Genomic DNA, 55,027 nt, shown 5'->3' with positions numbered 1-55,027 from the left:
CAGTCTCCGCGCCCGCCCGGCAGGACGAACCCATCCGAGAACCGCTGACGGCACCACGGGTCAGCACCAGCGACTGGCCTGTGGACGAACCCGCGGCGGCCAGCCGGCCCGCCCCTGCCGCAGGTCCCGCCGCCGCGCCTCCGTCCCTGCCCGCGTCGGCGACTGCCCCAACGGTTGCCCCATCCGCCCCTGCACCGTCTGCCCCTGCACCGTCTGCCCCGGCGGCATCTACCCCAGCACCCTCCGTCCCCGCGCGTCCCGAGCCGGCCGAGCCCGGCCGGGCGCCTGCCGCTGTTCCCAGCCCCGCTCCCGGCTCCGCCGCCGGACCCGGAGCCGACGTGGAGGTTTTGCGCCGCGCCTGGCCCGAGATCCTGCAAACGCTCACCAAGATCAAACGCAGCACTTGGGCGCTGGTGGAACCCAACGCCCAAGTCGGCCACTTCGAAGACCACGTCCTGACCCTCGCGTTCACCACCGCCGGGCTGGCGGGCGCCTTCGGCCGGGCCGACCACGCCGAGAACCTCCGGCAGGCGATCCACAAGACCATCGGCATCGATTGCCAGATCCGGGCCGTGGCCGGCAGCAGCAACAGCCCAGCGAGCTCTGAGCCAAACCCAAAAGCGCCGCCGGCTAGCCCGGAGACCCCGGCATCGTCCGCAAGCCAGGCGACATCGGCCGACGTCGCCTGGGGCCTGAGCCCGGCTCCCCAGCAGGCCCCATCTCCGGCCAACGATGCCGCTGAAGCCGTCCCCTCGAGGGTGGCCCCGGCGCACGTTCCCGCCGCCTCAATGCCTTCGACGCAACCCACTCCGGCCCCCGCGGCCCCGGCTCAGGTCCGTGCCGCCGCGCCGGCAGCGGAACCGCAGTCACCCGCCCCCGCAGCCCAGGCGCCGGTCCGCGCAGCCGAGCCAGCAGCCGAATCGGACGGCCCTTCGGAGCCTTCCGGGTCCTACGCCGACGCCGATGACGACTGGGGACCGCCCCGGGACGAGGACGCCCCTCCGCTGGACGAGGAACCACCAATGGATTGGGACCCCTCGCCCGTAGCCACGCCGCGCCGCCCCGAGCCCGCGGCTGCCACTACTGCTCCGGCCCGCAAGTCCCCTGCCGCGCCGGCGTCCAAAACCGTTGGTTCCCCGGCCCGGACACCGGGCGCAGACCCGGACGCGTCGGATGACGCGTGGGCCCGCGCCGTCGAGCAGTCACCCGGCGTCTGGACGGTCGGCACAGATTCGAACCTCGGCCGGTACACGAGCCCGGATGTCGAACCCGCTGCGCCCGAGCCCGAGCCGAAGCCTGTGCACTACGAGCCGGCGGCGGCACAGATCCCGGAGTACGCGGGTGTCGTGTCCGCGCCGTCCGGACTGGCCTCGGACCACCCGGCCCGGGCCGAAGCGGCTCCGGCTCCGGCGCCGGCGGTTGCGGAGTCTGTTGCGCCGCGTGTGGCCGCCGCTGCCGTAGCTGCCGTCGCGGAGGCTGTTGCGGTCACTGCCGTTCCCGAGGCCGCCGCCCCGGCAGGCCGGCAAAGCCTGTACCAGCGGCTGTCGAACAGTCCCGAGGCCGAGGCCGGGCGGGCGAAGGCCCCCACCCGAGCTGCCGCCGCGACCACCGTCTACGTACAGGACATCCCCAGCGCCGACGACGAAACGATCGAGGAATCGGGCGTCTTCGGCCGGGCCGCCGTCGAGCGTATTCTGGGCGGGAAACTGGTGGAGGAGCGCTCCCTGGATGGAAGCCCCCTGCCGCCCCGCTTCTAGCAGACCCCCTGCCGGCTGGCCCCGGCCCCACTCCAAAAGAACGAGGACATTGTGTACGAAGGCGCAGTTCAAGAGCTGATCGACGAGCTCGGACGCCTTCCCGGAGTGGGGCCGAAGTCAGCCCAGCGGCTGGCCTTCCACATCCTCGAGGCTGATCCCCAGGACATGAAGCGGCTTGTCGATGCCATCACCACAGTGAAGGAACGGGTCAAGTTCTGCACGGTTTGCGGGAACGTGACCGAGCAGGAACTGTGCAACATCTGCCGCGACCCGCGCCGGGACCCCACGGTGATCTGCGTCGTCGAAGAATCCAAGGACGTCCTGGCGGTGGAGCGCACGCGGTCCTTCCGCGGCAGGTACCACGTCCTGGGCGGCGCGATTAATCCGATCGCCGGGATCGGTCCGGAACAGCTCCGGATCCGTGAGCTGCTGACCCGGCTCAACGACGGCGCCATTCAGGAAATCATCATCGCCACCGACCCCAACCTCGAGGGCGAGGCCACGGCAACGTATCTGGCCCGGATGCTCAAGTCGATTGGCATCGCCGTCACCCGGCTGGCGTCCGGCCTGCCCGTGGGCGGGGACCTGGAATACGCCGACGAAGTCACGCTCGGCAGGGCCTTCGAGGGCCGCCGCAACGCCCTGAGCTGAGCTGACGGATTCGTGGCAACCACCGGCAGCGGCACCCCGGCGCCGCTCCTCACCGGGCGCTTGCTGTTGCGTCCGTTGACAGCGGACGACGCCGGCGCCCTGCTCCGGTTCCGGGCCCATCCGGCGGCCACGCGGTACCTGTCCCATGGTCCGCTCACCCCCGCGCAGAACAGCGCCCGGCTTGAGCAGACACTGTCCGCGGCGGCATCCTCCACGGCCGAGTGGTTTCACTTCGGCTGGGCGATCGAGCTCCGGGCCACCGGTGAAGTCGTTGGCGACGCCCGGACCTGGAACACGCAGGAACCCCCGGCGCCCGGCCGGATTCCCGCAGACTCAGCCAGCCTGGGCTACGTTCTTCACCCGGAGCACCACGGGCTCGGTCTCGGCCCGGAGGCCGCCGGCGCCCTGGTCGACTGGCTTTTCGGCGCCCGCGGCAGCGAGACCATTTTCGCGGGAGTCTACGAGCCCAATCTCCCGTCCCGAAGGCTGCTCGAGGGCCTGGGCTTCCGGAAGGACCGCTTCTTCCCCGTCGCCGAGGACACAGCGGGAAAACAGCTCCCGTCCTGGCGCTACCGGCTGGACCGCGGCTAGCGGACATGCCCCGCGCCCACGCCCACGCCCAGGCAAAGCGGACATGCCCCGCGCCCGCACCCAACAATGGACACAATGCCCTCATGCCCGCTCCAGGCCGCCAAGAATGAGCATGTCCCGCGGCAGCACTGAGCATGTCCACTCCTTGCCCGAGCTCCCCCACCCTGCCCCGGCGGACATGTCCAGCGCCCCTGCCCGGGAATGGACACAATGCCCTCATGCCCACTCCAGCCCGCCAAGAATGAGCATGTCCCGCGGCAGCAGTGAGCATGTCCACTCCTTGCCCGCAGCACTGGGCATGTCCGGTGGAGACAAAACCCGGAGTGTCTGCCATTCGGTCACAATTCAACGGCGCGGGCGGCACGGCGATAAACTGGGGTGAGAAGTTACGCCGTCGCGCCGTTTGGTTGCCTGGCCCAGAACCCCGATGATCCAGTGAGGGTGCGCGAATGAGTTTGCCCACTACCGAAGTCCAGCCCGGATCGCAGACGTTGCCCGTCTCGGCCGCCGCCACCAAGCACCTTGTCGTGAAGAAATTTGGCGGTTCCTCGGTGGCTGACGCAGAAGGCATCAAGCGCGTCGCCCGGCGGGTCGTGGATGCCCAAAACGCCGGCGACGAGGTCGTCGTGGTGGTTTCCGCCATGGGCGACACCACCGATGAGCTCCTTGACCTCGCCGGCCAGGTCACCGATTCCGCGCCCGCCCGCGAAATGGACATGCTCCTCTCCGCCGGCGAACGAATCTCCATGGCGCTGCTGGCCATGGCCATCAACAAGTTCGGCGCCTCGGCCCAGTCTTTCACCGGGTCCCAGGCCGGCATGATCACCGACGGCATCCACGGCAAGGCCCGGATCATCGACGTCGACCCGCACCGCATCCGCACCGCCCTGGACAAGGGGCACATCGCGATCGTGGCCGGGTTCCAGGGCATGAGCCACACGACGAACGAGATCACGACGCTCGGGCGCGGCGGGTCGGACACGACGGCGGTGGCCCTCGCCGCGGCGCTCGACGCCGATGTCTGCGAGATCTTCACCGACGTCGACGGCGTGTACACGGCCGATCCGCGCGTGGTCGCGTCCGCCCGGAAGATCGACCGCATCTCCAGCGAGGAAATGCTGGAACTGGCCGCGTCCGGCGCTAAGATTCTGCACCTGCGCTGTGTTGAATACGCCCGCCGCTTTGGGGTGCCACTGCACGTCCGTTCCTCATTCAGCCAGAACGAAGGCACCTGGGTTCTGCCCGGCGCCGACGACAAGATCACGACTCAAGAGGGAGTTGCCTTGGAGCAGCCAATCATCTCCGGTGTGGCACACGATCGGTCCGAAGCCAAGGTCACGGTTGTCGGCGTACCTGACATCCCCGGCAAGGCAGCGGCGATCTTCCAGGTCATCGCGGACGCCCACTCGAACATCGACATGATCGTCCAGAACGTGTCCACCCACGGCACGGGCCGGACCGATATCTCCTTCACCCTCCCGATCGTCGAAGGCGCCGAGGCCCTGGCCGCCCTGCACGCCGCGCAGGACCGGATCGGCTTTGAGAGCATCGAATATAACGAGAAGATCGGCAAGCTTTCGCTGATCGGCGCCGGCATGCGCTCGCACCCGGGTGTGTCCGCCCGCTTCTTCGCGGCCCTCTCCGAGGCCGGCATCAACATCAACATGATCTCCACCTCGGAGATCCGGATCTCCGTGGTCACCCACGCGGATCTGCTCGACGACGCCGTCCGCGCCATCCACAGGGCCTTTGACCTCGACAGCGAGGACGAGGCCACGGTCTACGGCGGCACCGGCCGCTAGCCGCACCTGCGCATCCGGGCGGACCCCGGACCGCATAAAGACGGGGAAGGGAGCGGCACCTGCCGCTCCCTTCCCCGTCTCCGCCCGTCGTCGGCCGCTTCCCCACAACTCCGGCCGAATTCCCACGTTTCCGGCCGCGTACCACGCGGCCGCCCAGGACGCCCCCGGTACCCGGAACCGGCGAAGCGGGCCTCGTCAGACCTCTTCTTTCCCGAGATCCGTTTTCCGGACAGCGTAGTGGTGTCCGTGGTCGTCCGTCTCGACTTCGAAACCTGCCAGGTCGTCTTCCGAGGCGTGCTCGAAGTCGTCGTGCTTGTGAACTACAGGCGCCGCGGTGTCGCCTCGATTTGCGGGCCCGAACAGCAGCCTCAGCTTGTCGGTCTTTTCCATGAAAGCTCTGACAGCACGTGTCACTAGTCCCACCCCCTTTCCTCGTCCCGGATGGTTCAGGATGCTGCACAGCGGTGTGTCAGTGCCCTCATTTTACGCCCGGCAGCGGGAAATGGCCCGGGTGAGGTGGCGCTAAAAGGGACCTAGCGCAGGGATTTGTCGTCAGGGTTTCGGGGCACCACATAAGTGCTGCCGTCGGGCCGGTGCAAGGTCTCCCACTGTTCAGTTTCAGCCTGCCGCGCCGCCAGCAGCCGCCTGTTCTGGTCGGTCATCTCGTGGCCGAGTGAACTGCGGTTTGCCGGCCCGAACACCGCCCGGAACTTCCCGGTGGCCCGCATGAACCTCTCGACGGCGTTTTCCTTGGCCATGGCTATCCTTTCCTGGGAGCAAGACAATGCTCCCAGTGTACGCTAATCATTAGTGCACTAATCATTCGAAGGAGTCGGTGTGACCCAAGGAACCCCAGCAATTCAGGGCGGCCACGCCACGAACGGCCTGCCGGACGCCCAGGCAGCGCAGGACGACCTCCTGCTGGAACAGCAGCTCTGCTTCGCCCTGACGGTGGCCTCCCGCAGCGTCGTGGGCGCTTACAAGCCCGTCCTGGACAGGCTCGGCCTGACCCACCCGCAGTACCTCGTGATGTTGTGCCTGTGGGAAGCGAGCCCGCGGTCGGTCCGCGACATCAGCGACGCCCTGGCCCAGGAGCCGGCAACCATCTCGCCGCTGCTGCGCCGGCTCGAGACGGCCGGCTTCATCACCCGCCAGCGGATGGAAGGCAACGAGCGCACCCTGGATGTCCGGCTGACGCCGCGCGGCGCCGCCCTTCGGGAGCAGGCCACCGAAGTCCCGGGCATCATGATGGCCCGGCTGGGCCTGACCCGTGAACAGGTCGGCCAGCTGCACGCCACCATGATGGACCTGATCGCCGCCACACGGCCCGGCCCGGAGGACGCGCCCCGGCGGTAGACTGGGCAAAACAGAGGAGGACTGCTGATGCGCACGCAATCGGGCCGCCCGGCACTTGTCCTGGCGGCCGTCCTGATGGCCGTGGCCGGACTGGCCGCCTGCACGCCGAACGGCGGGCCCACACCTTCTCCCTCCCCCAGCACGACGTCGGGCACCCCCTCCAGCCCGTCACCCACAGCGCCGTCGGGCTCGCCGTCGCCGGAGACGGAGACGACCTCGCCGGCACCGTCCCCCTCCGCCGTCCCGCTGCCGTCCGGACCGGGCAAGGGCAACGCCGAACTCGCCATCATGGTCAAGCCGAACGAAACCGGCACCGCGGCCAACTTCACGCTGGTGTGCCAAAACGGGGTTCCGGCGGCCGAAAGCCAGCACCCCAACGCCGCCGCCGCGTGCATCGCCATCAAGAACAACCCGGCCATCCTCAGCCCCGCCCCGCCCGCCAAGAACCAGACCTGCACCCAGCAGTACGGCGGCCCGCAGGTGGCCACAGTCACCGGCGTCGTGGATGGCAGGGCGGTTCAGGCGAGCTTCAGCCTGACAAACGGCTGTGAAATCGCCGCCTGGAACGCCGCCAAAGATGTTCTGGGCTCATCCGGCGGGGCGAGCTAAGCCCTTGCACCTCCAGCAGGAAGAATGGCTGCCGCGCCAGACCGCCCACGTCCAACATGTCCGCCGCTACGCGGACCCCTACCTCGAGCGGCGCTCCGCCGGCCGGAAGCACCCGGTGGAGGACTTCCTCTTCACCTACTACACCCAGAAGCCCGGTCAGCTGCTGCGCTGGCACCCGGGCGCCGGCGTCGTGCTCTCCGGCCCCGAGGCTGAGGCGCGGACCGGGTGGAAGTATTACCGCGCGGCCGACGCCACAGAACTCGCGGCCGCCGGGCTGCCGGCGGAGTCGCCGGCGGTGACGGTCGACGTCGACGCCTTCCTGAGGGAGCGCCGGGAGGCACTGCAGTTCGCAGGGATCATCCTGGCCGGGACTGCCGCGCGGCCGGCCCAGTTCGGCTGCTTCGGGCTGCACGAGTGGGCCATGGTCTACCGGCAGGACAAGTTCGATCTCCGGCACGAGTACCTGCAGCTGCGGCTGGGGTCCGGGCGCACCGACGAGGTGGTGGAGGAGAACCGGATCCGGTGCTCGCACTTCGACGCCTTCCGCTTCTACACCCCGGACGCCGTTCCGCTGAACAGCATGGTTCCCAGCCGGGGGAACCAGCGCACCATGGAGCAGCCGGGCTGCCTGCACGCCAACATGGACCTATACAAGTGGGCCTACAAGCTGTCCCCGTTGCTGCCCAGCGAGCTCGTCATGGACTGTTTCGAACTCTCGTGGCGGATCCGGGCCATGGACATGCGGGCGTCGCCGTACGACCTCGCCGACTGGGGGTATCCGGCGATCCGGATCGAGACACCCGAGGGCAAAGCTGCGTACGTTGAGCACCAGCGGGCTTTTTCAGCCGAATCACAAGTACTGCGGCAGCGGCTGTTGCAGGAGCTCGCTCCCCTGCTCCAGTCGATGGGTTCCGGCCCTGCCCCCGAACACACGGAAGGACAGCAATGACCGCCACCCACGAGCGTCACAGCCACCACGAGATCGATCTCACCGTCCGGCTGACGGAGGCCCCGGAAGCGCCGGAGTACACCTTCCGACTGGCGGTCGACGGCAGCAGCGTCGCCCCGGCGTCCACGCTGCCGGATTCGGCGGCCGCCCTCGCGGCGGTCACGCAGCACGGCGAGGCGATCTTCTTTCCAAAGCCGGGGCCGCCGAAGATGTGCACGCAGCAGTACGGGGGTCCGCAGGTCGCCGTGGTGACCGGCTGGTTCCTGGGCCGGGAAGTCCACAGCACGTTCAGCCGCACCGATGGCTGCGAGATCGCCCGCTGGCGGGCGATAGCGCCGCTGCTGGGCGGGGTTGCGGGATCCACCGGGGCAATCTGAGCCTTCACGGCACGGACGCCCGCGGCCCCTGGGCTCTCCCGGCTCCGCCGGCCGGCCCGGGACCGGGTCCGCCCCGACCTTTCCCGCGCGCTCGGCTCTCCCGGCTCCGCCCCCGGCGGATTAAACGGCAACGGCCGGCGGTGTGAGCCGCCGGCCGATGCCGTATTTTGGTGCTGCTTCTGCCTAAATGGCGTCGCCTAGATGGCGTAGTTCGGGGCGAAGGACTGATCGCTGTTCTGCATCTTGCCCTGCTCCTCCTTCACCTTCTTGCCCTTGTCCTTCTTGTCCTTGTGGGAGTTGTCGCCATCGGCGTCGTCACCCGGACCGTCATTGGAATCCTGGTCCTCGGAGGTCGGCGGGACCACAACGGTCCCGGCCGGGGTCACCAGGACTGAGACGAACGTGGGATCGCTGGCACCGGCGAAGGTGACCCGGCCGATGTACGAACCGACCTGAAGCCCATCCCAGCTCAGCGTGACCTTGCCGGCCTTGCCGTTGGCGAGCCGGAGCGGGTTCGGGCTCAGCGAGGCCTTGCCCTCGACCTTGCCGAGCACGGCGGCGTCGACCGAGGCCTTGGTGGCCTGGTTGTTCGGGCTGGCGTACAGGTTGGCGTAGATCGTGTACTTACCCGGGGTCGGGTTGGGGATGGACACCGATTCGCTGGCCGACGACGTCGCGACCGTCAGCGGACCGTTCGGGGTCATGACGTACATGTCGAAGTCAGCCTTCGGATCCGCGGAAATGACCGAGAATTTGGCCAGCGGGGAGCCGGCCACGACTGTGACCTCCTTGACCACGTTGGAGGCATCCGGGGCGCCGGTGAACGGGCCCGGGACGAGCTCGGCGGCCGTGGAGTCGGCCTTCGAGAGACCGTCGAGGGTCATGTTGATCGGCGCGTTCGTGCCGGAGACCACCTTGATGGCACCGGAACCGCTGCCGCCCTCGGAGGTGAAGGCGACATCGGACAAGGCCACGACGGACTGCGGACGGACCGCGATCGGCGACGCCACATTCTTGTTGGCGCCCTGCCAGCTCAGCGAACCGGTCGCGAACTTGCCCAGGGGCGCGCCCTGGTTCTCAAAGGAGACCTTGAACGTGCGCTTCTCGCCGGCGGCGCGGAAGTTCAGAACAGCCGGGGTCACGCTGACCTTGATGCCGGGAACGTTGAACTGGGCCTTGTAGACCCCCGGGGTCAGGGCGGTCAGCGTGCGGGTGACCTCGATCTTCCCGGCCAGGTTGCCGAGGGCGAAGGAGGGCAGGTTCATGTCCCGCGCCTTGGTGGTTCCGTGGATGAACTCCAGGTAGTCTGCCTCGCTGGCGTCGTAGACGAGGCCCGGATCCAGCACGCGGGCCGGGTCCACCTGGCCTGCGCCGGTGGCAAAGACATCGGTGTTCTTGGATCCGTCGGCGTTCTTGACGTCGCTAGTGGTGGTCATCATCGCGGATTTGACCGCCGCCGGGGACCACGTGGGCTTCATGGCCAGGATCAGCGCGCCGAAGCCGGCTACGTGGGGGGAGGCCATTGAGGTGCCGGAAAGAAAACCGAAGTTGTCGCCTCCGGTGCCGATCGGCGAAACGCCGGCCAGCACGGCCACGCCGGGCGCCGCGACGTCGGGCTTGAGGAGGTCGGAGCCTTCAGCGAGCAGCGGGCCGCGGGAAGAGAACCCGGCGATCTGCGGCTGCGCCTCGAGGGGCAGTCCGGTGGTGTCCTTGTTGACCAGGGAAACCGTGATGGCCGGATTGGCCGTGACCTTGGCCTTGATGGCTTCGGTGGCGGGCGGGTTCACGTGGACGGTGGGGACTGAGTGTTTGTCCGTGTCCAGTGAGGAGACGGACAGGTTGACGAGGATCATGCCGACGCCGCCTCCGCGCTTGACTTCGGCGCTCTTTGCGACGCGGTCCACGACGCCGCGGTCACAGACCACAACTTTGCCGGTGATTTTGGCCGGGTCCAGCGAATCGGGGCCGCACAGATTCGGGCTGGCTTTCCCGGCGGCTCCTGCGTTGGCTGCCAGCACGACGCCGGCATTGGAAACCTGGCCGTTCATGATGCTGGCGCCGCGGTATTTGCTGCCGTCGGAGAACTCGACCGTGCCCTGCAGTTCCTGCGAGAAGCTGGTGGCCGCGACCGTGGTCAGCCAGGGCGCGCCGTGGTTGACGGTGCTGGCGGTCGGGCCGGAGTTGCCGGCGGAGACCGCGACGAAGATCCCGGCCGAGGCGGCGGACAGGAATGCCAGGGAGACCGGATCGGTGGTGGTATCCGTGGCGCCGGAGATGGAGTAGTTCAGGACGTCCACGCCGTCCTCGATGGCCTTGTTGATGGCCTCGACGGACGCGGACGAGTAGCACCCACCGGAGTTGGGATCGTTGTCTTCCCAGCAGACCTTGTAAACGGAGAGCTTGGCGGCCGGCGCGATGCCGCTGGTCAGCCCGAAGCTCCTGCCGTCAACCATGGCCTCGACATTGGCGTTGCCGGCAGCCGTGCTGGCGGTGTGGGTTCCGTGGCTGGCGGCGTCGACCGGGGACAGCCGTTCGCCCGGAGCCCAGTCTTCCGGCGGGACAGTGGCCGCGAAGTCCTCGCCAAAGTAGCGGGCGCTCAGGACCTTGGAGTTGCAGGCGGTGCCGTCGAAGTCGGTGCCGACCTGGCATTCGCCCTTGAAGGTTTCGCCGTCGGCTTTGAGCATCGCGATCTTGCCGTCCGGGGTGCGGTACGGCACGCCGACGACGGGATTTCCGGTGAGGGGCTTGACCTCCTGGCCGGCAAAGTAGGCGCTGGAGGGGGTGTAGCCGGTGTCAATGACGCCGACCACGACGCCCTTGCCGGCCGCGTCCTGGCCGCCGAACTTGGTGTTCCACGTGCCGTTGGGCCCGCTGAGCTTCAGGAAGTCGGCGGTGGAGTAATCGGGTGCGTTCTCCGTGTCCGGCGCGACGACGAGGACCGACGGGTCCCGGGCCAGTTTCACGGCCTGGTCCGCGGTCAGCTTGGCGCTGAAGCCGTTGAGGGCTGCGGTGAACTGGCGCTGCATCTTGACGCCCTGCTGGCCGGCCACCTGGGCCTGCTTCTGTTCCAGGTGGGCCTTGTACTGCTTGACTTCGGCCTTGGTGGCATCCAGTTTCTTGCCGGAGGCAGGCTTGGTGGCCGGCAGGCCGGCCGTCCCGCCGTCGTAAGTCGCGGAAGGCTTCTCCGCCATGACCACTATGTAGCGGCCGTCCTTGTAGTTGTTCGGATCAATATTCTTCTGTGCGACGCCGGCTACGCCCGGGCCTTGCGCCGGGGCCGCATTGGCGGGGGCGATCGCGATGCTGGACAGAAGAACCGGCAAGCCCAGGGTCAGTGCCGCGGCCCTCCGGAGTCCCCCGCTTCGAAGGAAGCTCTTTCCTGGTGATGTCACGAGTGTTTGAACCTTTCGTAAAGGAACGGCCCGACTCCAACGCCGGGCCCAACGGACTGGCGGGAACTCACCGGGCGGTCGCCCGGCCCGCCCCCACGGATACCAGCCGATTCATACAGTACAGACCGAGAGCGAGATATGACATAGACCACAAGGAGGTATTTAAAATTTGTCACGCAATACGACACGATGCGATGGTGAGGATGCTGAACTGCGTCAATTGGACTCCCGCGGGCACAGTGCCTACGCCAGCATGCGCCGGCTCAGCGCCGGAGGCCGCGACGACTTACGATCTTCGGGCCCGCCGCCGGCCCGCTCGTGATCCGCCGGCCTATTTTCGGGGAGTCCGGACCACGTCGCTGATCCATGCGCGGGTCTTCTCATCCAGGGGGCCGGCCACCTTGGTCGCCTTCGCCGCACGGTCAGCCTTGATCTTCTGCAGAACCATCCGGCCCAGCCCGGCGAACACTGCGACGGCCACAACAGACAACACCACGGATTTCGGTTTCTCAGCCATGCGCACATCCTACTGACCCGCGGCAGCCCCGACCATAGGGCGCAGCCGCCCCCGCGACGCCATCTCCCCAGCTCAAGGACCTGCCGGGGAGGCCGCGTTCACACTCCCCGCCCGAATACGGCCGGACGCACGGTGGCCGGTAGAATGGGCATGCAAGCTCGCGGAGCGCCCTTTCACGCTGTATTCACCAGTCCAACACACAGCGGATCGGCGTGAGACGGCACCACTCCGCTGCGCCCTTACCCAACGCTCACGCACAGGAGTTACCGGATGCCCCGGATCGTTGTCGACGTCATGCCCAAGCCCGAGATTCTGGACCCGCAGGGGAAGGCCATCGTCGGTGCTCTGCCCCGGCTGGGCTTCACCGCTTTCAGCTCTGTCCGCCAGGGCAAGCGCTTTGAACTCACGGTCGACGGCGAGGTGACCGAGGAGATCCTGGCCCAGGCCCGCGACGCCGCGGAGACCCTGCTGTCCAACCCGGTCATCGAGGACGTCGTCAACGTCGAGGTCGTTGAGGCCTGAAATGACTGAACTCCCCCTGATCGGCGAGGCCGTCGCCGTCGCCGCCAACGCTCCTGGTGCTCGCAGGCTCGCTGGTGCGAAGATCGGCGTCGTCACCTTCCCCGGCACCCTCGACGACCGCGACGCCGCCCGTGCGGTCCGTCTGGCCGGCGCCACCCCGGTGGAGCTCTGGCACGCCGGCACCACCCTGGGTGACGTTGACGCCGTCGTGATTCCCGGCGGGTTCTCGTACGGCGATTACCTCCGCGCCGGCGCGATCGCCCGCTTCGCGCCGCTGATGTCCAGGATCATCGACGCCGCCAATTCCGAGGCCAAGCTGCCCGTGCTGGGCATCTGCAACGGCTTCCAGATCCTGACCGAGTCGCACCTGCTGCCCGGTTCCATGATCAAGAACGACCACCTGAAGTTCATGTGCCGCGACCAGGTCCTGCGCGTGGAAAACAACACCACCGCCTGGACCGGGGACTACGCCGCCGGCCAGGAAATCACCGTGCCGCTGAAGAACCAGGACGGCCAGTACATCGCCGACGAGAAGACCCTGGACGCGCTCGAGGCCGAAGGCCGCGTTGTGTTCCGCTACGTCGGCTTCAACCCGAACGGCTCCCGGCGCGACATCGCCGGCATTTCCAACGCCGCGGGCAACGTGGTGGGCCTCATGCCGCACCCCGAGCACGCTGTGGAGGCCGGCTTCGGTCCCGAGCTCGGCTCCGGCACCGAGGGCCTCGGGTTCTTCACCTCTGTCCTGAACAAGATCGTGGGAGACAACAAATGACGGAGACACCCGCAGTGGCGGCACCCGCGGAGACCGCCCGGAAGTTCAACATCGACACCGTCGAGAACGCGGCCAAGACCCCGGACACCGAACTCCCCTGGGCCGAACTGGGCCTGAAGCAGAACGAGTTCGACGAGGTGGTCAAGGTCCTGGGCCGCCGCCCCACCGGCGCGGAACTGGCCATGTACTCGGTGATGTGGAGCGAACACTGCTCCTACAAGTCCTCGAAGAACCACCTGCGCCAGTTCGGCGACAAGGTGACCGAGGAAATGAAGAAGGACATGCTCGTGGGTATCGGCGAAAACGCCGGTGTCACCAACCTGGGCGACGGCTGGGCCGTGACGTTCAAGATTGAGTCCCACAACTCGCCGTCGTTCGTGGAGCCCTACCAGGGCGCCGCAACCGGCATCGGCGGCATTGTCCGCGACATCATCTCCATGGGCGCCCGCCCGGTAGCGGTGATGGATCCGCTGCGCTTCGGCGCCATTGACCACCCGGACACCGCCCGCGTCATGCACGGCGCCGTGGCAGGGATCGGCGGCTACGGCAACTCGCTGGGCCTGCCCAACATCGGCGGCGAAATGGTCTTCGACTCCGTGTACCAGGGCAACCCGCTGGTGAACGCGCTGGCCGTCGGCGTGATGCGCCACGAGGACATCCGCCTCGCGAACGCCTCCGGCAAGGGCAACAAGGTGGTGCTGTTCGGTGCCCGCACCGGCGGCGACGGCATCGGCGGCGCCTCCGTGCTGGCCTCGGAGTCCTTCGATGACACCAAGCCGTCCAAGCGCCCCGCGGTCCAGGTGGGCGACCCGTTCGCCGAGAAGGTCCTGATCGAGTGCTGCCTGGAGCTGTTCAAGGGATCCCTGGTGGAGGGCATCCAGGACCTCGGCGCCGCCGGCATTTCCTGCGCCACCTCCGAGCTCGCCTCCAACGGCGACGGCGGCATGGAAGTCGAGCTGACCTCCGTGCTGCTCCGCGACCCCACCCTGACCCCGGGCGAAATCCTGATGTCCGAGTCGCAGGAACGCATGATGGCCGTGGTCACCCCGGAAAACATCGCCGCGTTTGAAGCGGTCATGGACAAGTGGGCGGTGGAGTACTCCTGGCTGGGCGAGGTGACCGACACCGGCCGCCTCATCATCACGTGGGAAGGCGAGGTCATTGTCGACGTCGACCCGCGCACCGTGGCCCACGACGGCCCGGTCTACGACCGACCCTATGCCCGCCCCGAATGGCAGGACGCCGTCCAGGCCGACTCCTTCACCGGGTCCGTCCAGGACGCCGGCCGCCCCTCCGCCCCCGCGGACCTGGCCGCCGCCATCACCGAGCTCGTCGCCTCCCCGAACATGTGCGACAAGTCCTGGATCACCAAGCAGTACGACCGCTATGTCGGCGGCAACACCGCCATGGCGTTCCCGGACGACGCCGGCGTGGTCCGGGTGGACGAGGAAACCGGCCTCGGCGTGGCCCTGGCCACCGACGCCAACGGCCGCTACACCTACCTGGACCCGTACCACGGCGCTCAGCTGGCCCTGGCCGAGGCCTACCGCAACGTCGCCACCTCAGGTGCCGTGCCGATGGCCGTCAGCGACTGCCTGAACTTCGGCTCCCCCGAGGATCCCGACGTCATGTGGCAGCTCGCCGAAGCCATCCGCGGCCTGTCCGACGCCTGCATGGTCCTCGGCATCCCGGTCACCGGCGGCAACGTCTCGCTGTACAACCAGACCGGCACCACCCCCATCCACCCCTCCCCCGTGGTGGCAGTGCTGGGCAAGTTCGACGACGTCGCCCGCCGCACGCCGTCGGGCTGGAAGGAAGACGGCCAGGCCATCTACCTCCTCGGCACGACGGCGGCAGAGCTGGACGGTTCGGAATGGTCGAACATGCGCGGACACCTCGGCGGCCTGCCGCCGAAAGTTGACCTCGAAGCCGAGCGCGAACTGGGCCAGATTCTGATCAACGCCTCCCGCGACGGCATGGTGGATTCCGCCCACGACCTCTCCGAAGGCGGCCTCGCCGCGGCCCTTGTGGAGTCGTCCCTGCGTTACGGCGTGGGCGCCCGGATCGCCCTGCAGGACGTCCTGGACCGCGACGGCGTGGACCTGTTCACGGCGCTGTTCTCCGAAACCCAGGGCCGCGCCGTCGTCGCTGTGCCCCGCTCGGAGGAAATCCGCTTCACGGACATGTGCACCGCCCGCGGCTTCGCGCACGTCCGGATCGGTGTGGTGGACGCCGAGGGCGGCACGCTGGAGATCAACGGTGTCGAGACCATGAGCCTCGACGCGCTCCGCGAAGCCCACGAGGCGACCCTGCCGAAGTACTTCGGCTAAGCCCTACCGCTCAAAGCAACGCGGGGTCACTTACCGCCCATAAATCCCCTCGGGATGGGCGGTAAGTGACCCCGCGTTGTTTAATCGTCGCTGCGGAGCTCCCGTTGCCGTGCGCTGAGGAGTTCGAGTTCGGGCCGGGCCGCCACGAAGCGTTCGACGGCGGTCAGTACCTCCACGACGTGTGCCCGGTCTGCTGCCACCAGGCCGGCGCCCAACTGCGTGCGCCGGTACTGTTCGTGGTCCCCGACCTCGGCCACGGAGACATCAAAGCGGCGCTTCAGCTCCGCAAGCAGCGGCCGCACCATGGAACGTTTCTCCTTCAGGCTGTGAACGTCGCCCAGAAGGATGTCGAATTCAATCCAGCCGATCCACATGCCATAAGCGTATCCATTGCCGGTTAGATGGTGAGCTCGCCCATCCGGTCCCAGCCGTCGCCGTCGAGCTGCCGGCTGATGATCCGGGGTGTCTCGGCCAGCGCCTGAGGCATGTCCGCCATAGCCTGCTTGAAGTGGGCGCTGTTCACGTGGGCCCCGGCGGCGTCATCCTTGAAGGCCTCAACCAGGACGAATTCATTGGGGTCCTCCACACTGCGGGACCAGTCGAACCACAGGTTGCCGGGCTCCTGGCGGGTGGCCTGGGTGAAATCGTTAACGAGTCCCAGCCAGCGCTCCGACCAGTCCGGCTTGACCTTAAATTTGACGACGATGAAGATCATGGGCTGAAGCCTTTCATTGGTTTTCCGGAGGTTCCATTCTTCCAGCATGACAATGCCGGGTCACATGGCCAGTTGGCGGGTCAACAGGCCTTGATGGCCTCGCGGGCCAGTTCCTGCTGCCGCGGGGTGCCGATCCGGTCGGCCCACTGTTCGGCGAGCTGGAACTCCACCATGGCCTCGGTGCACCGGCCGGCGTCATGCAGCGTCCAGCCGAGGTTGTTGTGCAGCGAAACCACCCACCGTTTGGTCCGCTCATCGTGAACCGTGGACGCGTACTCCAGGGCGCTCCGGGTCCAGGTCTCGGCGTGGGCGGAGTCGGCAATGGCGAGCATGTGCAGCGCGTCCACGGCCAGGAATTCCTCGACCAGGTAGTCAGCCAGTTCGGCCGCCTGTTCAAACAGCGGCACGGCCATCTCGGGGTGGCCGCTGGAATTGAGCACCCGGCCGCGTTCCAGCAGCACCCGCACCGCGACTGTGGGCTCGTCGGCATCGACCGCATCCAGCAGGGCGTCGGCTTCCTCGTAGCGGCCCTGCAGCCCGATGGCCCGGCCCAGCTGGGTGGTGAGTTCGGCGCGTTCGTCGGCGTCGTAGCGTTCATCTGCGGCCGCCGCCCGGAACCGGGCTTCGGACCCGGCGGGGTCGTCGAAGTTCCACAATTGGTCAAGGGCTTTCTGTTCCAGCATCCATCTGCTCCTGATCAGCTTTCACCTGCGGCCAGTTCGTGTGCACTCCCAATGTAGCGGGAAGTGACATGCCTTTGTGCCCGTCCCGTGAGGGCGCGGCCGGCCGCGTAGAACCAGTTGGACGGCCGGCTGAAGGCCGTGATTTTCAGGAACACCCGGCCGGCGGCGTCGATCTCCACTTCGAAGGCCTCCTCGCCCCGCACGGGATGACCGGGCAGTGTGCCGTACCCGAACCCGGCTCGTTGCGGCCCGTCGCCGGGCACCGGCCGGCGCACCCACACCACCTCGCAGGGCGCGTTGATCCGGAAGGGTCCGACGCCGAATCCGCTCACCACGCGCGCGCCGGGCACGACGGCGTCGGAGTCGGCGCGGACGCGCAGCCCGGAGCGTCTCTGCAGCTGCCAGGTCAGAATCCCCTGCGCCACCCTCCGGTACAGTGCCGGGCCGTCGCCGAGGTACGCCCGGGACACCAGGCAGGGAAAGCCTGCCGGAGCCTGGCCATGCTCAGTGGAGCCAATGCCCGGATAGTTCAGCCCGTCCCGCGCGCCGGCACCAGGATCACCGCTCATGTGTCCTCGCCCCTGGCCAGTCCCGCCCAGCCCAGCTGTTCCCGCTGCTTCCGGCTGAACGAGGCGACCACCAGGTCATAGGAATCCTCCACCATGTCCCGGATCATGCCGTCCGGCAACGATCCGTCCAGCCGGACCCCGTTCCAGTGCGTCTTGTTCATATGCCAGGCGCCGGTGATTTCCGGGTGGATGGCCCGCAGCTGTTCGGCCAGGGCCGGCTCGCATTTGAGGCTCACGGACCAGTCGGCCGGGTCCATGGCCGATGCCGCGAACATCTTGGCGTCCTGCCTCGTGCCGCCGGCGATCCCCGCCCGCACCTTGAAAACCGATGTCTCCGGGCCGAAAGGAAAATCCTCAAACGCACCGGGGAAGCTCAGGCAGATCTCGCGGAGGGTGGCAACGTCCATGGCACGAGCCTATCCGGCTGCGGCCTGCCCGGCTGCGCGGGCTATCCGGCTGCGGCCCGCCTCACCCTGCCTGCGCGGCGGTGCGGGCGTCGCCGATGCTGTGCAGCCCTTCGGGAGTGGTGCCGTTGACTTCGTAGTCGCCCACGGTGCGGGCCTTGAACACAGCGGGGTTGTGGGTGGAAACGGTCCTGGCGTTGCGCCAGTGCCGGTCCAGCGATTTCGACTTCGACGTGGCGGACGCCCCGGTGACGTCGAAGAGCTGCTGGGCCGCGGACTGGACGAGTTCGGGCACCAGAAGCTGCGCCTTTTCCACCGCGATCTCGCCGCGGACGTAGCGTTGTTCCGGGGTGAGATCCAGGTTCTGGTCCGCGCCGGCGTCGAGCTCCCGGGCGGCGGCCAGCACCACGGATTCCGCCGCGAAGACCTTGGCCGAGAGCTGGCCGATGAGCTGCAGGATCAGCGGGTCGTGGCGGAACAGTTCGCCGGAGCTGGTGTTGAAGGTGCGCTTGCGGTCGCGGACCAGCGCCCTCGCGTCGGCCAGCGCCGCCCGGCCGATGCCCGCCAGGACGGCGAGCAGGACCAGCTGGAAGAAGGCCGGCTCGTGCGTGGTGGATTCCGAGCGCCGGATGATGTTGGTGTCCGGCACCACGGCGTCACGGAAAATCGTGGTGCCGGTGCCGGTCAGCTGCTGGCCGAACCCGTCCCAGTCGTCGAGGATTTCCACTCCGGGCTGGGTGGTGCTGACCACGGCGTACTGGCGGCCCTCCACGCCCGCGGTGCTGGCCATGACGGCAATCCACTCGGCGAAGATGGTGCCGGTGGTGTAGTACTTCCTGCCGTTCAAGAGCCAGTCCCCGCCGTGGCGGGTCAGCTTGGTTCCGGTGGTGCCGAGGACATTGCCGGATTTCTCCGTGGCGGCGTTTCCAAAGATCTCGCCGGCCACCACTTTCGGGTACCAGCGGTTCCGGAAGTCCGCGGATTCCAGACCGACGGTTTCCACGAACGCGAAGTGCGAGCGGTAGAGGTGGGCCACGGAGGAATCCGCCTCGGCGAGTTCGATGAGCAGCCGGAAGAAGGGCTCAAAGCCGATGCCGTCGCCCCCGTGTTCCGTGGGCACCCGCAGCCGGCCGAAGCCTTCCTCGTTCAGCCAGCGGACCTGTTCGAAGGGCAGGACCCTGTCCTGCTCGCGGGCCAGCGCGCCCTCCGCGATCCGGGCAAACACGGGCCGGAAACGCTGCGCCAGCCTCTCGTAGGCGGCTTCGGCCGACGGCGCCTCGATGTAGGCGGCTGCGACCGATGGTGCTGCGGGGGCTGTGGTCTCTGGTGCGTAGGACATGCGTTCCCTTGGTTGCTGGTGGCCGGGCTAGAGCTTAGCGGCGTCGGCGGCGGGATCCTGGTCCCAGGGGGTGGGCAGGATGCCCTTCTGGTAGCTGGCAAACCAGGCCTTGACCTCCGGGGACTGGAAGGCGGCCTTGAGGGCCGCGGCCTTCTCCGACCCGGCAAAATCCTTCCGCCCGGCAACCACGATCCGGAACGGGACCTGGTCCGCATCCGTTTCGAAGGCCAGCGCGTCGTCCTTGCTGTGCGCGGCATCCGCGGCCATCCGGGCGACCAGGAAGCCGGCGTCGACATCGGAAAGGGTCTTGGCGAGGGACTGCTGGTCCACTTCCACGAACTGCAGCTTCTTCGGGTTGGCTGTGATGTTCTTTTGCGAGGTGTGGATCACGGTGGCGTCAGACAGTTCCAGCAGGCCGGCGTCGCGCAGCATGAACAGGGCACGGCCGTTGTTCGCCGGGTCCACGGGAATGCCGATCTTGGCGCCGTCCGGGAGCTCGTTCAGGGACTTGTACTTGTCAGACCAGATGCCGCCCGGGGCGCTGTAGACGTAGAACAGTCCCACGTTCTCCAGGCCCTTGTCCTGGTTGAACTGCTTCAGGTAGGCGTTGTGCTGGAAGAAGTTGGCGTCGAATTCGCCGTTGGCCACGGCCAGGTTGGGCTGGATGATGTCCGTGACGTACGTGGGCTCCAGGGTCCAGCCCTGGGCCGCGAGCAGCTTCTGGGCCAGCTTGGTCGGTTCCTGGTACGGGGCGGACTCGGTGACGATAATCTTGATCGTCTTGCCGCCGCTGGCGCCGGCACCGCCGGGGTTGGTGAGGCCGCAGCCGGTCAGTGCTGCGGCGGAGACAGCACCGGCGCCGGCGAGGGCATATTTGAGGAAATTTCTACGCTGCATGGTCTTGGTCCTTTGTGGTGGTTCGCGCTGGGCTATGACTGGGCGGTAACGCTGACGCGCTGGTTTTCGGCCGCCGCGGAGAAATCGGTGAAGGCTCCCCGGAAGGCCGCCGCGGGATGGCGTCCGTTGAGCCGCGGCCCGGCGCCGAAGAGCTTCTCGCGCAGGGTTCCCGGCGCGTAGCCGGTCTGGGCGAGGCCGCGGCTGCGCAGTTCCGGCAGCACACCGTCGATGAAGTCGGTGTAGGAGCCGGGGATGGTCTGGTTGATGATGTTGATGCCGTCGATTCCGGCGTCCTGCCACTGCTCGAGACGGTCGGCAATCTGGTCCGGCGTTCCCACCACCCGGTTGGCCCGGCTGCGGTAGAGCGCAATGTCGCGGAGGGTGGGGTTGCCGCCGCGGACGGAGGCGCGGATAGCCGTGAGATGTCCCTGGCTGCCTTCCGTTTCAAGGTCCCCGAGCGGGGTGTCCAGCGGCAGGCCGCCGAGGTCGACGCCGAACCCGCCGCCCACGTGGGCCAGCAGGGCCTCAATGTCCAGGCTGTCCTCGAGCTCGTCGGCTTTGCGGTTCGCCTCGGCTTCGGTGCCGCCCACCACGAAGTGCATGCCCTGGAGGAACTTCACGTCATCCGGATGGCGGCCGGCGGCAACGGCCTGTTCCCGGACGGCCGCGGTGTACTTCGCGGCCACCTCGGTGCTCGGCGCGAGGGTGAAGGTGGCCTCGGCGTTGGCGGCGCAGAACTGCTGGCCGCGGCCGGAGCTCCCGGCCTGGAAAAGCACCGGGGTGCGTTGCGGCGAAGGGGCCGCGAGGTGGGGTCCGTCGATCGAGTACCGGGGCCCGCGGTGGTAGATCTTGCTGACTTTCTCCGGGTCCGCGTGGACCCCGGTCGCCTTGTCCCGGAGCAGCGCGTCGTCTTCCCAGGACCCTTCCCACAATTTGTAGGCGGCCTCGACGTATTCGTCCGCCCAGTCGTAGCGTTCGTCATGCTTGGTCAGCTCGGTGGCGTTGAAGTTCCGGTGCGCGTTTTCCAGCACGCTGGTGACGATGTTCCAGGCCACGCGGCCGCCGCTGATGTGGTCCAGCGTGGACATTTGCCGGGCGAACTGGAACGGATGGCTTTGAATCACCGACGACGTCGCGGCCAGCCCGATCTCCCGCGTTCCCGTGGCGAGCGCGGACAGCAGGATGAGGGGGTCGTTGGACGGCACCTGCAGGCCCTTTTTCAGCAGCGATGCCCACCCGCCGTCGTAGTCGCCGTAGAGACCGACGACGTCGGCGAAGAAGATCGCGTCAAACTTGGCGCCTTCGAGCTGGCGGGCCAGGTCGATCCAGAGCTGGAGTTCGTTGAACCGGTGCTGCTGGGCTTCCGGGCGCCGCCACTGGCCGCCCATGATGTGGCTGGACGTGTTCATCACGAAGGCGCTGATCAGCAGGCGCGGGCGGGGTCCGTCGAAACGGGTACTGGGTGTTGAAGTCATGGGGTGCTTTCCGCTGTGGGAGGTGGGACGAGGGTGCTGCCGGCGCTCAGAGGCGCTTGTCCAGGCGGCGGGCAACATAGGATCCGCCCAGCTGAACGATGGTGACCAGCAGGATCATCAGGACAATGGCGGTGATCATGAGCGGCGTTTCGTAGCGGTAATAGCCGTACCGGATGGCGAAGTCGCCGATTCCGCCGCCGCCCACCAGTCCGGCCATCGCCGAGTAGGAGATGAAGCTGACGGTCATGATGGTGATGGAGCTGACGAGTCCTGGCTTCGCCTCCACAATCAGGACGTCCCGGACGATCTGGGACCGGCTGGCGCCCATGGACCGTGCCGCTTCGACCACTCCGCCGCCGAGCTGGCTCAGGTTCTGTTCCACGAAGCGGGCGAAATACGGAATGGCGTTGAGGGTCAGCGGGACAATGACGGCGGCCGTGCCGATGGTCGTGCCGACAATGAACCTGGTCACGGGAATGATCGCGATCAGCAGGATCAGGAACGGGAACGAGCGGAGCAGGTTGACCAGCCCGTCCAGGACCCGGTGCAGCTTTGGCCTGTGCTTGAGCCCGTTGGGACCGATGGTGTAGAGCAGGACACCCAGCGGTGTCCCGAGCAGCACCGCCAGCGGGATGGCCACCAGCAGCATGGTGAGGGTCTGTCCCATGGCGACGCCGATTTCGGGCAGGACTTCCAGGATGCGGTCAAACATTGATCAGGCCCTCCGACGCGGCTGTGGTGTGGGTGCCCCTCCCGGAGCGGTCCAGCTGGATCTCATCGGAGACCAGGTAGCGGCCGATCGACGTCGCCGGGTGGAAACCGGGGCGCTGGAGTTCGGCGAGGTCGAACTGCTCCACCACCCGGCCTTCTTCCATGACCGCGACGTTGTCCGCGATGGCCTTGATGACATTCATCTCGTGGGTGACCACCACGATTGTGATGCCGAATTCGGCGTTGACGTCGGCCAGGTATTGCAGGACCGATGACGTCGTCCGGGGATCCACGGCCGACGTCGGCTCGTCGCAGAGCAGCACTTTGGGCCCGGTGGCAAGGGCGCGGGCGATCGCCACCCGCTGTTTCTGGCCCCCGGAGAGTTTGGCCGGATACGTTCCCGCTTTGTCGGCGAGGTCCACGATTTCCAGGGTTTCGGCGGCCCGCCGCCGGCGTTCCGCCTTCCCGACGCCGGCGAACTTCAGGGACAGCTCCACATTTTCCTGGGCTGTGAGGTTGTTGAGGAGATTGAAGTGCTGGAAAATCATGCCGATGTCATGCCGCTTGGTCCGGAGCTCGGCGTCGGACAGGGTCACCAGGTCCATGCCGTCCACCAGGACGCGGCCCGACGTCGGGCGCTCGAGGAGGTTGATGTTGCGCAGCAGCGTGGATTTGCCGGCGCCGGAGAACCCGATGATGCCCTGGATGGTGCCCCGCCTGATGTGCAGGCTCACGTCATCGACGGCCGTGAAAGGTCCCGCGGCCGAAGCGAATGACGTGCTGACGTTCTGGATCTCGATCACAGGCCCCCACCTGCTCGGGGCCGCGGCGCTGCCGCTGTCTGCGTGTTCATGATTTCCTCCGGGCTCGCCCGAGGAAAGCCCTGGGTCCTGGCTTCCGGGCAGCGCTGAGCGAAGCCGGGGAGCCTCAGAACACAGTGGTTCTCCATCGGTCCTGGCGGTAGCACCGTCCTCAAAGGAGGGGGTTGCTGCGGCGTCACGGAGCCAGATCTCTCAGCCGCTCGGGATGGTTACGAGTCCATCTCACACGGCAGGAGGCCGGATACAGAAAAAGCCGGTCACATTTTGTAACCGACTCTTCCCGATCTGTTGATCGTCATTCCCGGGCCGTTAGATGCCCACGCGCCAGCCTTCGCGGGCGGGGCACGCGTTCACGACGACGTCCAGCCCGGCGGCCTTGGCCCGGTCCGTCGCGGCGTCGTCGAAGACGCCCAGCTGCAGCCAGACGGCCTTGGCGCCTACTGCGATGGCCTCGTCTATGACTGCGCCCACCCTGTGGGAGTTGACGAAGCAGTCCACGACGTCGATCGGGTGCTTCTCCGCCGGGATGTCAGTCAGGGAACGGTACCCCTTCTCGCCGTGGACGTCGTCGCCCGGAAGGTTGACCGGAATGATGGTCATGCCCATCCGGTCCCGGACATAGAGGGAGACCTCATACGCCGAGCGCCATTCGTTGGTGGTGAGGCCGACCACCGCCCACGTGCCTTTGGTTCGCATGAGGCGGTCAATGACTGCCGGATCGTTAACATGGGCCATGCATCAACCTTACTCCTGCGACCTTTCCGGGCAATTGTCGAATAAATGAATGATTTGGGTCGGACCCACGCCGGGTGAACGAATATTACGGCGCTCCCGGACGCCGATTTTGTGGAATCGTGCATCTGAAGTTCTAGTAGGTAGTGACCATCCCGAGCGGCCGAGAGACCTGGATCGATGACGCCGCAGCAACCCCCCGGTGACGTGGGACGACCATTCCCACGCCACCGCTCCGCCCTCCTTCGGTGAAATTCGAGGGAGCCGGAGCAACCAAGGGTGCTACTGCCAGGACCGATGGAGTGCAGCAATGACCCCTGAGAATTCTTCCGCCCTGCCCACCTTTGCCCGGCCTGCGTCCGAGGCATTCCCCCAAACCACTTCGGACGCGACGGCGAACGAAGCAGGGCTGCGTGACGCGGCCGGCTCCTCTCGCGGCTCTTCGGGATGGTCCCTGAACGAGTCCACGGACGGCGCAGTGCACGGCGTCCCCGCCGATGGGCCGGCGCGTCACCGCAGCACCACCTCCGGAAACCACCTTCCCCGGCACAGCGGCGCCGCGACCGCGGGAACTGTCCAGGCAGAGACGGTTGCGTTCTGGGAAACCCAGGCTCTCCGCCTCGACTGGGCGGACCTGCCCGGCGGCGCGACGGAGCAAACCAAGCCCTGGCACACCGCGCACCGCCGGGTCCCGGCCGACGTCGAGGCCGGCACCGGACCGCAGATCACCTGGTTCGAAGGGGGCAGGCTCAATGTCGCCTACAACTGCGTCGACCGCCACGTAGCGGCGGGGCGCGGAGACAAGGTGGCCCTGCACTTTGAGGGCGAGCCCGGCGACCGCCGTGCCGTCACCTACGCCGGACTCCAGCGCGAGGTCTCCAAAGCCGCCAATGCCCTCCTGGATCTCGGCATCACCAAGGGCGACCGGGTGGTCATCTACCTCCCCGTCATCCCCGAAACCGTGATCATCACCCTCGCAGTGGCCCGGATCGGTGCCATCCATTCCCTGGTCTTCGGCGGATTCTCTGCCGAGGCCCTGAAGTTCCGGGTGGAGGACACCGGCGCCAAGCTCCTGGTCACCACCGACGGCCAGTTCCGCCGCGGCACCGCCGTGCCGGTCAAGGACAACGCGGACGCCGCCGTCTCCGGCGACAACGCCATCGAACACGTCCTGGTGGTCAACCGGACCACTCCCGCGGACGAGCTGGACACCGTCCCGATGACCGCCGGCCGCGATGTGTGGTGGCACGACGCCGTCGGCACCGCCTCCGAGACTCACGAAGCCGAGGCGTTCGACGCCGAGACGCCGCTGTTCATCATGTACACCTCCGGCACCACCGGCAAGCCCAAGGGCCTGGTCCACACCTCCGGCGGCTACCTCACACAGGCGTCATGGAGCTTCGAGCACCTGTTCAGCAACCCCGACCCCGCGCTGCGGGAGAAGGACGTGCACTGGTGCACGGCCGACCTCGCCTGGGTCACCGCGCACACCTATGAGCTCTACGGCCCGCTCTCCAACGGCGCCACGCAGGTCATCTTCGAGGGCACGCCCAACACCCCGCACCCGGGCCGGCACTTTGAGATCATCGAACGCTACGCGGTCACGCAGTATTACACCGCGCCCACCCTGGTCCGCTCCCTCATGGGCTGGTTCCCGGACGGCGTCCCGGACACGTACGACCTCTCCTCTATCCGTCTTCTCGGCACGGTAGGCGAGGCCATCAACCCCGAGGCCTGGCGCTGGTTCCGGACCAACATCGGCGCCGGCACCGCCCCCGTGGTGGACACGTGGTGGCAGTCCGAAACCGGCGCCACCATCCTCTCCCCGGCACCGACGGACGCCGCGTTCAAGCCCGGCTGCGCGGCCCGCCCGCTGCCCGGCGTCAGCACGCGCATCGTGGACGACGCCGGCAACACGGTGCCGCCCGGCGTCCAGGGTTTCATCGTGGTGGACTCCCCCGGCCCGGCGATCGCCCGGACGGTCTGGGGCAACCCGCGCCGCTACTTCGATTCGTACTGGCGCCAATACGCCGAGCAGGGCTGGTTCCTCGCCGGTGACGGCGCCAAGTATGACGACGACGGCGACATCTGGATCCTCGGGCGGGTGGATGACACCCTCAACGTCTCCGGACACCTGCTCTCCACCATCGAGGTCGAATCGGCGCTCGTCACCCACCCGGACGTGGTGGAGGCCGGCGTCTGCCCGGTCGCGGACCCAAAGACCGGCCACGCGATCGTCGCGTTCGTGGTGCTGAAGGATTCGGCGGCCACCCCCGACATCCAGGGTGTGCTGAAGGCGCACGTCGCGAAGCAGATCGGGCCGATCGCCAAGCCGCGGGACGTCGTCGTCGTTCCCGACGTGCCGAAAACCCGCAGCGGCAAGATCATGCGCCGGCTGCTGACCCAGCTGTTCGAAGGCACAACGCTCGGCGACACCACCTCGCTGCAGAACGAACCATCCATCGCGGGCATCCAGGATGTGCTGCGCGACCGCGCCGCGGAAATCCTGGCACCAGCAAGCCCCACCCGGAAGTAAAGGAACACCCATGACTGAGATCAGCAACGTCGCCCGTCTTTCCGAACCGCTCAAGTTCGCCTACTGGGTCCCCAACGTCTCCGGCGGCCTGGTGGTATCCACCATCGAACAGCGCACCGGCTGGGACTTCGAATACAACAAGAAGCTGGCCAGGATCGCGGAGAACTCCGGCTTCGAATACGCCCTGACCCAGACCCGGTACGCCGCCTCCTACGGCGCGGACAAACAGCACGAGGCCACCTCGTTCAGCCTGGCGCTGCTGGCCGCCACCGAGCGCCTCAAGGTGATCTCCGCCGTCCATCCGGGCATGTGGCACCCCGGCGTGCTGGCGAAGTACATCATCACCGCGGACCACATCTCCAACGGCCGCGCCGCCGTGAACATCGTCTCCGGCTGGCTCAAGGACGAATTCACCAACTTCGGCCTCGAATGGCTCGAACACGACGAGCGCTACGTCCGCACCGAGGAATTCATCAAGGTCCTCCGCGGGCTCTGGACCGAGCAGGACTACAGCCAGTCCGGCAAGTACTACAACATCACCGACTTCACCCTGAACCCGGCACCGGTGGACGTGCCGGGCCGGGCGCACCCGGAGATCTTCTTCGGCGGCAACTCCACGGCCGCGCAGGCCACCGCCGGCCGGGTGGCTGACTGGTACTTCTCCAACGGCAAGGACCTCGACGGGTTCAAGGAGAACATCGCCGGCGTCGTGGCGGCGTCAGGTGCCGCCGGTCGCGGCACGGAAGGTGCCCTCCCCTCCCCCAAGTTCGGCCTCAACGGCTTCGTGATCGCCCGGGATTCCGAGAAGGAAGCCCGCGACACGCTCCGCGAGATCGTCGAGAAGGCGCACAAGCCCGCCGTCGAGGGGTTCCGCGCCGCCGTCCAGGAAGCCGGGGCGGCCACCAAGGACGGCAAGGGCATGTGGGCCGACTCGAGCTTCGAGGACCTGGTCCAGTACAACGACGGCTTCAAGACCCAGCTGATCGGCACCCCGGAACAGATCGCCGAGCGGATCGTGGAGTACAAGAAGATCGGCGTGAACCTGTTCCTGACCGGCTACCTCCACTTCCAGGAGGAAGTCGCCGCGTTCGGCCAGGACATCCTGCCGATCGTCCGCGAACTCGAGGCCGACCTCGCCCGCAAGAACGGCACCGAACTGGACCTGTCCCGGACCCCGGCGGCAAACGCCGGCACTACCAGCAAGCTGGTGAACGCGTAATGGCTGACCGCAAGTTCGGATTCCGCACCCGCGCGCTGCACGCCGGCGGCACCCCCGACGCCGAGCACGGCGCCCGCGCCGTGCCGATCTACCAGACCACCTCCTTCGTGTTCAAGGACACCCAGGACGCCGCGAACCTCTTCGCGCTGCAGAAATACGGCAACATCTATTCCCGGATCGGCAACCCCACCGTGGCCGCGTTCGAGGAGCGCATCGCCTCCCTGGAGGGCGGAATCGGCGCCGTGGCGACGTCGTCGGGCATGGCGGCGGAGTTCATCACCTTTGCCGCGCTGACCCAGGCCGGGGACCACATCGTGGCCGCCTCCCAGCTCTACGGCGGCACGGTGACCCAGCTGGACGTCACGCTGCGCCGCTTCGGCGTGGACACCACATTCGTCGCCGGCACCGACCCGGCGGACTACGCCGCCGCAGTCCGGGAAAACACGAAGGCGATCTTCGTGGAGGTGGTGGCCAACCCGTCCTCGGAGGTCCAGGACCTTGCGGCCCTCGCCAAGGTGGCGCACGACGCCGGCGTCCCGCTCGTCGTCGACGCCACCCTGAGCACGCCCTACCTCGTGCGGCCGATCGAGCACGGGGCGGACATCGTGATCCACTCCGCCACCAAATTCCTCGGCGGCCACGGCACCACCCTCGGCGGCGTGATCGTCGAAAGCGGCCGCTTCGACTGGGGCAACGGCAACTTCCCGACCATGACCGAGCCCGTGGCCTCCTACGGCAACGTCTCCTGGTGGGGGAACTTCGGCGAGTACGGGTTCCTCACCAAGCTGCGCTGCGAACAGCTGCGCGACATCGGACCCGCACTGTCCCCACAGTCGGCGTTCCAGCTGCTGCAGGGCGTGGAGACGCTCCCCCAGCGCCTCGACGAGCACCTGAAGAACGCCCAGGCCGTGGCCGAATGGCTGGAAGCGGACGAGCGCGTGGCCTACGTGAACTTCTCCGGCCTGCCCTCGCACCCGCACTTCGAGCGGGCGCAGAAGTACCTGCCGCTGGGTCCGGGCTCGGTGTTCTCGTTCGGCGTCAAGGGCGGCCGGGCCGCGGGGCAGAAGTTCATCGAGTCCCTGCAGCTGGCCTCACACCTGGCCAATGTGGGCGACTCCCGGACCCTGGTCATCCACCCCGGGTCCACCACCCACCAGCAACTGAGCCCCGAACAGCTCGAGGCGGCAGGTGTCCCCGAGGACCTGGTCCGCATCTCCGTGGGCCTCGAGGACATCGATGACATCCTCTGGGACCTGGACCAGGCACTGGACGCCGCCTCGGAAGCAGCAGCCCCGGATGCATCCGCAGAGGCTGAAGCCTGCACGATCGGAGCGAACTGATGAGTGTTGAAGAACGGACCTGGACCGGCCCCTCGGCGCCGGAGCGCCTGAACCTGCTGCGGCAGGCGAAGTCGATCGCGATTGTGGGCGCATCGGACAAGCCCTCGCGCGCGAGCTATTTCGTGGCCACCTATCTGCAGTCCTCCACCCGGTACAAGGTCTATTTCGTGAACCCGGTGGTGAAGGAAATCCTGGGTCAGCCGACGTATCCGTCGCTCGCGGACCTGCCGGAAAGCCCGGACATTGTGGACGTGTTCCGCAAGCACGGCGACTTGCCCGGCGTCCTGGACGAGGCCATTGCCGCCGGCGCCAAGACCCTCTGGCTGCAACTGGGCTCCTGGCACGAGGACGTTGCCAAGGAGGCCGAGGCCGCCGGACTCGACGTCGTGATGGACCGCTGCGTGAAGATTGAGCATGCCCGGTTCCACGGCGGCCTGCACCTTGCCGGATTCGACACCGGCGTCATCTCTTCGAAGCGGCAGGTCCTGGCCTAAACAGCAGGAACAGCCCAACTCGAGCCGCCGCCAACCAACCCCCCGCCAACCAACCCGTTGCGCTATCACTTTGGGTCGTTCTGAGCGCTCAGAACAGCCCTAAGTGATAGCGCAACCGGGTTAACAAAGGGCTTTAAGGGCGGCTTATGGCTGGCCGGGCGCCTTGGTCGGAACGACGCCCGGCAGGGTTGGCGTGATGTGGCCCGGAACGCGCGGCAGATCCTTGCCTGCGTTTCCGCCGCCGCCCGGAAGGTCGGGTGATCCGGGCAGCCCCGGCGCTCCGGGCCGCTGCCCGGGGGTCGGCAGGATGCCGTCGCGGCCGACGGCGGGCGGCGTGGCGGGGGGCGCGTGTCCGGCCGCCGGGGCGCCCTGGGCGCTGGAGCTGCTGGGCGTCGATGCTCCGGACGGGTCAGCACCGGGCGTGCCGGGCGCGCCGTGACCCGGCGTGGCGACAGGCGCGGGAAGGGCGGGGATGGTGGACGGCGAGGGCTGGACATGCTCGGGGGCCGGTGCGCCGCCGTGGCCCGGAGTCTGGAAGATGACCCCGACGGTGTGGCTGACGCTGTGCCGGAAGTCCTCGCTGGATGCCGCCACGGCGCCGGCACCAAGGGTCATGGCACCCACGACGGCGCCACCGACGATTGCCAGCCGGCGCTTCCGGCCGCGGCGCTCGGCCAGGCTGGTGACCCCGGCCGGCAGCGATTCATCGGCATCATTCTTCGCGGACACGACGGTGGGCAGCGCCGTCGTCGTGGCTGTGTCAGGGGCGGCGGCAAGACCGGTTGCTCCGGCTGTTCCGGCCGCGAGCAGGGCCGCGAGGTCGGCGCGGGGCGCGGGAGCGGCATCCGGGACCACGGCGCGGAGCTGTTCCAGCGCGCTCCGAAGCTCGGCCGCGGATTCGAGGCCGGAATCGCCCAGCATCGCCTGGATGGTGCCATCCTGCTGGGGGTCGCGGGTGCCGGTCATGATGCTGCGTGGTCCTTTTCGGTTACGAGTTCGCGCAGGGCACTGAGCCCGCGGCGCTGAAGCTGCTTGATGGCACCCGGCGTCTTGTCCATGATGCCGGCCACCTGTTCGATGGAAAGGTCCGCGACGATCCGCAGGACCAGAACTTCGCGCTGCTCCTCATTGAGCCTCGCGAGGGTGTCCGAGATACCGCCCAGGGATCCGAGCGCTTCGTCCTCGGCGGATGCCGAGTACCGGGCGTCGTTCAGGGGATCGTATTCGGCCAAATGCGGAGTGCGTTCTGCCCGCCGCCTGTAGTCGACCAGCCGCGCGTGGGCGACGGAGAAAATGAAGGTCCTCAGACCTGCGTGACCGCCGCTGACGCCGGCCAGCTTTGGCAGGACGTCCACGAACACATCCTGGGTCAGGGCCTCGGCGTCGTCCACGCCCCGGGCCCGGAAGTAGCCCAGCACGGCCGGGGAAATAACCGTGTACACCGCGCTGAAACCTGAAGGGTCACCAGCTAAGGCGGCTGACAATTCGTCATCGCTTAGCTGCTGTGCCAAGAGGCTGTCCTTCCGTTACTGCTGGGGTGCGGCCCCCGCAAGTCTAGCGGCCGCACCCCGGAGCCCTCCAAAGTGAGGGCTCCTTCCTTGCTTTCAGACCCGTGCCGGGTCCAGGCTAAACAGCCGGAATTTACTTGTCGTGCTGGGGCAGCTCGACCGACGTCTGGGCCGGAACAGCCGGCTGGGCCGGAACAGCCGGGGTTGCCGGAATAGCGGGGGTTGCCGGAACGCCCTTGGCACCGGGGACGGCCGGTGTCGCCGGGGTGGCCGGAACTGCGGCGTGGATGTTGGCGTTGGCGCGTGCCTCGCCGGCAGCACCCTTGACGCTGGCGTCGCCCTTGACGGTGGCTCCGTCCTTTGCGTCGGCGGAGCCGTCGACGGCACCCTCGGTGCCGTCCACGTCGGCTTCGGCGTCGCCCTTGGCCTTGCCGTCAGTCGACGGCGCGGCCGGAACTGCGGGGACGGCCGGCTTTGCCGGGAGCGTAGGCGTGGCCGGGACAGCCGGCGTGGCGGGCGTAGCGTGGCTCACTTCAGCCTGCTCGGTGCCGGACATCTGAGCGGCATTGGCCAGTCCGATGCCGGAGAAACCTCCGACTGCCAGAATGGCGGCGCCGACAGCGATCTTGGTGGTCTTGCTAACACTCTTCATTACAGACGTACATCCTTTGTTTTTTTGGTTTGAAGGCGGGCTGAGGCCTCATGGGGGCAGTTGACAGCCCACTCTCGCCAGAAAAGACTGGCCGGCGCCCATGGGGGCAGGCGCCGGCCGGCACTTACGGTGGAAGGCCAGCCGGGGTCTGGTGGGGGGTCCAAGACTCCGGCGGCGCTTACAAAGGAGTAATCGCTGGGCGGGCCCGAAAGGTTACGCACCAATCGGAAATTTCTTGATTTCTTTTTTGAGCCGGCGCTGCAGGGGCTTAACGACGACGACGGCGGGCCCCCGCCAGGGAACCCGCCGCCGCAGGAGCTTAACGACGACGCCGCGTCAGGACCGGAAGAGCCCGCTGTAGGCATTCAGGGCGACCTGGCCGCCGAGGTGGGCGTAGAGGACATTGCTGCCGGCCGGAATTTCCCGGCTTTTCACAAGGTCGATCAGCCCGGCCAGGGACTTGCCCTCGTAGACGGGGTCGGTGATCATGGCCTCGAGCGAGGCGCCCAGGCGGATGGCCTCCAGGGTGGAATCGACGGGAATCCCATAGAGGTCCCCGGCCCAGCCCTCCATGACGTTGATTTCCTCGTCCCGGAGTTCCCTGCCCAGGCCGATCAGCTCGGCGGTGTTCCGGGCGATGCGTTCCACCTGGTCACGGGTCTTCGCCAGGGTTGCCGACGCGTCGATGCCGATCACGCGGCGCGGTTTGTCCTGGCCGGCAAAACCTGCGATCATCCCGGCGTGGGTGGAGCCCGTGACGGTGCAGACGACAATCGTGTCGAAAAAGATGCCGAGCTCGCGCTCCTGCTCTTCCACCTCGTAGGCCCAGTTGGCGAAGCCCAGACCGCCCAGCCTGTGGTCTGACCCGCCGGCCGGGATCGCGTAGGGCTTGCCGCCGGCGGCCTTGACCTCTTCGATGGCGGTTTCCCAGCTGCTGCGGATGCCGATGTCGAAGCCCGCACTGTCCAGCCGCACGTCGGCGCCCATGATCCGCGAGAGCAGGATGTTGCCTACCCGGTCGGACAACGGATCGGGCCAGTCGACCCAGTTTTCCTGGACCAGGCGTGCTTTGAGACCGAGCTTCGCGGCCACCGCCGCGACCTGGCGGGTGTGGTTGGACTGGTAGCCGCCAATCGAGACGAGGGTGTCCGCACCCTGGGCCAAGGCCTCCGGGACGAAGTACTCCAGCTTGCGCGTCTTGTTGCCGCCAAACGCGAGGCCGCTGTTGACGTCCTCGCGTTTCGCCCAGATCTGCGCCCCGCCCAGGTGTGCGCTGAGCCGCGGCAGCGGATGGATGGGGCTCGGGCCAAACGTCAGGGGGTAGCGTTCGAAATCGGTGATGGCCATCGTCGGTCCTTCGCTCGCGGTGGGAAACGGTCACAGCAAATATGCAATATATTGCATTGTCGGATACGGGCTCCGGAAGGGCAAGAGGGATATACGATATGTTGCATGCCCGTACCCTCGCTCGCCGGAGTCCACAAGCGGCCGCTGCTGCGGGACAACGTCTTTGAATCGATCCGTAACGCGATCGTCGACGGCACCTTCGAGCCCGGCGAACGGCTGAAGGACGCCGAACTGGAAGCGTGGCTCGGCGTGAGCCGGACACCCATCCGCGAGGCGCTGCTGCGGCTGGAACGCGCCGGCCTGGTGGTTGCGCTGCCGGGCAAGGCGACCATCGTGGCCCCCTGCGACCCGGCGTCGACGCTCAGCACGCAGCAGGTGGTGGCGGGACTGCACGAGCTGGCCGCACGCCTGGCGGTCCCGCTCCTGGCGGAGGAGCACCTCGCCGCCATGGCCGGGGCCAACGCGCGCTTCGAACAGGCCCTGCAGGCGGCGGAGGTCGAGTCGGCACTGCGGGCCGATGACGATTTCCACGCCGTCTTTGTCGCGGTCAGCGGCAACCCGGTGCTCCGGGAACTCCTGGAACAAACCACCCCCGTCCTGCGCCGGGTGGAGCGGATGCGTTTCGGCTCCTTTGCCGCCCGGGAATCGGTGGCTCAGCACGCTGAAATCATCCGGCTCGCCCGCCTTGGCGACGCCGAGGCGGCCGCCAGGGCGTGCCGGGAGAACTGGCTCTCGCTGCGGTTCACGTCCGCGGAAGACCCCGCTTAGGACCGTTGTGGTCCCGCCTGCGCCAGGCGTGACTGCTGCCTTAACTGCGACGGCTGCGGCCTTAACCGCGACGGCGGCGACCCGCCGCCGTCGTACGTCGGTTGGTGACACGTCAGTCGGTGCCGGCCAGTGTCAGTCGTTGATGAGGTCGTTGACCACGATCGTCTGGTCGCGGTCCGGGCCGACGCCGATCGCGGAGAACCGCGTGCCGGAGAGCTTTTCCAGGGCCAGGACGTAGTTCCGGGCGTTCTCCGGCAGGTCCTCCAGGGTACGGGCGCCGGTGATGTCCTCGGTCCAGCCTTCGAAGTATTCGAAGATCGGCTTGGCGTGGTGGAACTCGGTCTGGGTCATGGGCATTTCGTCGTGCCGCACGCCGTCGACGTCGTAGGCCACGCAGACCGGGATCTGTTCGATGCCCGTCAGCACGTCCAGCTTCGTGACGAAGTAGTCCGTGAAGCCGTTGACCCGGGAGGCGTGGCGTGCCAGCACGGCGTCGTACCAGCCGCAGCGGCGGGGACGGCCGGTGTTGACGCCGAACTCGCCGCCGGTCTTCTGCAGGTACATGCCCATCTCATCGAACAGTTCCGTCGGGAACGGCCCTGCGCCCACGCGGGTGGTGTAGGCCTTGATGATGCCGATGGAACGCGAGATCCGGGTGGGGCCGATGCCGGAGCCCACGGAGGCGCCGCCCGCGGTCGGGTTCGAGGACGTCACGAAGGGGTAGGTGCCGTGGTCAACGTCCAGGAAGGTGGCCTGGCCGCCCTCCATGAGGACCACCTTGCCCTCGTCCAGGGCGGTGTTCAGGACGTAGGTGCTGTCGATGACCAGCGGGCGGAGGCGCTCGGCGAAGGACAGGAAGTACTCCACGATCTCGTCCACCTCGATGTCCCGGCGGTTGTAGACCTTGACCAGGAGCTCGTTCTTCTGGCGCAGCGAACCCTCTACCTTCTGGCGCAGGATCGAGGCGTCAAAGACGTCCTGGACGCGGATGCCGAGGCGGGCCACCTTGTCCATGTAGGCCGGGCCGATGCCGCGGCCGGTGGTGCCGATGGCGCGGCTGCCGAGGAACCGCTCGGTGACCTTGTCCAGGACCTGGTGGTAGGGCGCCACGAGGTGCGCGTTGGCGGAGACGCGCAGCTTGGAGGTGTCCGCGCCGCGGGCCTCCAGTCCGTCGATCTCCTGGAACAGGGCTTCCAGGTTCACCACGCAGCCGTTGCCGATGATCGGAATCGCGTTCGGGCTCAGGATGCCGGCCGGAAGGAGCTTGAGCTCATACTTCTCACCGCCTACGACGACGGTGTGCCCGGCGTTGTTGCCGCCGTTGGGCTTGACGACATAGTCGACGCGGCCGCCAAGCAGGTCAGTGGCCTTACCTTTGCCTTCGTCGCCCCATTGGGCTCCGACGATCACGATTGCTGGCATGGGATCCTCCCCCATTCGTTCGGGCCGAACTGCGTTTAGTGACCAGGCGGTCACCGCAGTTCAGCGCCGTTCATGAGAATGCCCCGAATCTATCGCTGTGTTCGTATCCAACGCCAGAGTTCCGGGGCTCTTACCACCCAAGTTTAGCCGAAATCGGTGCCCGGCATCGCTTTGGGTCCTTGCTTGGACGCGCCGCCTAGGTGGTGAACGCCAGGGCGGCTTCCGCGAGGAGGGCCACGCGTCCGCCGCGGCGGACGAGCCGTTCTTCTTCCTGGCGTTCGTCGTAGCTGCATCATCCACCAGCTCAGGCCCGACACATAGCGGGCACCACTTGCGGGACGGCGCGAGGTGGAATTGAGTGGGAGTGAGAATCCCGAGCGGCCGAAAGGAAACCGCGCCATGCCCCGGACCACTGACCACATCCGTGTGACCCATGCCGGCTCATTGCCCCGCACGCCGGAGCTGATCGCCGCAAACGAGGCCAAGGAAACCGACGGCATCACGCCCGAATTCCTGGACCTGCTCGAAACCTCGGTAGTGGACGTCGTCCAGCGCCAGAAGGAGCTGGGCATCGACATACCCAATGACGGCGAGTACGGGCATACGATGTCCAGCTCCGTGGACTACGGCGCCTGGTGGAATTACTCCTTCTCACGGCTCGGCGGCCTGGAACCGACCGACGTGGACCGCTGGGCCGACGCCACGGTGCACCGCTCCTCGCCCGGCCACATCGTCCTGACCTCCTTCCCGGACCGCCGGGACCGGCAGAAGTTCGATGACGCCTACAACGACCCCTCCTCCGGGATCCTGGCCCACCGCAAGGCCGTCACGCAGCCCAAGGTCGCCGGGCCACTGACGTACACGGGCCAGGAGCTCGTGGCCTCGGACGTTGCCAACCTCAAGACCGGACTGGCCGCGGCCGGGCTCGCCGAGGGGTTCATCGCCTCCCTCTCGCCCGGTTCGTGCGCCCGGGTGGCCAACGATTACTACGGCAGCGACGAGGAACTCCTCTACGCCTGCGCCGACGCGATGCGCGAGGAATACAAGGCCATCATCGACGCCGGCCTGACAGTCCAGCTCGACGACCCCTCCCTGGCCGAGAGCTGGGACCAGATCAACCCCGAGCCGAGCCTGGCGGACTACCTGAAGTTCATCCAACTCCGGGTCGAAGCAACGAACTGGGCGCTGCGCGGTCTTCCCCAGGAGCAGATCCGGCTGCATGTCTGCTGGGGTTCCTGGCACGGCCCGCACACCACGGACATCCCGTTCGCGGACATCGTCGACTCAGTCCTGCAGGTCAATGCCGGCGGCTACTCCTTCGAGGCGGCCAACGTCCGGCACGAGCACGAATGGCGCGTCTGGGAGGATGCGAAGCTTCCCGAGGGGAAGGTCATCATCCCCGGCGTCGTCTCACACGCCACCAACGTCGTGGAGCATCCGGATCTCGTGGCCGACCGGATCGTGCGCTTCGCCGAGCTCGTGGGACGTGAAAACGTGATTGCGTCCACCGATTGCGGGCTGGGCGGCAGGGTGCATCCCCAAATCGCCTACGCCAAGCTGGAGGCCCTCGGCGAAGGCGCACGCCGCGCCACCCAGCGGCTCTGGTAGCAGCACCTGGCCGGCGGGGTCCAGCCCGGCGCCGCATTTCGCGGGGCTTGATAGACTGATAAGGATCGACCAGGAATCGGTCCACACCACATTTTCAAACCACACCATTGCTCCGCATGCCCGTATTCGGCGTGCCTGCATCCGGTGTGGCAGCTTTGCCAATCCCGCAGGAGACCCAGCAACATATGACAGCCCTGGCCACCGAAAATTTCCGCGAAGAGCTTCTGAGCCGCCGGTACGAACCTAACGTCGCCCCCGTCAACGAGCTCCTTGACGTCCTCCAGGCAACCAAAGCTGGCACCGCTGTCCCCTACGTGGACCCCATGCACGACGTCGACGAGTGCCGGATCATCAGCCTGTACTCCAACATCGGCACCGCTGACGCGTCAGGCTTCATCACCGCCGGCGACGACGAAGCCGCCACCCGCATGCTGGGCATCCAGTGGAAACTCGGCCTGCGCCCCGAATTCGTCATGCCCTGGAACGTCCACCCGTGGCACGTCCCCGGCGAGCCGAACGGCAAGTTCACGCCGGACCAGATTTCCGCGGGCCTGAAGCCGCTGCTGAAGTTCCTGGCCCTCGTTCCCCGCGCCTCCGTGATCGTCGCCCACGGCACCGAGGCCAACCGCCTGGCCAACCTGCTGCTCAAGACCGAAGTGCCCATGATCTGGCGCCGCGGCCTGAAGACCTACAAGGTCCGCTCGCTCAGCGGCCGGGCGTTCGCCGGCACCCCGGCCCGGCAGGAAGAGTACCTGGCGGAGATGCACACCGCCTACGCGGACGCCATGGCCCGCACGGGCCTGGCCAAGGCCAGCTGACCCACGCACGCACAAACGACGGCGGGCTCCCACCTCAAGGTGGGAGCCCGCCGTCGCACGTTAACGCGTTAAACCGTCGCCTAAACCGCAACGCGGGGTCACTTACGGCCCATCCACCGTGGTGGGATGGACCGTAAGTGACCCCGCGTTGCGTCGTTTGGCGGCGCCTCAGCCCTCGGCTTCGATGGCCGCCTTCGCGCCGGGATCGGAATCCTTCAGGAACTTTTCGATCCGCTCCGGCTCCTCGGGCTCGCCGATCGCCGCGGACGCACGGCCAAGCGAGTAGAGGGAGCGCAGGAAGCCGCGGTTGGGTTCGTGCTCCCACGGGATCGGCCCGACGCCGCGCCACCCGTTGCGGCGCAGCGAATCCAGGCCGCGGTGGTAGCCGACCCGCGAGTACGCGTAGGAATCGATGGTGCGGCCCTCGTTCCAGGCCTCCTCGGCGAGGATGGCCCACAGGAGCGAGGAGGTGGGGTACTTCGCCACGAGGTCCACGGCTTCCTGGCCGAGCGCGAGATGCTGGTAGATCTCGCTCTCGGCAGGCAGGAGCGTGGGCTCGGGACCCATCAGGTTTTTCCGGAACTCGTCGGACATGGCTAGAAGGTCTTGCCGGTGGAGCCCAGCTGCTGGGCGGCCTCGACCACGCGGGCGGCCAGGCCGGCCTCCGCCGAAGCGCCCCAGACGCGGGGATCGTAGAGCTTCTTGTTGCCGACCTCGCCGTCGACCTTCAGCACGCCGTCGTAGTTGCGGAACATGTGGTCCACGACGGGGCGGGTGTAGGCGTACTGGGTGTCGGTGTCGATGTTCATCTTGATGACGCCGTAGGAGACGGCGTCCGCGATTTCCTTGTCCGAGGAGCCGGAGCCGCCGTGGAACACGAGGTCGAACGGGTTGGCCTTGCCGATCTTGGCGCCGACCTGCTCCTGGATGTCCTTGAGGATCTCGGGGCGGAGCTTGACGCCGCCCGGCTTGTAGACGCCGTGCACGTTGCCGAAGGTCAGCGCCGTGATGTAGCGGCCGTTTTCGCCGGAACCGAGCGCGTCGATGGTGGCCAGGGCGTCCTCGACCGTGGTGTAGAGCTTGTCGTTGATGGCGTTCTCGACGCCGTCTTCCTCGCCGCCCACGGTGCCGATCTCGACCTCGAGGATCATCTTGGCGGCGGCGGTGCGCTCGATCAGTTCACGGGCGATCCGCAGGTTTTCCTGCAGGGTCTCGGCGGAGCCGTCCCACATGTGCGAGTTGAAGAGGGGGTTGCGGCCTGCCTTGACCTCGGCCTCGGAGGCGGCGAGCAGCGGGAGCACAAAGCCGTCGAGCTTGTCCTTGGGGCAGTGGTCCGTGTGCAGGGCGATGTTCACGCCGTAGTTCTTCGCGACTTCGCGGGCGAACGCGGCAAAACCGAGGGAGCCGGCAACCATGTCCTTGGTGGCGGCGCCGGACCAGTAAGCTGCGCCGCCGGTGGAGACCTGGACGATGCCGTCGGACTCGGCCTCGGCGAAGCCGCGCAGGGCGGCGTTCAGGGTCTGGGAGGACGTGACGTTGACCGCCGGGAAGGCGAAGCCGCCCGTCTTGGCGCGGTCGATCATCTCGGAGTAGATCTCTGGGGTTGCAATGGGCATGCTGACTCCTAATGTGAATTTCGTCTGCGGGCTGGTGATCCTGGAGGGAACCTCGTCGGCTAGGAACCATCCTAGCCATTCCTGCGCCGGGGCCGTGTCTCCGGTCACGTGGCCCCTGTAACACTCGCGGCCGGGCGCTTCGGTCATGGTTCCGGGCTGCCGGAGGACTGGCCGGCGCCGGCCCCGCCGCCGGCATTGCGCCGGCCGCTGGCGTTGCGCCGGGCGCGGGCGGTGCGCCGGCCGCTCGCGGTGCGCGTGGCGCGGGCTTTCCGGATCCGCCACGTGATCACGGCGGCCACGACGACTACCGCGACCACCGCGGTGACGCCGCGTCCGGCAGATGTGGCTGCCGCTTCGTAGGAGTTCCCGGCCAGGTAACCGAGCAGGACAAATCCTGCACCCCACACCAGGCCGCCGGCGGCGTTGAAGGCCAGAAACTTCAGGTAGGGCATCCGTGAGCTGCCGGCCAGTGCGGGCATGACGGCGCGGAAAAATGCCACAAACCGGCCCAGGAACACCGCCGAACCGCCTCGGAGGCGCAGGAAATCCTGGGCCTTTTCAAGTCTGGCCAGACGCCTGTTCATGACTTTCAGACCCAGAAGTCTCGGTCCCAGGTGTTTGCCGACCTCGTATCCGGCCGAGTCCCCGATGATCGCGGCCAGCACGACCACGACCATCACGGACCACAAGGGCAGGACCCCGCGGCCGGCCACGACCCCGCCCAGAACCGCGGCGGTCTCCCCGGGGACAACGAAGCCGACGAAGAGGGCGTCCTCGGCGAAGACCAGCAGGCCCACGATGATCAGGGCCAGCAGCGGGTCTACATTCAGGACGCTGTCCACAAACCCGCTCACCGGGTTTCCGCTCCCCTGCCGAACGGGACGGCTTCATCCGACGTGCAACGGTGATGTCTTCGGTTCCGGTCCACTTCCTTCTCCTCGCGCGTTCGCCTTGCACCGACAGCGTCTGCTGGTTTGCGATCCACGTCAACGGCTCGCTTGTCGGTACGGAACCCCGGGCCACGGACGCCTAAGAGTGGCTTTAGCCCGGGAGCTGGCCGAAGACGTGGCGGCGGATCCAGGCGTGCATCGCGATCGCGGCGGCGGAGGCTGCGTTGATGGAGCGGGTGGAGCCGAACTGTTCGATCGACAGGGTGTCCAGCGCCGCTTCGTGGACTTCAGGGGTCAGGCCCGGGCCTTCCTGGCCGAAGACCAGGACGCAGTCCTTGGGCAGTTCGTAGGTCTCCAGCGGCACCGAGTCCGGGAAGATGTCGATCCCGATGATCGCCAGCCCCTCCCCCTGCGCCCAGGCCACGAAGTCCTCAACGGTGGGGTGGTGGCGGACGTGCTGGTAGCGGTCGGTGACCATGGCCCCGCGGCGGTTCCACCGGCGTCGTCCGATGATGTGGACTTCCTTGGCCAGGAACGCGTTGGCGGTCCGGACCACGGTGCCGATGTTGAGGTCGTGCTGCCAGTTCTCGATCGCGATGTGGAAGTTGTGCCGCTTGGAGTCCAGGTCGGCCACGATCGCCTCGTGCTTCCAGTAGCGGTATTTGTCCACCACGTTGCGCCGGTCGCCGTCCGCCAGCAGGTCCGGGTCCCAGTGCCCGCCCTGGGGAACTTCGCCTTCCCAGGGTCCGACGCCGACCTCCGCCTTCGGTTCCGGCCCTTCCTCTGCGGCGGGGAGGGACGGGGCGGGGATCTCGGGTTCAGTCACGCCTCAACATTAGACTGGGTGACAGGAAGCGGCACACTTAGGCGGAGGACAGCATGGCAGATCAGCGCGAAGAGCATGGTACCGATTCAGACGAGGGCCGTTCGTACGCCTCGATGTACCGCAGCGGCCAGGAAATCGAGTGCTGGCTCACGGACATGGACGGCGTGCTGGTCCACGAGAACCAGCCCATCCCGGGCGCGGCGGAGCTGATCCAGCGCTGGGTGGACACCTCCAAGCGGTTCCTCGTGCTGACCAACAACTCGATCTTCACGCCCCGGGACCTCGCGGCCCGGCTGAGCTCTTCCGGGCTGGAAATCCCGGAGGAGAACATCTGGACCTCGGCCCTGGCCACGGCCCAGTTCCTCAAGGACCAGGTCCGCGGCTCGGAGTCGGGGAACCGCGCCTACACGATCGGCGAAGCAGGACTCACGACGGCGCTCCACGAGGCCGGCTTCATCCTCACCGACCAGAACCCCGACTTCGTGGTGCTCGGCGAGACCCGCACCTATTCGTTTGAAGCCATCACCATGGCCATCCGCCTGATCCTCGCCGGCGCGCGTTTCATCGCCACCAACCCGGACGCCACCGGGCCCTCGAAGGACGGACCCATGCCTGCCACCGGGGCCATCGCCGCCCTCATCACCAAGGCCACGGGGCGCGAACCGTACATTGTGGGCAAGCCCAACCCGATGATGTTCCGGTCGGCGATGAACCAGATCGACGCGCACTCGGAAACCACGGCCATGATCGGCGACCGCATGGACACCGACATCATCGCCGGCATGGAGGCGGGCCTGCACACGGTGCTGGTGCTCAGCGGCATCACCCACCGGGACGATATCGCCGCGTATCCGTTCCGGCCGAACCAGATCCTGAATTCCGTGGCGGACCTCAAGAACCAGATCTGAGCAACACCCCAGAACGCGATACCTCAGAACGCGGTCTTCTTCCCGCCGCCGCCCGGCAGCGGGAAGAGGTCGTCCTGGAGTTTTTCGATGATGGGCCGGTAGATGAACGGGCTCCAGCCAGGGCTCGCGTGCTCCGGCCTCGCCCCGTCGGTGCGCAGGTCATCCGAGACCATGTTGGTTTTGAAGGACAGTGACCAGGTGTCCCGGGCGGTCTCGTAATCCACCGTCTTGTCCCGGGGGTTGCCGATGAACGCCATCTTCGTTTCGCCCAGCTTCCCGACGAAACGGCTGGCCTCAAAGTGGAAGATATAGGCGGATTCGGACTGGATCAGCACGCTGGACGGCGCGATCGGGGACAGCTGTTCCAGTGTCTGGTCCACCACCTGACCCCAACTGCGTTCATTCTTGTGCAGCATCCTCTCGCCGAGCTCATAGCCGCCGCGCAGCACTGTGGGGAAGCGGAACCCGCTTTCGTAGAGCATCACCACACCCTCGAACCAGCTCTGGTCCAGCACGTCGTGCCGACTCGCCGGGCTGGAGTCGAGCAGGATGAACGCCACTTCGACGCCGTGCAGTTCGCGCAGCCGGGCCGCCACCTGGGTTGCCACCATGCCGCCAAAACTATGGCCGTAGAAGTAGAGGGTGGTGAGATTGTGGGCGCGGACGTGCTCGATCACGGCGATGACCACCTCGTCGATGTCCAGGCCTTCGTTGGAATACCCGACGGCGGCGAGCTGGCCCCTCTTGTTCAGGGAGCCGCGCAGCGCGTTCAGGATCCACAGGGCTTCTTCCCAGCTCGTTTTGTAGCCGGGGAACAGGATCCAGCTGGCGTGGGGGTAATACCGTTCGGCAACGTCATCAGGTACTTCGAGGATCCGGCTGACACGCCGCTCGGCCTGCACGCGCTGAGTGAACAGCATGTCCGCCGCCAGCAGCGACGCGGACCCGGCGCCGATCAGGAACGATCGCCGGGAAACCCGTTTAAGCTCGACGGCGCGGCGGAGCATGCGGGCCTCGGAAGCACCGGGGCCTCGCGGATGGTTCGGATCCATCTCGGCCGGCACATCTCTACCGTATCCACGCTTCGGCGGGGATGAGAAACCGGACCATACAGCGGTCCCGAAGCTCAGCGTGGAAGCGCCGCTGGCACGCCACTGTCGCGGTTGGCGCCGCTGGCACGCCGTTGAAGCGCCGTTGCCGGTTACGCGGGTTCGGGCTCGCGGCCGACCTCGCGGCGGCTGATTTCCATGCCGATCTCGTCATAGGTCGCCAGGAGTTCCGAGCGGGCCATGTCAGCGGGATCATCGAGAAGGCCGAACACAGAGTCGCTCGCGGCGAAGAGTTCGTCGTCGGAGAACCGGTTCAGCTTCCGGGTGCCTGAGGGATCGATCGAGGCCGTAAATTCCCCGGCCATGTCCAGAGGTGGCAATGCAGCGGAATCGTCGCGGTGCGCGGTCAGTTCCAGGGAGACTCCACCGGGAGCCGGCATGCCGGCGACCTCCGAGCCGGAGGCCCCGCCGTCGATTGCGTTGAGGTCGTTGCGCAGGCCGGCCAGCGCCGCTGATTCCACGAATGCGGCCAGGCCGAGGTCGACGCGGATATGCGAGATGATCCCCATGCGGCGGATGCGCTGGATAATTTGCATCAGGGAGGGGCGGGAGGCTTGTGTGAGGCTCCCCCGGACACTAATCCGGACGACGTCGGAAACGACATCGAGTTTGACGTGGGCTTGCAGTGTTTGGTCCATAGGTACTCCAAATAAGGATGTCTATGGCCGACGGCTCAACCTCATTCAGCGTATCCGCGCTTGTGGTCGCACACAAGTCATAGGCCGCTGCCGGTTCAGCCAGCCTGCCGCCGGTTCGGCTCTTCGTAGTGCGTCCTGGTAGCCGTTCCGCCGACAGATTGCACCAGTGAGGCGGCGATGTCGCGGAGTTTGACGTTGCCGTTGCTGGAGGCATCGGTGAGGATCCGGACCGCGGTTTCCTGGTCGCAACGGTTCTGGGCCATGACGATCCCGATGGCCATGTCGATCACGGTCCGGGATTCGAGCGTGGCGCGCAGGTTCGTGGCGCTGTCCGTGTGCAGCGAGAAGCGGACTGCCAGCCGCAGCGCCTGGGAGATTTCACGGGTGTACCCGCGGGCCCGGACCGCGACGTCGCCGTCGAACTTGTGCGGGACATCGGAGTACAGGTTCAGGGCCGCCTGGGCTTCGCCCTGGAGGTGGAAAGGCACCGACAACACCGAGCGCAGGCCGTGCGAGGCGACGGCGGAGGCGTAGTCAGGGCCCCAGCGGTCCTCGTCGAAGAGGTCCGGGACGTAGACTTCCCGTTCCTCCTTGGCGGCGGTCAGGCAGGGGCCCTGGGACAGTGAGTACTGGATCTCGTCCACTTCGCGGGCGGAGTCGCTGCTCCACCCGATCGTGGCGGCCTTACGGTCCCGGAGCAGGGTGATTCCGCACAGCGCGTCGTCGCCGGAGCCGGCCACCTGGTGCGCGGAAAAACGCGCGAGTTCGTTCAGGAACGCTTCGAAGTCTGCGCTGTCCAGGATCAGGTTCTGGATCTGGTCGACAGTGTTGACGGAGTCAGCGGTCAAGTCTTCAGGGGGCGGGAGCATGTCGCGTTTCTCCAGATGCGGGTACGGACGGGGGGTATTTAAGAAATGATAAGTCACCCCCTAGGCACCGTCCACCCGCGTCAGCTGAGGGAGAAACGCTAGTTGAGGCCCAGTTCGTCCTTGCCGAAGGCGAAGAGGTACGGAACGCCGGCTTCGGCCTCGATCTTTTCCTTGGCTCCGGTGTCGCGGTCCACGATCACGGCGACGGCCACCACGTTGCCGCCGGCCTTGCGGACGCCTTCGACGGCGGTCAGCGCGGACCCGCCGGTTGTTGAGGTGTCCTCCAGGACCAGGACCTTGCGGCCCTCGACCGAGGGGCCTTCCACCTGGCGTCCCATGCCGTAGGACTTCTGCGCCTTGCGGACGACGAACGCGTCCACCGGGCGGCCGGCGTCGACGGCGGCATGCATGACGGCCGTGCCCACCGGGTCCGCCCCCATGGTGAGTCCCCCGGCGCACTCGAAATCGATCCCGGCGTCCTCCATCAGCGAGAGCATGACCTGCCCGACGAGTTTGGACGCCTCGTGTTGCAGGGTGATGCGGCGCAGGTCGATGTAGTAGTCGGCCTCGGCGCCGCTGGAGAGGATGACCTTGCCGCGGACTACGGCCAGTTCCTTGATCAGTTCCAGCAGTCGGGCACGGGCAGCGGCAGCGTCGGCTGCGAAGTCACGGGTGGCAGTCATGGCTCCCAGTTTAGTGGCTGGTCCGCCGCGGATTCCCAGCCGGGGTCTTGCACGTCGGTCCGGGACCTTTTGCTCTGGGCGGCACCGGCACACGGGAGTCGGATGGAACCATGACGGCAGGAACCGAACCATCCATCCGCTGGCCTGCGATCACCAAAGACATCGGCAGTTTCCGGGTCCGGCCGAACCTGGTGGATTATGACGCGGCGTGCGCGGCCTTCACCTGGGATGAGGCCCGGCGAGCCCTATCCGGACTCCCCGGTGGCCGCGGCCTCAACATCGCCTACGAGGCAGTGGACCGGCACGCGGCCGGCAGCACGGCAGGACATGAGGCCTTGCGGTTCGTCCGGGCCGATGGCAGCACCCACTCCTTGAGCTACGCCGAACTCGCCGAACAGACCAGTCGCTTCGCCGGCGTCCTGCGCAGCCTTGGCGTCGGCCGCGGGGAACGGGTCTTCTCCCTCACCGGCCGCGGCCCCGCCCTGTACATCGCGGTGCTCGGCACGTTCAAGAACGCGAGCGTGTTCTGCCCGCTGTTCTCCGCTTTCGGTCCCGAGCCGGTGCGGCAGCGCCTCACGCTGGGCTCCGGCCGGGCGCTGGTCACCACGCGGGCGCTGTACCGCAGGAAGATCGTCCAGCTGCGCGGGCAGCTCCCGGAGTTGCGCCACGTCCTGCTCATCGACGCCGACGGCGATCCCGAGCCCGGAACCCTCGACCTGGCCGCCCTCATGCGCCAAGCCCCGCCGGACGGGGAGATCGCGGCCACCCAGCCGGAGGACATGGCCCTGCTGCACTTCACGTCCGGCACCACCGGCACTCCCAAGGGCGCGATACACGTGCACGACGCCGTGACCGCCCACCACGCGACCGGAACCTTCGCCCTGGACCTGCAACCCGGAGACGTCTACTGGTGCACGGCCGACCCGGGCTGGGTCACGGGCACCTCGTACGGCGTGATCGCACCCCTGAGCCACGGCGTGACGGCCATCGTGGACGAGGAGGAAATGGACGCCGACCGGTGGTACCGGATCCTCGCCGAGCAAGGAGTCACGGTCTGGTACACAGCCCCGACGGCCTTGCGCATGCTCATGAAGGCCGGAGCCGACCGCGCCGCAGGACACGACCTCTCTGCCTTGCGCTTCGTCGCCAGCGTCGGCGAGCCGCTCAACCCGGAGGTTGTGGTGTGGGGGCAGGAGGCCTTCGGCCAGCCGGTGCACGACAACTGGTGGCAGACCGAAACAGGCGGCATCATGATCTCGAACTACGCCGCCACCGAGATCCGGCCCGGCTCGATGGGCCGTCCATTGCCCGGCGTCGAGGCCGCCGTCGTGGCCCGGGATGCGGACGGCAAGCCCGTCATCCGCGACGGCGAAGCGGTGCTGGTCACGGACCCCGACTCCATGGGGGAACTGGCCCTCCGGCCCGGCTGGCCCTCCATGTTCCGCGGCTATCTGCACGAAGAGGAGCGCTACCGCCGCTGCTTCGCCGGGGGCTGGTACCTGACCGGGGATCTCGCCAAACGCGACGCCGACGGCTACTACTGGTTTGTGGGCCGGGGCGACGACGTCATCAAGTCGTCGGGGCACCTGATCGGCCCGTTCGAGGTGGAGAGTTCCCTCATGGAGCACCCGGCCGTCGCCGAGGCCGGCGTGATCGGGGTCCCGGACCCGGTGGCCGGCGAGGTGGTCAAGGCCTTCGTTGAACTCCGGACCGGCTGGGAACCGTCCGGGGAGCTGGCCCTGGACATCATCGGCTTCGCCCGCAAGCGGCTGGGCCCCGCCGTCGCGCCGCGGCTGCTTGACTTCACCGCCGCACTGCCCAAGACCCGCAGCGGGAAGATCCTCCGGCGACTGCTCAAGGCCCGCGAGCTCGGCCTGCCCGAGGGCGACACCTCCACCATCGAGACGCCCCCGGTCCCGCCAAACCCGGCCCGCATAGAGCCGGCCAGCACCGAACAGGCACCGAAATGACCGGTACAGCGAGCCCACGCGGAGGCCCTTTGGACGCGGCCCACGGCCAGCACCTGCTGCTGCAGATGTTGCGCGTCCGCCAGCTCGAAGAGAAATGCGTCGAGCTGTACAGTGCAGCCAAGATCCGCGGCTTCCTGCACGTCTACATTGGCGAGGAGGCTGTCGCCGCCGGCGTCCTGGCGTCATTGGGACCGGAGGACGCCGTCGTCGCGACGTACCGGGAGCACGGGCACGCGCTGTTGCGGGGCGTCTCGGCCGAGGCGATCCTCGCCGAAATGTACGGCTACGTTGAGGGGTGCTGCCGTGGCCGGGGCGGGTCAATGCACCTGTTCGATGCCCCCACCCGCTTCTTCGGCGGCAACGCGATAGTCGCCGGGGGCCTACCTCTCGCCGTCGGCCTGGCACTGGCCGACAAGATGGCGGGGCGCTCCAATGTCACGGTGTGCTTCTTCGGCGAAGGCGCGGTGGCCGAAGGCGCATTCCACGAGAGCCTGAATCTGGCGGCCCTGTGGCAGCTGCCCGTGCTGTTCTGCTGCGAGAACAACCTCTATGCCATGGGTACCGCCCTGGCCCGTTCCGAATCGCAGACTGACATCGCCCTCAAAGCTGCCGGCTACGAGATCCCCGCGTGGGCCGTGGACGGCATGGACGTCCTGGCCGTCGAGGAGGGTGCACGCCGCGCGGTGGACGCCGTCCGCTCAGGAGGCGGTCCGCACTTCCTGGAGTTGCGGACCTACCGTTTCCGGGCCCACTCGATGTTCGATCCCGAACGCTACCGGACGAAGGAGGAGGTGGCGCGGTGGATGGAACGGGACCCGATCACGCTGCTGCGGACCGCGCTGGAGTCCGCGGGCCACCTCTCGGCCGCCGAGTGGGAGCAGCTGCAGGCGGACGCGCAGGCGGAGATCGCGGCCGCCGTCGAGTTCGCCGAGGCCGGAACCCCGGAACCGGTGGAGGAACTGACCCGCTTTGTCTACAGCGAGCGCGGCGCCGAAGACGGCGCGGGCACAGCCACTGGCGCGGGCACAGCCGGGCAGCCTGCCGGGAAGGCCGCAGACACGCCATGAAATCGAGCTACCGAGAGGCGCTACGGGCGGGCATCCGCGACGCCATGATCCGCGACGAACGCGTATTCCTGATGGGCGAGGACGTGGGCGCCTATGGCGGCTCGTTCGCGGTCAGCCTGGGCCTGCTGGAGGAGTTCGGCCCGGACCGGATCCGCGACACCCCGCTCTCGGAATCCGGGTTCGTCGGTGCCGGGATCGGCGCGGCCCTGGGCGGCATGCGCCCGATCGTGGAAATCATGACCGTCAACTTCAGCCTCCTGGCGCTCGACCAGATCGTGAATAATGCCGCCACCTTGCTGCACATGTCCGGCGGGCAGTTCCACGTCCCGCTCGTGATCCGTATGACCACCGGTGCGGGCCGCCAGCTCGGCGCCCAGCACTCGCACAGCCTCGAAGGCTGGTACGCGCACATCCCGGGGCTGCGGATCCTGGCCCCGGCCACCCTCGAAGACGCCCGCGGCATGCTCTGGACGGCGCTGCAGGACCCGGACCCCGTGCTGATCTTCGAGCACGGCTCGCTGTACAACGTCCCCGGGGAACTGGCCGACGACGCCGGCCCGGTGGACATCGGCACGGCAGCCATCCGACGCCCCGGCAACGACATCTCGCTGATCACCTACGGCGGGACCCTGCCCGTGGTGCTCGACGCCGCGGAACAGCTCGCCGCCGAAGGGATCGACGCCGAGGTCCTGGACCTGCGCACGCTCCGCCCGCTCGACGACGCCGCCATCCTCTCCTCCGTGACCAGGACGCACCGGGCCGTCGTGGTCGATGAAGGCTGGCGCAGCGGCAGCCTGTCGGCCGAGGTGAGTGCGCGGATCACCGAGCAGGCGTTCTTCGACCTCGATGCGCCGGTGGCCAGGGTCTGCAGCGCCGAGGTGCCGATCCCCTATGCCAAGCACCTGGAACTCGCCGCCCTGCCGTCCGCGGAACGGATCGTGGCCGCGGCCAAAGCAACAGTAGGCGCCGGTGGGTGACTTCCTGATGCCCTCGCTCGGGGCCGACATGGAGCACGGCAAGATCGTCGAATGGCTGGTCAAGCGCGGTGACTATGTGCGCCGCGGCGATCTCGTGGCGGTCGTGGACACGGACAAGACGGTCATGGACGTGGAGTCCTTCCAGGAAGGCGTCGTGGCGGACCTCCTGGTGGGCATCGGCGAAACCGTTCCGGTGGGAACCCCGCTGGCCGTGATCACCCAGACCCCTGCCGAGGTCGGGGCTCCAGTTCGTGCGGCTCCCCCGGCGGGGGCGCCGTCGAAACCCGCTGCTCTCACGCCGCGGCCCCCTGAGCCGGTCGGGCCGACGGCGGGTCCCCCGATCGCCCCTCCCGTGCGGCACCTGGCGCACCGGCTGGGCGTGGACACGGGCAGGATCCAGGGCACCGGCAAGGACGGGGCCATCACCCGCGCCGACGTCGAACACGCGGTGGCGGCCCGGACCGGCGGGACGGGCAGGGTGCGTTCGTCGCCGCGGGCGCGTCGGCTCGCCGCGGAACTCGGGATCGGGCTTTCCACCGTGACCGGCACCGGCCCGGACGGCGCCGTGACGGTGGCCGACGTGCAGCGCGCAGCAGCCAGAGTTCCAACGCCGGGTCCCCCGGAGCCCGGTCGGGTTGCATCCGCGACGGAACCCCCAGCTCCGGAACGCGTCGCGGCCGTACTGGAAGCGCCGGAGACACCAGCTAGAGGGAGGCCGACGTCGGAAGCCCGCGAGCGCGTTGCCAGCCTGCGTCGGGCCATCGGAGCCCTGATGACGCGCTCGAAGCAGACCATCCCGCACTACTACCTCAGCACCACGCTGGATCTGCGCACCGCCGTCGGATGGATGCAGTCGGTCAATGCGCACCGGCCCGTCGCCGGCCGGCTGGTGCCGTCGGCGCTCCTGCTAAAAGCCGCGGCTCTGGCGGCACGGGACGTCCCTGAGGTCAACGGCTTCTACGTCGACGACGGCTTCCGTCCCAGTGCGGCAGTGCACCTGGGCGTCGCGGTGGCCCTCCGCCAAGGCGGTCTGGTGGCCCCGGCAATCCACGACGCCGACACTCTGCCCCTGGACGTGCTCATGGAGCAGCTGCGGGATCTTGTCAGCCGGGCACGTGCGGGGCGTCTCCAGCGCGCCGAAATGGCCGATCCAACCTTGACCGTGACCAACCTCGGAGACCTCGGCGTAGACAGTGTCTACGGCGTGATCTATCCGCCCCAGGTGGCCATGGTGGGCTTCGGCCGGGTGATGGAACAGCCCTGGGCCCAGGACGGGCTCCTCGGGGTCCGGCATGCCGCCATCGCTACGCTGTCCGCGGACCACCGGGTCAGCGACGGCCTGCGCGGCGCCCGTTACCTCGCCCGGATCAACGAGCTGTTGCAGGAACCGGAGCACCTGTGACACCCAAAGCCAGGAAACCGGAGGAACCATGAACGAACAGGACGCCCGCGCGGCGGTGCACGCCGCGATCGGCGCGGTGGCCCCTGACGTCGAACTCGACGACGTCGACGAGGACTCCCGGCTGCGCCAGGATTTGGAACTCGATTCGCTTGATTTCCTGCGGCTCGTGGAAACGATCGACACGGCCACCGGCGTGGACATTCCGGAGCGCGACTACCCGGCGGTGGCTACCGTCAAGGGCCTGATCGGCTACCTCACGGCGCACGGCTAACCGCATCGGTTGCTCCGTAAGCGCCCTTTTGGAGGCTCCAAGGGGCGGTTACGGAGCAATCGACGGGGCGCCGGCCGGCGGGGAAAGCACGGCTAGGGCTGCGGCTGGGGTTCGGCCCGCCGCGCGAAGGCCGGTGCGTGCTCGGGGCGCGGGCCAAAAGCGATGAAGCGGGGAATGATGGTGCGGAACACCGGAACGTGCCGTGCAAAGAACAATGCCGCGGCCGGAGCCTTCGACCGCTTCCCGGTCAGGATCGGGCCGAAGACTGCCCTCTGCATGAGCCGTTGGACGCTCTGCACAATGACGGTGGGCAGCCGGCGCCGCCGCTCGACTTTCTCCAGGTCTGCCGTGGTCACCCGGCCCCGGAGCAGTACGGGGGCAAGGTACTCGGCGGCGGCGGCCGCGTCCTGGATGGCGAGGTTGATTCCGACGCCGCCGGCCGGGGACATCGCGTGCGCGGCGTCCCCGATGAACAGCAGCCCGTTGATGTGCCACGAGTGCAGCCGGTTCAGCCGCACGTCGAGCCAGTGGAGGTCATCAAGGGATTCGATGGCGTCAACCCGGTCCGCAAGATCCGGGCGGAGGGCCGCCACCCGCCGTCGGAAGCCCTCGACGCCTTCCGCGCGGATCCGGGCGTCGGCGCCCTTGGCGGCGAGGTAGCCCATTTGGTAGTAGTCGTTGCGGAACAGGGCCAGCAGCGCCTCGCCGGGGCCGAACGCCGGCACGAGCCCGGCCACCTCACCCGTTTCGGAGGGATAGCGGGGCAGCCGGAACCACCACGTGTCGAAGGGTACCGGGAACTCCTTTGGCGCCAGCCCGGCCGCGGTGCGCAGCGCGGAATGGCGGCCGTCCGTGGCAACCACCAGGTCCGCCAGGAGCTCGTCCTGTGTGCCGTCGGCGGTCCGGAAGCGGACTCCGCGGACACGGCCTCCGTTGCGGACCAAGCCCGTGGCGGTGTGGCTCATGAGCAGCGTAAACCCCGGCTCCTGGGCTGCGGCGGCGGCGAGGAAGTTAAGGAAATCCCATTGCGGCATCATGGCAATGTAGTTGTAAGGCGGCGGCAGGGCGTCAAAGTCGCCCATGGTCACGGGCGCCCCGCCCGGGACCGGGAAAACGACATTCTTCAGGCGGCTCTGCGGCAACCGGCGGAACTCCCGGCCGAGTCCGAGTTCGTCAATGAGCCGGATCGTGGACGGGTGCACCGTGTCGCCGCGGAAGTCGCGCAGAAAATCGGCGTGCTTCTCCAACACCGTCACCCGCACCCCGGCCCGTGCCAGGAGCAAGCCCAGCATCATCCCCGCAGGTCCACCGCCCACCACCGCGCATCCGGTCTTCTCCATGGCCCCACGCTACGCCTGCGCGGGGTGCCGCGGGAGGGGTTTTTCGCGCAGGTTTCGGGCTTTCGCGGCGCAAAATCCCCTGCGCTACGGGAATCCTCGTAGCGCTGGGTATTTTGCGCCGCGTCAGGTCAAAAACGCAGCGCGGTTCAGAGCCGGGTGTCGAAGGAGTCGCAGAAGACGTTCTCGTTGAACGTGCCCTGGAACTCCGACTTGCCCTGGATCTTCTCGATGGCGGCCCGGATGGCTGCCGGCGTGCCCGCGTGGGCGTGGATGGCGGTCTTGACCATCGGCACGTCAATGAGGTGGTTGGGCTGGTTGAGCGAGACGAACACCGTGGGGACCTCGGTGGTGTACCAGGGGATCTCGGCGGCCATCGGCGTGGACCACTTGATCCGGATCGCTGCCTCCTGCGCGAAGCCCTTCACATTGGCAAACACGAACGCGGCGTCATATTTGTCCGCGTAGTCGCCGGTGGCTTCCTCGGAGATGACGGACATGAAGTTCACGCCTTCCTCCCCTGCCGCCTTGCGCTGCGCCGCCGTCTTGAAGAGGTGCACCTCAAAACCGGCCCGCTCCAGTTCCGCGGCCACCACATCGAGGTAGGCCAGGGGATCCGCCATGGTGAAGTCCGAGCCGCCGGAAATGCCGTACAGCCGGATCCGCTTGTGCGTCCGCGGTGTGATGGGCAGGTTCTGCGCAGTGTCCTTCACCAGGGTCACGGTCTTGTCCGCAATTTCGGCGGCGATGGCCAAGTGCGCTTCGCTGCCGATCTTTGCCAGCGCCTCCGCCGGCGGGACGAGGGATTCCCGCGCGGCCTTGTGCAGTCCGAGCGAGGCCTTGAGGGCCAGGATCCGGCGCAGGGCATCATGCAGCCTCGCCTCGGTGATGACGCCGGACTTGTAGCCGTCCAGCATGTACCCGAAATCCTCGGCCGGGTTCCGGAAGAACAGGAACATGTCGCACCCGGCCGCAATGGTGGCCGGGACGAGCTCGCTGCGCTTCATGGCCTGGGTGAGGCCGATCATCTGGGACGCATCGGTCAGGATCAGCCCGTTGAAGCCGAGCTCGCCGCGCAGCAGGTCCTGGAGGAGTTCCGGCGCCAGGGTCGCGGGCAGGATGTCCTCCGCCGCGAGGCCCGGGCGGAAATGCCGTGACAGGTCCGGTGCACCGATGTGCCCGACCATGATGGACTGCACGCCGTGGCCGATCATCTCCCGGTACACGTGCCCGTAGGTCGCGTTCCACTGCTCGTAGCCGAACGTGTTGTAGGACGTGACCACGTGCTGGTCCCGCTCGTCCAGGCCGTCACCGGGGAAGTGCTTCATGGCGCACACGGTGGGCGATTCGCTGATGCCGTCGAAGTACTCCTTCGCCCGCTCCACCACGATTTCCGGGGTGTTGCCGAAAGCCCGGGTGGAGATGACGGTGTTGCGCCAGTTGTAGTGGATGTCCACGATCGGTGCGAAGGCCCAGTTGCAGCCCAGCGCGGCGGTCTCCACCCCGGCAACGCGCCCCATCTGGCGGGCGATGCCCTTGTCCGGGTGCGAGCCCGCCTGCAGGTGGGTCGAGACGAACGTCCCGTCGTCGCAACTGCCGGCGCCGCCCATTTCCGGGTTCGATGCGATCAGCAGCGGCACCCGTGTCTTGGACTGCGCGTACCGGATGTGCTCCTGCACCTCGGCCGACGGCCCCGGCCGGTACCGCATACCGCCCACGTGATACTGCTCCAGGACACCGTCGAGGTATTCCGGGGAGTAGTCGTTGTTGTGGTTGATGAACAGCTGCCCGATCTTTTCCTCGTCCGACATGGAGCCGATGGTGGACTCCACCCACGCAATCGCGGCATCGTCGAGGTTGAACGGCGCGGCCTTCAGGTCCACCAGGAACCGGGTGGCTCCGCCCTGCAGCCCGTCAAGGGCCGCAACAGTGTCGTCAACGATCTGGTTCACTGGCGTGGCGATATCCACTACAACACTCGCTTCATCCGTTTGGAGTTCTTCCAGGGTTTCGAGCTGCGAATCCAGCAGCGAGAGCGGCATGAAATGGCCCGGACGCGCTGCCATGCGGCTGCCGAGCAGTTCCCGGGTCCCGTGCAGGTGCACGAACACCACGGAGGAGTCCCCGCTGCGGATGATGTCGCGGTAGGAACGCTTGAGCGCGCTGCACGCGATGACCAGGCCGGAGTCCGACGCCGCGAAGCGCCTGCCGACCTCGGCCAGCCAGGGTGCCCGGTCGTCGTCGTCCAGCGGGGTACCCGAGGCCATCTTGTCGATGTTCGACTGCGGGTGCAGCGAGTCGCCGTCGAGGAATTCCGCCCCCAGGCGGCCGGCGATGGCCGCGCCCACGGTGCTTTTGCCGCAACTGGTCACGCCCATGACGACAATGTGGGCGGGACCGGCGGGCATCAGATCACCAGTCATGGCCAGATCACCAGTCATGGACGGTGCCGTCGACGAGGCGGTTGTAGGGCAGGTAGGCCTGCTGGTAGGGGAACGCGGCGGCGGCTTCTTCGTTGAATTCGACGCCGATGCCGGGCTTGTCGCCCGGGTGGAGGTAGCCGTCGACGAAGGTCATGGATTGTTCGAAGACCTCGTTGGTCGCATCCGAGTGCTGCATGTATTCCTGGATGCCGTAGTTGTGGATCGCCAGGCCCACGTGCAGCTGCGCGGCGAACCCGACCGGGGAGATGTCGGTGGGGCCGTGGAAGCCGGACTTGATCTGGTACTGCGCGGCGTAGTCCATCACCTTCTTCAGCGGGCTGATCCCGCCGAAGTGGGT

General features: G+C 67.6%; 55 protein-coding genes and 1 riboswitch (1 of these 56 cut by a window edge). Of the genes, 24 read left to right on the top strand and 31 right to left on the bottom strand.

The genetic code is table 11. The features are described from left to right. The 4 genes from AC1DGD_RS17515 to AC1DGD_RS17500 form a co-directional block, all read left to right on the top strand. Positions 1-1,757, top strand: the 3' portion of a protein-coding gene (locus tag AC1DGD_RS17515) for a DNA polymerase III subunit gamma and tau (protein ID WP_476857668.1). 1,357 nt of this gene lie to the left of the window's left edge; the window shows 1,757 of its 3,114 coding nt (coding positions 1,358-3,114); its start codon lies beyond the left edge, outside the window; the stop codon is at positions 1,755-1,757. Positions 1,758-1,808: 51 nt separating this feature from the next. After that, positions 1,809-2,408: a recombination mediator RecR gene (gene recR / locus AC1DGD_RS17510; RefSeq protein WP_018774392.1), complete on the top strand. Its 600-nt coding sequence runs from the start codon at positions 1,809-1,811 to the stop codon at positions 2,406-2,408. 12 nt (positions 2,409-2,420) lie between these two features. Continuing rightward, positions 2,421-2,999: a GNAT family N-acetyltransferase gene (locus tag AC1DGD_RS17505; RefSeq protein ID WP_476857667.1), complete on the top strand. Its 579-nt coding sequence runs from the start codon at positions 2,421-2,423 to the stop codon at positions 2,997-2,999. A gap of 449 nt (positions 3,000-3,448) precedes the next feature. Then, on the top strand, positions 3,449-4,801 hold the full coding sequence (locus AC1DGD_RS17500) for an aspartate kinase (RefSeq protein ID WP_018774393.1): 1,353 nt from the start codon (positions 3,449-3,451) through the stop codon (positions 4,799-4,801). Positions 4,802-4,996: 195 nt separating this feature from the next. On the opposite strand, the gene AC1DGD_RS17495 is transcribed toward AC1DGD_RS17500, so the two are convergent. After that, complete coding sequence (locus AC1DGD_RS17495; protein WP_043436631.1) at positions 4,997-5,191, bottom strand: hypothetical protein; 195 nt, start codon at positions 5,189-5,191, stop codon at positions 4,997-4,999. A 143-nt stretch (positions 5,192-5,334) separates the two neighbouring features. Continuing rightward, a complete protein-coding gene (locus tag AC1DGD_RS17490) occupies positions 5,335-5,559 on the bottom strand; it encodes a hypothetical protein (RefSeq protein WP_028278007.1) in 225 nt (74 codons plus the stop codon). A 127-nt stretch (positions 5,560-5,686) separates the two neighbouring features. Between AC1DGD_RS17490 and AC1DGD_RS17485 the strand changes: the two genes are divergently transcribed. From AC1DGD_RS17485 to AC1DGD_RS17470, 4 genes are read left to right on the top strand one after another with little or no spacing between them, the layout of a single operon-like run. Beyond that, the gene (locus AC1DGD_RS17485) at positions 5,687-6,157 is read left to right on the top strand and encodes a MarR family winged helix-turn-helix transcriptional regulator (protein WP_476850579.1); all 471 of its coding nucleotides are present in this window, start codon (positions 5,687-5,689) and stop codon (positions 6,155-6,157) included. A gap of 27 nt (positions 6,158-6,184) precedes the next feature. Continuing rightward, positions 6,185-6,766 carry an SSI family serine proteinase inhibitor gene (locus AC1DGD_RS17480; RefSeq protein ID WP_243181456.1) on the top strand — a complete coding sequence of 194 codons (582 nt, stop codon included), beginning with the start codon at positions 6,185-6,187 and terminating at the stop codon, positions 6,764-6,766. Beyond that, a complete protein-coding gene (locus tag AC1DGD_RS17475; protein ID WP_476857666.1) occupies positions 6,735-7,715 on the top strand; it encodes a 3-methyladenine DNA glycosylase in 981 nt (326 codons plus the stop codon). Before AC1DGD_RS17480 ends, AC1DGD_RS17475 begins: the two co-directional genes overlap by 32 nt. Then, on the top strand, positions 7,712-8,092 hold the full coding sequence (locus tag AC1DGD_RS17470) for a serine protease inhibitor (protein WP_476857665.1): 381 nt from the start codon (positions 7,712-7,714) through the stop codon (positions 8,090-8,092). Before AC1DGD_RS17475 ends, AC1DGD_RS17470 begins: the two co-directional genes overlap by 4 nt. Positions 8,093-8,289: 197 nt before the next feature. Here AC1DGD_RS17470 and AC1DGD_RS17465 read toward each other — a convergent pair whose 3' ends face one another. Further along, on the bottom strand, positions 8,290-11,484 hold the full coding sequence (locus AC1DGD_RS17465) for a S8 family serine peptidase (protein WP_476857664.1): 3,195 nt from the start codon (positions 11,482-11,484) through the stop codon (positions 8,290-8,292). A gap of 331 nt (positions 11,485-11,815) precedes the next feature. Next, the gene (locus AC1DGD_RS17460; protein WP_028278002.1) at positions 11,816-12,001 is read right to left on the bottom strand and encodes a hypothetical protein; all 186 of its coding nucleotides are present in this window, start codon (positions 11,999-12,001) and stop codon (positions 11,816-11,818) included. Between the two features lie 270 nt (positions 12,002-12,271). Here AC1DGD_RS17460 and purS point away from each other — a divergent pair, with 270 nt between their 5' ends. Genes purS through purL form a run of 3 tightly spaced genes read left to right on the top strand, consistent with a single transcriptional unit; the run spans position 12,272 to position 15,625 of the window. After that, positions 12,272-12,523, top strand: coding sequence for a phosphoribosylformylglycinamidine synthase subunit PurS (purS, locus tag AC1DGD_RS17455; protein ID WP_018776110.1), 252 nt, complete (start codon positions 12,272-12,274; stop codon positions 12,521-12,523). A 1-nt stretch (position 12,524) separates the two neighbouring features. Then, complete coding sequence (gene purQ, locus AC1DGD_RS17450) at positions 12,525-13,295, top strand: phosphoribosylformylglycinamidine synthase subunit PurQ (RefSeq protein WP_476857663.1); 771 nt, start codon at positions 12,525-12,527, stop codon at positions 13,293-13,295. Continuing rightward, entirely contained in the window at positions 13,292-15,625 is a 2,334-nt protein-coding gene (gene purL, locus AC1DGD_RS17445; protein WP_476857662.1) for a phosphoribosylformylglycinamidine synthase subunit PurL, read from the top strand. Before purQ ends, purL begins: the two co-directional genes overlap by 4 nt. 80 nt (positions 15,626-15,705) lie before the next feature. Here purL and AC1DGD_RS17440 read toward each other — a convergent pair whose 3' ends face one another. From AC1DGD_RS17440 to AC1DGD_RS17390, 11 genes are all read right to left on the bottom strand, one after another. Then, complete coding sequence (locus AC1DGD_RS17440) at positions 15,706-15,999, bottom strand: DUF503 domain-containing protein (protein ID WP_223914525.1); 294 nt, start codon at positions 15,997-15,999, stop codon at positions 15,706-15,708. A gap of 23 nt (positions 16,000-16,022) precedes the next feature. Continuing rightward, entirely contained in the window at positions 16,023-16,340 is a 318-nt protein-coding gene (locus AC1DGD_RS17435; RefSeq protein WP_079555298.1) for a putative quinol monooxygenase, read from the bottom strand. A gap of 80 nt (positions 16,341-16,420) precedes the next feature. Continuing rightward, complete coding sequence (locus AC1DGD_RS17430) at positions 16,421-17,023, bottom strand: hypothetical protein (RefSeq protein ID WP_476857661.1); 603 nt, start codon at positions 17,021-17,023, stop codon at positions 16,421-16,423. Positions 17,024-17,037: 14 nt separating this feature from the next. After that, positions 17,038-17,592: a DUF1990 family protein gene (locus AC1DGD_RS17425; RefSeq protein ID WP_476857660.1), complete on the bottom strand. Its 555-nt coding sequence runs from the start codon at positions 17,590-17,592 to the stop codon at positions 17,038-17,040. After that, complete coding sequence (locus AC1DGD_RS17420) at positions 17,589-17,999, bottom strand: MmcQ/YjbR family DNA-binding protein (RefSeq protein ID WP_476850505.1); 411 nt, start codon at positions 17,997-17,999, stop codon at positions 17,589-17,591. Before AC1DGD_RS17420 ends, AC1DGD_RS17425 begins: the two co-directional genes overlap by 4 nt. A 61-nt stretch (positions 18,000-18,060) precedes the next feature. Then, complete coding sequence (locus AC1DGD_RS17415; protein ID WP_476857659.1) at positions 18,061-19,335, bottom strand: acyl-CoA dehydrogenase family protein; 1,275 nt, start codon at positions 19,333-19,335, stop codon at positions 18,061-18,063. Between the two features lie 27 nt (positions 19,336-19,362). Beyond that, positions 19,363-20,232: a MetQ/NlpA family ABC transporter substrate-binding protein gene (locus AC1DGD_RS17410; protein ID WP_476857658.1), complete on the bottom strand. Its 870-nt coding sequence runs from the start codon at positions 20,230-20,232 to the stop codon at positions 19,363-19,365. A 32-nt stretch (positions 20,233-20,264) separates the two neighbouring features. Continuing rightward, on the bottom strand, positions 20,265-21,707 hold the full coding sequence (locus AC1DGD_RS17405) for an LLM class flavin-dependent oxidoreductase (protein ID WP_476857657.1): 1,443 nt from the start codon (positions 21,705-21,707) through the stop codon (positions 20,265-20,267). Positions 21,708-21,753: 46 nt separating this feature from the next. Then, positions 21,754-22,419 (bottom strand): methionine ABC transporter permease, encoded by a 666-nt coding sequence (locus tag AC1DGD_RS17400; protein WP_018776122.1) that lies wholly within the window; start codon positions 22,417-22,419, stop codon positions 21,754-21,756. Further along, on the bottom strand, positions 22,412-23,221 hold the full coding sequence (locus tag AC1DGD_RS17395) for a methionine ABC transporter ATP-binding protein (protein WP_476857656.1): 810 nt from the start codon (positions 23,219-23,221) through the stop codon (positions 22,412-22,414). Before AC1DGD_RS17395 ends, AC1DGD_RS17400 begins: the two co-directional genes overlap by 8 nt. Positions 23,222-23,360: 139 nt before the next feature. Further along, positions 23,361-23,451, bottom strand: a riboswitch (SAM riboswitch). Between the two features lie 97 nt (positions 23,452-23,548). Continuing rightward, a complete protein-coding gene (locus tag AC1DGD_RS17390; RefSeq protein WP_223914530.1) occupies positions 23,549-23,974 on the bottom strand; it encodes a CoA-binding protein in 426 nt (141 codons plus the stop codon). A 307-nt stretch (positions 23,975-24,281) separates the two neighbouring features. On the opposite strand from AC1DGD_RS17390, the gene acs reads away from it, so the two are divergent. The 4 genes from acs to AC1DGD_RS17370 are packed head-to-tail and all read left to right on the top strand — an operon-like array spanning position 24,282 to position 29,560. Then, positions 24,282-26,507 (top strand): acetate--CoA ligase, encoded by a 2,226-nt coding sequence (gene acs, locus AC1DGD_RS17385; protein ID WP_476857655.1) that lies wholly within the window; start codon positions 24,282-24,284, stop codon positions 26,505-26,507. A 10-nt stretch (positions 26,508-26,517) separates the two neighbouring features. Then, positions 26,518-27,726: a dimethylsulfone monooxygenase SfnG gene (gene sfnG / locus AC1DGD_RS17380; protein ID WP_476857654.1), complete on the top strand. Its 1,209-nt coding sequence runs from the start codon at positions 26,518-26,520 to the stop codon at positions 27,724-27,726. Further along, positions 27,726-29,066 (top strand): O-acetylhomoserine aminocarboxypropyltransferase/cysteine synthase family protein, encoded by a 1,341-nt coding sequence (locus tag AC1DGD_RS17375; protein ID WP_476857653.1) that lies wholly within the window; start codon positions 27,726-27,728, stop codon positions 29,064-29,066. The genes sfnG and AC1DGD_RS17375 overlap by 1 nt, the downstream gene beginning before the upstream one ends. Further along, positions 29,066-29,560, top strand: coding sequence for a CoA-binding protein (locus AC1DGD_RS17370; protein WP_230011882.1), 495 nt, complete (start codon positions 29,066-29,068; stop codon positions 29,558-29,560). The genes AC1DGD_RS17375 and AC1DGD_RS17370 overlap by 1 nt, the downstream gene beginning before the upstream one ends. A gap of 144 nt (positions 29,561-29,704) precedes the next feature. Here AC1DGD_RS17370 and AC1DGD_RS17365 read toward each other — a convergent pair whose 3' ends face one another. From AC1DGD_RS17365 to AC1DGD_RS17350, 4 genes are all read right to left on the bottom strand, one after another. Beyond that, a complete protein-coding gene (locus AC1DGD_RS17365) occupies positions 29,705-30,526 on the bottom strand; it encodes a hypothetical protein (RefSeq protein ID WP_476857652.1) in 822 nt (273 codons plus the stop codon). Continuing rightward, entirely contained in the window at positions 30,523-31,071 is a 549-nt protein-coding gene (locus tag AC1DGD_RS17360) for an RNA polymerase sigma factor (protein WP_476850495.1), read from the bottom strand. The genes AC1DGD_RS17365 and AC1DGD_RS17360 overlap by 4 nt, the downstream gene beginning before the upstream one ends. Positions 31,072-31,201: 130 nt before the next feature. Further along, positions 31,202-31,720, bottom strand: a complete 519-nt coding sequence (locus tag AC1DGD_RS17355; RefSeq protein ID WP_476857651.1) for a hypothetical protein — start codon at positions 31,718-31,720, stop codon at positions 31,202-31,204. Between the two features lie 336 nt (positions 31,721-32,056). Then, positions 32,057-33,067: a 1-aminocyclopropane-1-carboxylate deaminase gene (locus AC1DGD_RS17350; protein ID WP_476857650.1), complete on the bottom strand. Its 1,011-nt coding sequence runs from the start codon at positions 33,065-33,067 to the stop codon at positions 32,057-32,059. Between the two features lie 105 nt (positions 33,068-33,172). On the opposite strand from AC1DGD_RS17350, the gene AC1DGD_RS17345 reads away from it, so the two are divergent. Continuing rightward, positions 33,173-33,835 (top strand): GntR family transcriptional regulator, encoded by a 663-nt coding sequence (locus AC1DGD_RS17345; RefSeq protein WP_476857649.1) that lies wholly within the window; start codon positions 33,173-33,175, stop codon positions 33,833-33,835. A 132-nt stretch (positions 33,836-33,967) separates the two neighbouring features. Here the strand turns inward: AC1DGD_RS17345 and AC1DGD_RS17340 are convergent, their stop codons facing one another. After that, on the bottom strand, positions 33,968-35,257 hold the full coding sequence (locus AC1DGD_RS17340) for an adenylosuccinate synthase (RefSeq protein ID WP_018776133.1): 1,290 nt from the start codon (positions 35,255-35,257) through the stop codon (positions 33,968-33,970). Positions 35,258-35,656: 399 nt separating this feature from the next. Between AC1DGD_RS17340 and AC1DGD_RS17335 the strand changes: the two genes are divergently transcribed. Beyond that, positions 35,657-36,865, top strand: a complete 1,209-nt coding sequence (locus tag AC1DGD_RS17335) for a cobalamin-independent methionine synthase II family protein (RefSeq protein ID WP_476857648.1) — start codon at positions 35,657-35,659, stop codon at positions 36,863-36,865. Positions 36,866-37,050: 185 nt separating this feature from the next. After that, positions 37,051-37,683, top strand: coding sequence for a uracil-DNA glycosylase family protein (locus tag AC1DGD_RS17330; protein WP_028277428.1), 633 nt, complete (start codon positions 37,051-37,053; stop codon positions 37,681-37,683). A 168-nt stretch (positions 37,684-37,851) separates the two neighbouring features. Here the strand turns inward: AC1DGD_RS17330 and AC1DGD_RS17325 are convergent, their stop codons facing one another. The 4 genes from AC1DGD_RS17325 to AC1DGD_RS17310 all read right to left on the bottom strand — a co-directional run bounded on the left by AC1DGD_RS17325 (position 37,852) and on the right by AC1DGD_RS17310 (position 41,015). Further along, on the bottom strand, positions 37,852-38,277 hold the full coding sequence (locus AC1DGD_RS17325; protein WP_476857647.1) for a DUF3151 domain-containing protein: 426 nt from the start codon (positions 38,275-38,277) through the stop codon (positions 37,852-37,854). Between the two features lie 2 nt (positions 38,278-38,279). Continuing rightward, positions 38,280-39,299: a class II fructose-bisphosphate aldolase gene (gene fbaA / locus AC1DGD_RS17320; RefSeq protein WP_476857646.1), complete on the bottom strand. Its 1,020-nt coding sequence runs from the start codon at positions 39,297-39,299 to the stop codon at positions 38,280-38,282. A 143-nt stretch (positions 39,300-39,442) separates the two neighbouring features. Further along, entirely contained in the window at positions 39,443-40,153 is a 711-nt protein-coding gene (locus AC1DGD_RS17315; RefSeq protein WP_476857645.1) for a DedA family protein, read from the bottom strand. A 187-nt stretch (positions 40,154-40,340) separates the two neighbouring features. Continuing rightward, positions 40,341-41,015 (bottom strand): TrmH family RNA methyltransferase, encoded by a 675-nt coding sequence (locus AC1DGD_RS17310; RefSeq protein ID WP_476857644.1) that lies wholly within the window; start codon positions 41,013-41,015, stop codon positions 40,341-40,343. A 53-nt stretch (positions 41,016-41,068) separates the two neighbouring features. Between AC1DGD_RS17310 and AC1DGD_RS17305 the strand changes: the two genes are divergently transcribed. Beyond that, on the top strand, positions 41,069-41,923 hold the full coding sequence (locus AC1DGD_RS17305; RefSeq protein ID WP_476850487.1) for an HAD-IIA family hydrolase: 855 nt from the start codon (positions 41,069-41,071) through the stop codon (positions 41,921-41,923). A gap of 23 nt (positions 41,924-41,946) precedes the next feature. On the opposite strand, the gene AC1DGD_RS17300 is transcribed toward AC1DGD_RS17305, so the two are convergent. The 4 genes from AC1DGD_RS17300 to pyrE form a co-directional block, all read right to left on the bottom strand. Further along, positions 41,947-42,975 carry a thioesterase domain-containing protein gene (locus AC1DGD_RS17300; protein ID WP_476857681.1) on the bottom strand — a complete coding sequence of 343 codons (1,029 nt, stop codon included), beginning with the start codon at positions 42,973-42,975 and terminating at the stop codon, positions 41,947-41,949. Between the two features lie 149 nt (positions 42,976-43,124). Continuing rightward, positions 43,125-43,670, bottom strand: a complete 546-nt coding sequence (locus AC1DGD_RS17295) for a hypothetical protein (protein WP_223914539.1) — start codon at positions 43,668-43,670, stop codon at positions 43,125-43,127. Positions 43,671-43,765: 95 nt separating this feature from the next. Continuing rightward, positions 43,766-44,539: a GAF and ANTAR domain-containing protein gene (locus tag AC1DGD_RS17290; RefSeq protein ID WP_230012582.1), complete on the bottom strand. Its 774-nt coding sequence runs from the start codon at positions 44,537-44,539 to the stop codon at positions 43,766-43,768. Positions 44,540-44,637: 98 nt separating this feature from the next. Beyond that, positions 44,638-45,222 (bottom strand): orotate phosphoribosyltransferase, encoded by a 585-nt coding sequence (gene pyrE, locus AC1DGD_RS17285; RefSeq protein WP_476857643.1) that lies wholly within the window; start codon positions 45,220-45,222, stop codon positions 44,638-44,640. Between the two features lie 110 nt (positions 45,223-45,332). Here pyrE and acsA point away from each other — a divergent pair, with 110 nt between their 5' ends. From acsA to AC1DGD_RS17260, 5 genes are read left to right on the top strand one after another with little or no spacing between them, the layout of a single operon-like run. Next, positions 45,333-47,192 carry an acetate--CoA ligase gene (acsA, locus tag AC1DGD_RS17280; RefSeq protein ID WP_476857642.1) on the top strand — a complete coding sequence of 620 codons (1,860 nt, stop codon included), beginning with the start codon at positions 45,333-45,335 and terminating at the stop codon, positions 47,190-47,192. Then, a complete protein-coding gene (gene pdhA, locus AC1DGD_RS17275) occupies positions 47,189-48,259 on the top strand; it encodes a pyruvate dehydrogenase (acetyl-transferring) E1 component subunit alpha (RefSeq protein WP_476857641.1) in 1,071 nt (356 codons plus the stop codon). Before acsA ends, pdhA begins: the two co-directional genes overlap by 4 nt. Next, a complete protein-coding gene (locus AC1DGD_RS17270; protein ID WP_230008216.1) occupies positions 48,256-49,236 on the top strand; it encodes an alpha-ketoacid dehydrogenase subunit beta in 981 nt (326 codons plus the stop codon). The genes pdhA and AC1DGD_RS17270 overlap by 4 nt, the downstream gene beginning before the upstream one ends. Next, positions 49,229-50,638 (top strand): 2-oxo acid dehydrogenase subunit E2, encoded by a 1,410-nt coding sequence (locus AC1DGD_RS17265; protein WP_476857640.1) that lies wholly within the window; start codon positions 49,229-49,231, stop codon positions 50,636-50,638. Before AC1DGD_RS17270 ends, AC1DGD_RS17265 begins: the two co-directional genes overlap by 8 nt. 28 nt (positions 50,639-50,666) lie before the next feature. Next, positions 50,667-50,909, top strand: a complete 243-nt coding sequence (locus AC1DGD_RS17260) for an acyl carrier protein (protein ID WP_476857639.1) — start codon at positions 50,667-50,669, stop codon at positions 50,907-50,909. Positions 50,910-51,001: 92 nt separating this feature from the next. Here AC1DGD_RS17260 and AC1DGD_RS17255 read toward each other — a convergent pair whose 3' ends face one another. From AC1DGD_RS17255 to AC1DGD_RS17245, 3 genes are all read right to left on the bottom strand, one after another. Next, positions 51,002-52,249, bottom strand: coding sequence for an FAD-dependent oxidoreductase (locus tag AC1DGD_RS17255; protein ID WP_476857638.1), 1,248 nt, complete (start codon positions 52,247-52,249; stop codon positions 51,002-51,004). 146 nt (positions 52,250-52,395) lie between these two features. Next, positions 52,396-54,669, bottom strand: coding sequence for a gluconokinase, GntK/IdnK-type (locus AC1DGD_RS17250; RefSeq protein WP_476857637.1), 2,274 nt, complete (start codon positions 54,667-54,669; stop codon positions 52,396-52,398). 7 nt (positions 54,670-54,676) lie between these two features. Then, on the bottom strand, positions 54,677-55,027 hold a 351-nt coding region (locus AC1DGD_RS17245), incomplete at its 5' end, for an enolase C-terminal domain-like protein (protein WP_476857636.1).

The sequence above is a fragment of the Arthrobacter sp. 05T45 genome (assembly GCF_056395875.1).
Note: the sequence above shows the minus strand (reverse complement) of the source record. Positions and strands in the feature narration are given on the sequence as shown.

What these genes read in the sequence shown, in the direction of transcription:
- AC1DGD_RS17420 (WP_476850505.1), bottom strand. Translation starts at nt 17,999, where the DNA reads ATGGACGTTGCCACCCTCCGCGAGATCTGCCTGAGCTTCCCCGGTGCG.
- purL (WP_476857662.1), top strand. Translation starts at nt 13,292, where the DNA reads ATGACGGAGACACCCGCAGTGGCGGCACCCGCGGAGACCGCCCGGAAG.
- AC1DGD_RS17390 (WP_223914530.1), bottom strand. Translation starts at nt 23,974, where the DNA reads ATGGCCCATGTTAACGATCCGGCAGTCATTGACCGCCTCATGCGAACC.
- AC1DGD_RS17400 (WP_018776122.1), bottom strand. Translation starts at nt 22,419, where the DNA reads ATGTTTGACCGCATCCTGGAAGTCCTGCCCGAAATCGGCGTCGCCATG.
- acs (WP_476857655.1), top strand. Translation starts at nt 24,282, where the DNA reads ATGACCCCTGAGAATTCTTCCGCCCTGCCCACCTTTGCCCGGCCTGCG.
- AC1DGD_RS17305 (WP_476850487.1), top strand. Translation starts at nt 41,069, where the DNA reads ATGGCAGATCAGCGCGAAGAGCATGGTACCGATTCAGACGAGGGCCGT.
- acsA (WP_476857642.1), top strand. Translation starts at nt 45,333, where the DNA reads ATGACGGCAGGAACCGAACCATCCATCCGCTGGCCTGCGATCACCAAA.
- AC1DGD_RS17270 (WP_230008216.1), top strand. Translation starts at nt 48,256, where the DNA reads ATGAAATCGAGCTACCGAGAGGCGCTACGGGCGGGCATCCGCGACGCC.
- AC1DGD_RS17325 (WP_476857647.1), bottom strand. Translation starts at nt 38,277, where the DNA reads ATGTCCGACGAGTTCCGGAAAAACCTGATGGGTCCCGAGCCCACGCTC.
- AC1DGD_RS17410 (WP_476857658.1), bottom strand. Translation starts at nt 20,232, where the DNA reads ATGCAGCGTAGAAATTTCCTCAAATATGCCCTCGCCGGCGCCGGTGCT.
- purS (WP_018776110.1), top strand. Translation starts at nt 12,272, where the DNA reads ATGCCCCGGATCGTTGTCGACGTCATGCCCAAGCCCGAGATTCTGGAC.
- AC1DGD_RS17335 (WP_476857648.1), top strand. Translation starts at nt 35,657, where the DNA reads ATGCCCCGGACCACTGACCACATCCGTGTGACCCATGCCGGCTCATTG.
- AC1DGD_RS17345 (WP_476857649.1), top strand. Translation starts at nt 33,173, where the DNA reads ATGCCCGTACCCTCGCTCGCCGGAGTCCACAAGCGGCCGCTGCTGCGG.
- AC1DGD_RS17355 (WP_476857651.1), bottom strand. Translation starts at nt 31,720, where the DNA reads ATGAAGAGTGTTAGCAAGACCACCAAGATCGCTGTCGGCGCCGCCATT.
- AC1DGD_RS17495 (WP_043436631.1), bottom strand. Translation starts at nt 5,191, where the DNA reads ATGGAAAAGACCGACAAGCTGAGGCTGCTGTTCGGGCCCGCAAATCGA.
- AC1DGD_RS17430 (WP_476857661.1), bottom strand. Translation starts at nt 17,023, where the DNA reads ATGCTGGAACAGAAAGCCCTTGACCAATTGTGGAACTTCGACGACCCC.
- pdhA (WP_476857641.1), top strand. Translation starts at nt 47,189, where the DNA reads ATGACCGGTACAGCGAGCCCACGCGGAGGCCCTTTGGACGCGGCCCAC.
- AC1DGD_RS17260 (WP_476857639.1), top strand. Translation starts at nt 50,667, where the DNA reads ATGAACGAACAGGACGCCCGCGCGGCGGTGCACGCCGCGATCGGCGCG.
- AC1DGD_RS17440 (WP_223914525.1), bottom strand. Translation starts at nt 15,999, where the DNA reads ATGTGGATCGGCTGGATTGAATTCGACATCCTTCTGGGCGACGTTCAC.
- AC1DGD_RS17295 (WP_223914539.1), bottom strand. Translation starts at nt 43,670, where the DNA reads ATGGACCAAACACTGCAAGCCCACGTCAAACTCGATGTCGTTTCCGAC.
- AC1DGD_RS17255 (WP_476857638.1), bottom strand. Translation starts at nt 52,249, where the DNA reads ATGGAGAAGACCGGATGCGCGGTGGTGGGCGGTGGACCTGCGGGGATG.
- AC1DGD_RS17415 (WP_476857659.1), bottom strand. Translation starts at nt 19,335, where the DNA reads ATGTCCTACGCACCAGAGACCACAGCCCCCGCAGCACCATCGGTCGCA.
- AC1DGD_RS17500 (WP_018774393.1), top strand. Translation starts at nt 3,449, where the DNA reads ATGAGTTTGCCCACTACCGAAGTCCAGCCCGGATCGCAGACGTTGCCC.
- AC1DGD_RS17340 (WP_018776133.1), bottom strand. Translation starts at nt 35,257, where the DNA reads ATGCCAGCAATCGTGATCGTCGGAGCCCAATGGGGCGACGAAGGCAAA.
- AC1DGD_RS17330 (WP_028277428.1), top strand. Translation starts at nt 37,051, where the DNA reads ATGACAGCCCTGGCCACCGAAAATTTCCGCGAAGAGCTTCTGAGCCGC.
- AC1DGD_RS17460 (WP_028278002.1), bottom strand. Translation starts at nt 12,001, where the DNA reads ATGGCTGAGAAACCGAAATCCGTGGTGTTGTCTGTTGTGGCCGTCGCA.
- AC1DGD_RS17435 (WP_079555298.1), bottom strand. Translation starts at nt 16,340, where the DNA reads ATGATCTTCATCGTCGTCAAATTTAAGGTCAAGCCGGACTGGTCGGAG.
- AC1DGD_RS17480 (WP_243181456.1), top strand. Translation starts at nt 6,185, where the DNA reads ATGCGCACGCAATCGGGCCGCCCGGCACTTGTCCTGGCGGCCGTCCTG.
- AC1DGD_RS17365 (WP_476857652.1), bottom strand. Translation starts at nt 30,526, where the DNA reads ATGACCGGCACCCGCGACCCCCAGCAGGATGGCACCATCCAGGCGATG.
- AC1DGD_RS17475 (WP_476857666.1), top strand. Translation starts at nt 6,735, where the DNA reads ATGTTCTGGGCTCATCCGGCGGGGCGAGCTAAGCCCTTGCACCTCCAG.
- fbaA (WP_476857646.1), bottom strand. Translation starts at nt 39,299, where the DNA reads ATGCCCATTGCAACCCCAGAGATCTACTCCGAGATGATCGACCGCGCC.
- AC1DGD_RS17405 (WP_476857657.1), bottom strand. Translation starts at nt 21,707, where the DNA reads ATGACTTCAACACCCAGTACCCGTTTCGACGGACCCCGCCCGCGCCTG.
- purQ (WP_476857663.1), top strand. Translation starts at nt 12,525, where the DNA reads ATGACTGAACTCCCCCTGATCGGCGAGGCCGTCGCCGTCGCCGCCAAC.
- pyrE (WP_476857643.1), bottom strand. Translation starts at nt 45,222, where the DNA reads ATGACTGCCACCCGTGACTTCGCAGCCGACGCTGCCGCTGCCCGTGCC.
- AC1DGD_RS17470 (WP_476857665.1), top strand. Translation starts at nt 7,712, where the DNA reads ATGACCGCCACCCACGAGCGTCACAGCCACCACGAGATCGATCTCACC.
- AC1DGD_RS17250 (WP_476857637.1), bottom strand. Translation starts at nt 54,669, where the DNA reads ATGACTGGTGATCTGATGCCCGCCGGTCCCGCCCACATTGTCGTCATG.
- AC1DGD_RS17350 (WP_476857650.1), bottom strand. Translation starts at nt 33,067, where the DNA reads ATGGCCATCACCGATTTCGAACGCTACCCCCTGACGTTTGGCCCGAGC.
- AC1DGD_RS17300 (WP_476857681.1), bottom strand. Translation starts at nt 42,975, where the DNA reads ATGGATCCGAACCATCCGCGAGGCCCCGGTGCTTCCGAGGCCCGCATG.
- AC1DGD_RS17370 (WP_230011882.1), top strand. Translation starts at nt 29,066, where the DNA reads ATGAGTGTTGAAGAACGGACCTGGACCGGCCCCTCGGCGCCGGAGCGC.
- AC1DGD_RS17290 (WP_230012582.1), bottom strand. Translation starts at nt 44,539, where the DNA reads ATGCTCCCGCCCCCTGAAGACTTGACCGCTGACTCCGTCAACACTGTC.
- AC1DGD_RS17425 (WP_476857660.1), bottom strand. Translation starts at nt 17,592, where the DNA reads ATGAGCGGTGATCCTGGTGCCGGCGCGCGGGACGGGCTGAACTATCCG.
- AC1DGD_RS17375 (WP_476857653.1), top strand. Translation starts at nt 27,726, where the DNA reads ATGGCTGACCGCAAGTTCGGATTCCGCACCCGCGCGCTGCACGCCGGC.
- AC1DGD_RS17490 (WP_028278007.1), bottom strand. Translation starts at nt 5,559, where the DNA reads ATGGCCAAGGAAAACGCCGTCGAGAGGTTCATGCGGGCCACCGGGAAG.
- sfnG (WP_476857654.1), top strand. Translation starts at nt 26,518, where the DNA reads ATGACTGAGATCAGCAACGTCGCCCGTCTTTCCGAACCGCTCAAGTTC.